Source organism: Pseudomonas phoenicis, from assembly GCF_047302395.1.
Taxonomy (GTDB): domain Bacteria; phylum Pseudomonadota; class Gammaproteobacteria; order Pseudomonadales; family Pseudomonadaceae; genus Aquipseudomonas.
Genome location: NZ_CP154852.1, coordinates 3825436 through 3881776 on the forward strand (window position 1 = coordinate 3825436; position 56341 = coordinate 3881776).

The window sequence follows — 56341 nt, forward strand, 5'->3', positions numbered from 1 at the left end:
GCAGTCTGGCCCAGGAACTGGTCACGGTGCTGACCGGGCGCATTCGCAGCGGTCAGCTCAAGCGCGGCGACAAGCTGCCGACCGAATCGCAGATCATGGCCGAAGAAGGTGTCAGCCGTACCGTGGTGCGCGAGGCGATCTCCCGGCTCCAGGCGGCCGGGCAGGTGGAGACGCGCCATGGTATCGGCACCTTTGTGCTGAACGCAGGAACGACGGCGGGTTTTCGCATCGACCCTGCGACCGTGGTGACGTTGCGCGAGGTGTTGGCCGTTCTGGAGTTGCGCATCGCTCTGGAAGTCGAGTCGGCGGGGCTGGCGGCACAGCGCCGCAGCGACGAACAATTGGCTGGCATGCGCGCGGCCCTGGACGAACTGAACGAAGGTGCCGAACATGCCACCGACGCCGTGTCGGCGGACTTCCAATTCCACCTACGCATCGCCCAGGCCAGCGGCAACCACTATTTCGCCGACATCCTCGACCACCTGGGCACCAGCATCATCCCGCGCACACGGGTGAATTCGGCGCGATTGGCACACGATGACCAGGCCCATTACATGAGTCGGCTCAGGCACGAGCATGAGGCGATCTACGAAGCCATCGCCAGGGGCGATGGCGAAGGGGCGAAGATGGCCATGCGCATGCACCTGAGCAATAGCCGCGAGCGCTTGCGCCAAGTGCATGAAGAGGCTGAAGCGCGTAAGGATTGAGTGCGGTCGCGTTTGCAGTGTCGGCAACGCGAAGCCCGGCAAAAGTGTAATACCGATCATTCAAGCTAGTTGGTGTCATCAGGGGTGCTTCGCAGCCCATCGCGGCTGCTCGGGGCGCCGAACCGGCCGCTCCTATAGGATATATGCCTGCTGTTGGGGGCGTTTCAGCAGAATGTGCGTCTGCTGTCGGGATCGCTCCAGTAGAACATGCGTCCTCTGTAGGAGCGGCCGGCCGGCGCTCCGGTTCAGCCGCGATGGGCCGCACAGCGGCCCCAAGTGACAATATCGCGGCTCGACTGACCAGCCTTACCGCAGAGACGGAGCTTTGCTTTTCAGCGCACTCAGATCGCGCCTTCGCTCCACTTGCCGTCCACCAGCCGACGCAGGCCCAAAGGGTTGCTGTCACGCAGCGCCTCCGGCAGCAATGCCTGCGGGTAGTTCTGATAGCACACCGGGCGCAGGAAACGGTCGATGGCCAGCGTGCCGACCGAGGTGCCGCGCACATCCGAGGTGGCCGGGTAAGGGCCGCCGTGGACCATCGCATCGCAGACTTCCACGCCGGTCGGGTAGCCATTGACCAGAATGCGTCCGACCTTCTCCTCCAGCAGCGGCACCAGCCAAGCGAACGCCTCGAAGTCCTCGGGCTCGCCGATCAGCGTCGCGGTGAGTTGGCCGCGCAGGCCCGACAGGGCGTCGCGCAACTGGGCCTGGTCCTGCACCTCGACGGCAACGGTGGTGGGGCCGAACACTTCTTCTTGCAGCAGTGGATCGGCGTCTACCAACAGTTGCGCGTCGGCCTTGAACAGCTGGGCGCGCGCCTGATCGCCTTCCTGGGCCTGACCGGCCAGGTGCTCGATACCGGGGTGGCCATGCAAGTGCTGCAAACCGCTGACGTAGCTGCGCAAACCGCCTGCGTTGAGCAGGGTCTGCCCGGCTTGTTGGTCCAGATGCCCACCAAGCTCGCTGAGCAACTGGCTGTATTGGCTCGACTGCAGGCCGATCAGCAACCCTGGGTTGGTGCAGAACTGACCGGCACCCAGGCAGACGGAACCCGCCAACTCACGGGCGATGGCTTCACCGCGCTTGGCCAGGGCGCCGGGCAGGACGATGACGGGGTTGATGCTCGACATCTCGGCGAACACCGGGATCGGCTGCGGCCGTTCGGCGGCCATGCGGCACAGCGCGTCGCCGCCTTTGAGCGAACCGGTGAAGCCGACGGCCCGGATGGCCGGATGCTTGACCAACGGCTCACCCACGCCCGCACCGTAGACCATGTTGAACACGCCCTGCGGCATGCCGGTACGCTCGGCTGCCCGCTGGATGGCACAGCCGACCATATCCGCCGTCGCCATGTGCCCGCTGTGTGCCTTGAACACCACCGGACAGCCGGCGGCCAAGGCCGCAGCCGTGTCACCGCCGGCGGTGGAGAAGGCCAGTGGGAAGTTGCTGGCACCGAACACGGCCACGGGGCCGACGCCGATGCGCATCTGGCGCAGGTCCACGCGTGGCAGCGGCTGGCGCTCGGGCAAGGCCTGGTCGATGCGCGCACCGAGGAAATCGCCACGGCGCAGCACTTGGGCGAACAGGCGCATCTGGCCACTGGTGCGACCGCGTTCGCCCTGAATGCGCCCAGCCGGCAACGCCGTCTCGCGGCAGACGATGGCGACGAACGCGTCGTCCAATTCGTCCAGCTCGGCAGCGATGGCGTCTAGAAATTCGGCACGCCGCGCAGGTTTAAGGTTGCGGAATTCGACGAACGCAGCGGCTGCCGCTTCAGCAGCCTGGTCGACTTCGCCTTCGGTGGCCTGGGCGAAGCTGTAGGGCAGGGCCTCGCCGGTGGTGGCGTCCAGGCTCTGCAAGCGTTGCTCGCCAGCGGCGCTGCGCTGGCCGGCGATGAAGTTGTGGCCGAGGATCTCTGGCATGTGGGGCTCCTAGGGGTAAGTGGATCAGGTGATCGGTGCCGGATTGAACAGGGTGATGTCGTTGTGCAGGCGATGCTGCTCGGCCCAGGTCTGTTTGCGGCCGCTGGCGACGTCCAGGTAATAGTGGAACAGCTCCCAGCCCAGCGCCTCGATGGTCGAGCGGCCGCTGGCGATGCGCCCGGCATCGATGTCGATCAGGTCCGGCCAGCGCTGCGCCAGTTCGGTACGCGTGCAGACCTTGACCACGGGCGCCATGGCCAAGCCGTAAGGGGTGCCGCGACCGGTGGTGAACACATGCAGGTTCATGCCGGCGGCCAGTTGCAGCGTGCCGCAGACGAAGTCGCTGGCGGGCGTCGCGCAGAAGATCAGGCCTTTGCGCGTGACCCGCTCGCCTGGGCCCAGCACGCCCTGGATGGCGCCGCTGCCGGATTTGACGATCGAACCGAGAGACTTCTCCACGATGTTCGACAGGCCGCCTTTCTTGTTACCCGGGGTGGTATTGGCGCTGCGGTCGGCGGCGCCTTGTTGCAGGTAACGGTCGTACCAGTCCATCTCGCGCACCAGTGCGTCGGCGACCTCCTGGTTCTCGGCGCGCGAGGTGAGCATGTAGATGGCGTCGCGCACTTCGGTCACTTCTGAGAACAGCACGGTGGCGCCGGCACGAACCAGGAGGTCGGCGGCATAACCCAGCGCCGGATTGGCGGTGATGCCTGAGAAGGCATCGCTGCCGCCGCATTGCATGCCGAGGATCAGCTCGCTGGCCGGCACGCTTTCGCGGCGGCGCTGATCGAGCTTTTTCAGGCGGGTTTCAGCCAGCGCCATGATCTGCTCGATCATTTCTCCGAAGCCCAGGCTGGCGTCCTGCAAGCGATACAGCCACGGCTCGCTGAGGTCCACGGACGGATCGTTGTCGTGCATGACCTGGCCAGCCTGGAGTTTTTCGCAGCCCAGACTGATGACCAGCGCTTCGCCGCCCAGGTTGGGGTTGCGCGCCAGGTTGCGCACGGTGCGGATCGGGATGTAGGCGTCGCGCGCATTGATCGCCACGCCGCAGCCGTAGCTGTGGGTGAGCGCGACCACATCGTCGACGTGCGGGTATTTGGGCAGTAGTTCGCTGCGGATGCGCTTGACCGCATGCTCCAGCACACCGGTCACGCATTGCACCGTGGTGGTGATGCCGAGGATGTTGCGCGTACCGACAGTGCCGTCGGCGTTGCGATAGCCTTCGAACGTGTAGCCCTCCAGCGGCGGCAGTGCTTGCGGCACGGCATCGCAGCGCGGCAGGCTGTCCAGTTCGGGGGCGGCCGGCATGGCGAGCTGGCTTTCCTGTACCCAACTGCCCTGGCGCAGGTCTTCCAGGGCATGCCCGATGATTTGCCCGTAACGGCGTACCGGTTCACCCTTGGCGATGGCGACGGTGGCGACCTTGTGGCTCTGTGGCACGCTTTCGACCAGGGTCAGGCCGTCGGCGAAACGGGCACCTTCGCCCAAGCCACCATCGTTGACCACGACCACGACATTGTCGTCGTCGTGCAGGCGGACGTAGTGGGGCGAGTCGGAATGTTCGATCAGCTGCATATCGGGCCTATTTGTCAGGTTCTCAGGCTTTTTTTATCCATTCGCCCGCAGCGGGTCGACCGCTGCGGGCGTGTTCGCTCAGGGACGCGAGCTGGCCAGTTCGCCGTTTGCGTCACGCTCGGGCGAAGGCTTGGGCGCATCGTCACGCAGCTCGATACGCTTGATCGGGCCGACGATCACCAGATAGCTGAAGACCGCCACCAGGGCGTTGGCTCCCACATACACCAGCGCCCACTTGAACGAGCCGGTGGCGCTGATGATGTAACCGATGACGATCGGCGTGGTGATCGAGGCGATGTTACCGAAGGTATTGAACAGCCCGCCCGACAGCCCGGCGATCTGTTTCGGCGAGGTGTCCGCCACCACCGCCCAGCCCAGCGCGCCGATGCCTTTGCCGAAGAAGGCCAGGGTCATGAAGCCGACCACCATCCATTCGGCGTCGACATAGTTGCAGAACACCATGGTGGTCGACAGCAACAGGCCGCAGACGATCGGCAGTTTGCGCGAGAAGGTCAGTGAGTTGCCTCGACGCAGCAGCCAGTCCGAGATCACCCCGCCGAGCACACCACCGATGAAGCCGCAGATCGCCGGCAAGGAGGCGATGAAGCCGGCCTTGAGGATGGTCATGCCACGTTCCTGCACCAGGTACACCGGGAACCAGGTCAGGAAGAAGTAGGTGATGGCGTTGATGCAGTACTGGCCCAGGTACACCCCCAGGAGCATACGGCTCGTCAGCAGTTGCTTGATGTAGCCCCATTTCGGACCGTCGTTGCCACGTTTTTGGTCCATGTCCACCAGCCCGCCGTTCTGCTCGATGTGTTCGAGCTCGGCTTGGCTGATACGGGGGTGCTGCTTGGGGTTGTAGATGGTTTTCAGCCACACCAGCGAGAACACGATGCCCAGCGCGCCCATGACCACGAACACGTGCTCCCAGCCGAAGCTGAACACGATCCAGCCCATGATCGGTGCGAACAGCGCAGTGGCGAAGTATTGCGCGGAGTTGAAGATGGCCGAGGCGGTGCCACGCTCCTGGGTCGGGAACCAGGCTGCGACGATGCGTGCATTACCGGGGAACGAGGGCGCTTCGGCGAAGCCCACCAGAAAGCGCAGGGTGAACAAGGTCACCACTGCCCAGGCCACCGGCATGCCGCCGACGAAACCCTGCAACAGGGTGAACAGCGACCAGGTGAAGATGCTGACGGCGTAGACGTTCTTGGAGCCGAAACGGTCGAGCAACCAGCCACCGGGGATTTGCCCGGCGACATAGGCCCAGCCGAACGCCGAGAAGATGTAGCCGAGGGTCACGGCGTCGATGCCGAGGTCTTTTTGCAGGCTCGAGCCTGCGATGGCGATGGTGGCGCGGTCGGCATAGTTGATCGTCGTCACCAGGAACAGCATGAACAGGATCAGGTAGCGCACATGCGTCTTTTTGCTCGCTTGCATGCTGGTCGTACTCCCACTAGTTATTTTTGTGCGGGCTTATGAGTTGTGGCCGAAGTGGGATGAGCCCACTCCGGCGTGCGGCTTCTGGCAGGCCGCGGACTGTGCTTACTGCGGACCCATCTTGTCCATCAGTGCGGCGAGCATTTCGTATTCGTCGGCAGTGAGGTCGGTGAGTGGGGTTCGCACAGGGCCGGCGTCGTAACCGGCGATCTTCGCGCCGGCCTTGACGATGCTCACGGCGTAGCCGGCCTTGCGATTGCGGATGTCCAGGTACGGCAGGAAGAAGTCGTCGATCAGCTTGCCGACCGTGGCGTGGTCGTCACGGGCGATGGCGTTGTAGAAATCCATGGCCGTTTTCGGCACGAAGTTGAAAACCGCCGAGGAGTACACCGGTACACCCAGGGCTTTGTAGGCAGCGGCGTAGACTTCGGCGGTCGGCAGGCCGCCCAGGTAGCTGAAACGGTCGCCCAGACGGCGACGAATCGACACCATCAGCTCGATGTCGCCCAAGCCATCCTTGTAGCCGATCAGATTGGGGCAGCGCTCGGCCAGGCGCTCCAGCAGGTCGGCATTGAGGCGGCAGACGTTGCGGTTGTAGACCACCACGCCGATGTTTACCGACTTGCACACGGCTTCGACATGGGCAGCCACCCCGTCCTGGCTGGCTTCGGTCAGGTAGTGCGGCAACAGCAGCAGGCCTTTGGCGCCCAGACGCTCGGCTTCCTGCGCGTACTCGATGGCCTGGCGGGTGGCACCGCCGACCCCGGCGAGAATCGGCACCGAGGTGGCGCAGGTATCCACTGCGGTCTTGATCACCTGGCTGTATTCGCTGGCAGCCAGGGAAAAGAATTCGCCGGTGCCGCCTGCGGCGAACAACGCGCTGGCGCCGTAGGGGGCCAGCCACTCCAGGCGTTTGATGTAACCCGCCTGGTGGAAGTCGCCTTGAGCGTCGAAGTCGGTGACCGGGAAAGACAGCAGGCCGTGAGAGAGGATGGATTTCAGTTCTTGTGGATTCATTGTTGTGAGCATCCTGTGGCGCTTGGGGTGAAGGTTGTTGCTGCGATCTAAAGATAAGTTATCGTACAACCTAGTAGATGGCTAGAGGTGCTGCACGGATTTTTTGTGTCGTATCGATCACTGAACGTACTGATCCGGCTGGAGCTCGCATTCTTGCCCAGGCTTGGGGTCAGCCATAGTGCTACATAGATTGGGCATTATCCTGCCGCTGCACTCTCCAGAAACCCTATGAAGAGGCAGGGGAAGCCTAGGCACGCTCTGGCTTGGAAGAGCGACGACTGCCACCGATTGCGGCATTCCCGAATCCCGACAACAAAACACGATCAGCGGGTATGCATGCCTAGTCGTACGATGACATTGGTTTTCCATGTTGTTCTGTCTCACACCCACGCGCACACCACGACCCCGTGCCGAGCCTGTGGGCGAGTGCCGGGTCGCAAGCCCTGCCTGTGCCCAGATGATCGATTGCCTGGCGCAGGCTAGACACGTTCCGTAAGCTAGCCGGCCACTTTTTCCATCTGTTTTGTTGCAGATACACCATTATCGAGAGTCGAGCATGTTGATTACCGCAAGGAGCCTGATGGCACTGGCCACTGTGACCGCCGCGCCATGGGCAATGGCCCAGGACTCGCAGGAGCAGGGTTTCATCGAAGACAGCCACCTGAAAGTGTTGGCCCGCAACCTGTACTGGGATCACGACACCAAAGGCAAGGATGGCGATCAACGTGAATGGGGGCAGGGCTTGCGCTTGGACTACACCTCCGGGTTTACCCCAGGAACCGTGGGGCTGGGGGTGGACGTCAGTGGCTACTCGGCGTTCAAGCTCGATGGCGGTCGCGGGCGTGCCGGGGCGGGGGTGTTGGTACCGGACGGCGATGGCGCCAAAGACGCTGCCGGCTCGGGCGGCGCAGCCGTCAAGCTGCGGCTGTCCGCCACCGAGCTGCGTTATGGCAACAACCTGCGTCCGTACAACCCGGTGTTCGCCCCGGCCGACACCCGTCTGCTGCCCGCGACCGCCACAGGTTTCTGGCTGACCAGCGCGGAACTTGAAGGTCTGAATCTGGAAGCGGCGCACCTGACCGCCGCCAAGGACTTCAACAGCACCAACAGCGACGACGATTTCTACGCCGCCTACGCAGGCGTGGGCACCAACACCGTCGACTTCCTGGGCGGCACCTATGCGGTCAACGATCGCCTCAGCCTGAGCCTGTACACCTCGCGTTACGAAGACATCTGGCGGCAGACCTACGTGAATTCGCTGTACGCGCTGCCGCTGAGCGATACCCAGAGCCTGAGCTTCGATTTCAACCTGTACCGCACCGATGACGAAGGGCGCCAACTGGCAGGCAAGATCGACGTCACCGCCTGGTCGATGGCCGTGGCCTACACCCAAGGCGCGCATACCTTCAAGCTGACCCACCAGCGCATCGACGGCGACCAACCGTTCGACTATCTGGGTATGGGGCCGGGTACGTTCCACGACTCGATCTTCCTGGCCAACTCCTCGCAGCTGGTCGACTTCAACGGCCCCAACGAGCGCTCCTGGGGCGCGTTCTACGACCTCGACATGTCGTTGTATGGCGTACCGGGGTTGACCTTCCAGGCCCGCTACATCCGTGGCACCGGCGTCGACGGCAGCAAGGTCGCGGCGGGCAGCGTCTATGACTATTACGCCGACAGCGAGGACCACTGGGAGCGCGACCTGACGGTGCGTTACGTGGTGCAGAGCGGGCCGGCCAAGGATCTGTCGCTCAAGGTGCGTCAGGCCACCCATCGCATCGGCAATGGCAAATCCAGTGGCTCGGCGGATCAGGTTCGGGTGATCGTCGAATACCCCATCGATGTGTTCTGAAACCAGATGGGTGTCGGACCCTCATGCAGCCGGCCCGCACGGCGACTGAGGCGCAAGTTCGGATGCGGTCGGTAACTAACTGCCGCCCCGCATTCGGGCGTACTTCCTAAATTGGTCACCGGTCATTTCGACCGCCCATCAGGACGAACGCCATGAGCACTCTTTACAGCTTCACCGAAGCCGATCTGCAGCACGCTTTCGAGACCCTCAGCGAAACCCTGTTCGACAAGACCCGCAATGCGCAGTGCGAAACCTGTCCGCCCAGCCCCACCATGTTGATCGTGGCCGGGGCCCAAGGCTCGGGTAAGACCTACTTGTTGGAAAATACGCTGTTGCCGAGCAATCGCTACGCCAGTTTCGTGCGGTTGTATCTGCCGGCCTACCGCGAACTGCATCCTCAATACGCCCAGATGCAAGCGCATGGCACCCTGCACGTCTATGAGCATACCGAGGTATTCGTCTGGGCTTTGGGCGAGCGAATCTTCACCCACGCCTTCGAACAGCGTTTCGACATCATCATGGAAACCGCACTGGACAGCCCGAAGTTCGCGGAATTTCCGCCCGTTGCAGTGGAGCAGGGCTACCGTTTCGAAGTGCACATGATCGCCTGTCAAAAAGAGTTCAGCCATTGGGCGAGCCTGGACCGCGGCATCAAAAGCCTGGGCAAGGGTGAACTGGAGCGCTTCCTCAGCCTGTCGACCATCGAGCGATCGCAGCTCAACGCACGCAGCATCCTCGATGCGTTCGAGAATGCCTGCGCCCAGGCACCTGGCTCGCAGATCACGCTCTACCACCGCGGGTTCGAGACACAGTTGGAGAGCCGGCCGCTGTGCCATAGCGAGTGTCTCGTGGCTTCCGAGTTGCAACCGCGACTCGATTACCGGGGCCAGGCATTCCTGCAGCTGCCCGCGCTGAATCCGTCGTTCGAGATACGCCGCAACGCCGAGGCCGACGCGCCGTGTTCGTATGGACAGTATGCGCAGGTGGTGCACGCCGGATTGATCGAGCCGGACATTCGTGCCGCCATGGTGCGGGCCTGTTGCGCAAGCCTGGACCGAGCGGCGGCATTGGCTGAGGTGATGCCGCAGACGACGTTCGACGCTTTGTGCCTATATGTCCTGAAATACGTGAAACCCTGAACGCGAAGGGGGTGGCGCCATTGACGCTCGATCGCGATAGATACGTGAAGCCTTAGACATAGCTACCGCGTGAGCGAAAACGGGGCATGCAGACTTGGCCTTTTCCGTACTCGAGAGGCTCTGCCATGTCCGACCATCTTGCCCCGGCCACCAGTGTCGACACGCTGATTGCGCATCGATTGCCTACTTGGTTCCGAGCGGCCCTGCCTGAGCAGCGCGCGGCCCTGCGCAGGCATTTGCTTGCGCAGCAGCGTGCTCATGTCCAGGCCCAGCGCTTGCTCGATGCCATCCCCGCCTTGCCGGCATTCGGCGACGCCTTGCTGTCCCCCGTACTGGAACATGAGCTCGGGCGTCGACTGGATGTACGCACCGCTCAGCTGGACTTGGTGGCGCTCCTGCCACAAGCCAGTGCCAGCCTCGGTATAGCGCAGACCTACAGGCGCCACACCAGTCGTCAGAGCCTGTTGGCGGCAGCCCTGCACAACTTCGATCCCAGCGAGACCCAGGCGGCCGCCTTCTCGTCGGGGACCTGCATCGTCGATGCCGCCCATAGGCCCATCGCATTGGCACCCGAGCGTTTCGCGCAGCTATGTCGGACACTGGACATCGGTGGGCAGTACCAGCGTCGGATCAAGACGGTGCTGACACCCGAAGACGGCACACGCGGCGCAGTCGAGCATACGCTGCAGGAAGCCTTTCGCACGGCGTTCGTGGCTGACGCCTGCCTGGCACTGGTACGCGGCGGTCTGGACCAGGACAACTACCGCCGTCTGTCGGCGTTGGCTGCACCCACGCCGGTGGTACCGCCGGACGCGCACGTGTGGAAGGCCCACGAGATACGCGTGCTGGGCAAGCAGGTCAACGGTGTGCTGGCCATCGAAGTGCGAGCCGATGATTCGCCGGATGCCAACCTCGAAGCCATCGTCGCCTGGATACCCGGCGATCCGATCGCCAGCGTGTCAATGCACGCCTCGTGGCGCGCGCTGTCCATCGCCCTCGCCGGACGCTTCGCGGTACCCGGCTATGCGGCGTTCTTCGTGCGATTGCTGGCCAGGGCCGATCAGCAGGCGTTCAGCCACACACTGGCCCGTAAGCTGAGCGAGGCCAATGTCGGTGCGCCCATCGAGATCGATTGTCGGCACGCGCCCATCGATGGCGACGTGTTCGCTCACTTGCGCCTGCGCCAGGTCGAGAGCCTCCTGGCCGACGCCAAGCTACTGGCCGTTCCGACGGACCAGGAAAACCGCAAGGCACGGGCCGCTCGGCTGGAAGGCTATGTCGATGCCGGCTTCGATCTGCTTGGGCTTGCCAGCCTGTTCGTGCCTGGGCTGGGTGTGGCGATGCTCGGCATCGCCGCCCTGCAGTTGGCCCGAGAAGTGTACGAGGGGTACGAGGATTGGCAGTTGGGAGATCGTGAAGCGGCCATCACGCACCTGTTCAACGTGGCCGAAGGTCTTGTGGGCAATGCCCTGGTGGCAGGCGCGCCGGTCGCTGTATTGCGCCTGGCCCAGCGGACGCTGTTCGTGGACGGTCTGGCACCGGTCGTGGCCGCGCCCGGCACTCTGCGCTTGATCGACCCGGCGCTGCCGGGCTATGCCAACCGAGTGGGTGAAGAGGTGGCGGCATCGCCCACCGTGCGTCATGTCGCCACTCAGGCGGGCAGGTTGCGTCTGGAACGCGCGCATGAGCACGCTCACTGGCGGGTCGTGCATCCAGGGCGTGAAGGTGCCTATTCGCCTGTTGTGGAGAGCAACCGAGCGGGAGGGTGGCGGCACGCGCTGGAGCAGCCCCAGCACTGGAACGATGTCGGGGAACTGGTGCGCCGCCTCGACAGCGAGGCTGCCCAGGCCAGCGACGACGCAATACGCTTTGCGTTGCGTGCCACTGGCATGACCCAGGATCAATTGCGCGGTCTGCACGTGGAAGGCTCGCCTGCTCCCGCGCGGCTGCGCGATGCCCTGCAACGGTACGACGTCCATCTGCAATTTCCCGACCTTCGAGGCGAGGCCTTCGAAGCGCAGGTCGCTGCCACTCAGCCTGACCTACAGCCTGCTGCGCAGGTGCTCAAGCGCGACTTCCCAGGCCTGACCCCTCGGTGTGCCAACGAACTGGTCGAACACGCCACTCAGGCCCAGGTACAGCGCCTGATCGACGAGCAGCGTGTGCCCTTGGCGCTGGCCCAGCAGGCACGCTGGGCGTTGCATGATGCGCGCCTGGACCGTGCCTGCGCAGGACTGGTGCGCGTCCAATTGGCTGGACGCGATACGGAAAAGCTGGCACTGGGCCTGGTCGAAGCGGTGGCGCCTTGGCCGGATAACGTGCGCATGGAAATTCGTCAGGACACCCCGCAGGGCCCTCTGCTCGCCCACTCGACCGCAGCGGTCGGCGCCGAGGTACGCGTGATCGTCAACCAGCAGGGCCGGTATCGATGCATGGACGCTTCAGGTGCTCTTGTGCCAGGCAGCAGTCTGGAGGACACGCTGACCGAAGCGCTGTCCTTGAGATTGGATGATGTGCAAAAAATCTTGCTCGGTCAGGCGGACTTGAGCGCTCCGGCGCTCGGCGAGCGTCTTGCCGAGCTGGCGAATCGAGCGCGTGGCGACGCGGCGCGTATCCTGGGCATGACGACCGAGCGGCAAGGGTTCAAGCCGCCGTCGCGACTCGGCGATGGACGCGTGGGGTATCCATTGAGCGGGCGGGGGGAGAGCAGCCAGCAGGCGTTCAGCCGTGGCTTGCGTCAGCTCTATCCGACGTTCTCCGCCTCCGACACCGAAGCTTTTCTGCGCGACCTGCGCGCGCGGGGCATTGATCCTTGGAACCACCTGCACGATCTGCACCTGCAACTGGCAACCTTACGTTCCGTGCTCGAAACCTGGCAGGCCGAGCCAAGCACGTTGCTGCAAGCTGTTCGAAGGCGTGAGGTGGCCTCACGCCTTCGACGCTGTTGGCGCCGCAAGCGCGGAGGTCCAGACGGTTCGAGGCTGATCATCGAAGGCGAACGTGTCGGCCTACTGCCTTCGCTGCCAGAAAGTATCGACTTCGGCCACGTGCAGGAGATGGTGCTTCGCGATATGGCGTTGACCCAAATGCCTGCTTCGTTCCTAAGCCGTTTCCCGAACCTGCGCCTGCTCGACATGCGCCATAACCAGTTGCCCCGCCTGCCCGAAGGCCTCGAAACCCTGGTAAACCTCAGAGAGCTACGGCTGGGACATAATCGAATCGTCTGGGATGCCCAAAGCGATCAGCAGATTGCGGCCCTGACCCATCTTCAGCGGCTCGAGTTGGACGGCAATCCGCTTCAGGCCATGCCCGACCTCGCTGTGCTGCGCCACCTGCGCGACGTCTCGTTGCGCAATACCCTGACCGCAGATGTGCCGGACTGGACGCGGCAACAGCCTTTCGTCGAGCAGGTGGATCTACGAGACAACGCTATCGGACGCCTGCGATCTTCGTGGTCAGAGTTTTCCCTGCGGCGTCTGTTCGTGCACGACAATCCACTCGAAAGCGTCAGCACGGACCAGATCAACCAGGCGGCGCAAGCAGGGCAGGCCGAAGCTCAGGCTCGAGACATCACTTACGCCCATGTCCCGGTCGACACCGTGGCGCGCGATCATTGGCTGGGCGATCAAAGCGACGTTGAGCGTGCCAGGCACCAGGCTGTATGGGATGGGCTGGAGGCTGAGCCGGGGAGCGGCGACTTACTGCGTTTCTTAGCAGACCTCGCCCACTCCAACGAGTACCTGCGGCGCCCCAAACGGCTCCGCGCACGGGTATGGCGGATTCTGAACGCCTGCGAGCGCGACAGTCAGGTTAGAGAAGCCTTGTTTCAACAAGCCGCCGGCCCACGTACCTGTGCCGACCGCGAGCTGCTCGTGCTCAGCCAGCTCGAAGTGGGCGTGCTCGTGGCCGAGCGCACGCAAGGTCATGTTGGCGCCATGGCCACACGGGCGTTGCTCAAGCTGGGGCGCTCATTGTATCGACTCGACGAAGTGGATCGCCTGGCAGCGATTCATATCGCAAGGCTGCGAGCCGTACCCTCGGCCCGTCCAGTGGATGACATCGAAGTCATCATGTCGTATCGAGTCTACCTGTCCGGATCGCTCGAATTGCCCGAGCAACCGGATTACATGTATTTCGGTTCGTACAGCCCGGTCACTGCAGCTGACATCAATCTTGCACGTACGACCATTCTGGCTGGCGAAACCCATCAAGCGATTGCGATATCGCTGGCGCAGCGTGATTTCTGGATAGACCATCTGCGTCAGCGCTTCGGGCATCTGGTCGAAGAGATGAACGCGCCTTTTCACGCGCGGCTTGAAGGTCTTGAGGGCTGGAGCACGCTCTTCGGCGAGCAGGCTTACCTGGACAAGGTCGAAGAGCTGGCGGCCGAGCGCCAGCGCGCAGAGCGTAAGCTGCTGCTGGCGCTGACGCTGGAAGAGTTGGTGATGGCATCAGGTTGATGCCAGGCATGTCCACCTTGGGGCCGCAAGCGGCCCCAAGGTGGCTTCAGCGGCGACGGAACAGCGGCAGGGGTTGGTCCGTGGCGCCCTGATAGGTCACCGAGAAGTCCTTGAGACCTTCCAGCGCGTCCACCGGGTCTTTGTCGGCGCGTATGGCAAATGCATCGAAACCGCAACGTGCCATGTAGAACAGCTGGTCGCGCAGCACATCGCCGATGGCGCGCAGCTCACCCTTGAATTGGTAGCGATCGCGCAGCAGGCGCGCATTGGAATAGTTGCGCCCGTCGGTGAAGGCCGGGAAGTTCAGGGCGATGACCTGGAACTGGGCGACGTCCGCACCGATCTCCTCGGCTTCCTCGTCGGCGTCCAGCCACACACCCAAGCCACCATCGCGGGCTTTGAGCGCATGGCCGTGATCGCGCCACATCTGCAGCGGCACGATGTAGTCGTCGCAGTTGGTCAGTTCGTCGAACGAGGTTTCCTTGGGCAGCAAGTGCCAGGTTTCGTCGATGATCTGGCCGTTCTTAATGATTCGCTGCATAGACGCGCTCCTTGAATGGGTCGATGCCGATCCGCTGGTAGGTATCGATGAAGCGCTCGTCTTCGGTGCGTTGCTCCACGTACACGTCGATCAGCTTGCCGATCACTTCCGCCATCTGCTCTTGAGCGAACGACGGACCGAGGATCTTGCCCAGGCTGGCGTCGCGCGAGGCGCTGCCGCCAAGCGAAACCTGATAGAACTCTTCGCCCTTCTTGTCCACGCCGAGAATGCCGATGTGCCCGACATGGTGGTGACCGCAGGCATTCATGCAGCCGGAGATGTTCAGGTCGAGCTCGCCGATGTCGAACAGATAGTCCAGGTCGTCGAAGCGGCGCTGGATCGATTCGGCGATCGGGATCGACTTGGCGTTGGCCAGCGAGCAGTAGTCGCCGCCCGGGCAGCAGATGATGTCGGTGAGCAGGCCGATGTTCGGCGTGGCGAAGCCGCCTTCGCGCAGCTCTTGCCACAGCGTGTGCAATTGGCGCTGCTCGACGTCGGCCAGAATGATGTTCTGCTCGTGAGACGTGCGCAGGAAGCCGAAGCTGTAGCGCTCGGCCAGGTCGGCAACGGCGTCGAGCTGCTTGTCGGTCAGGTCGCCCGGGGCGACACCGGTGGGTTTGAGCGAGAGCGTCACCGCGACATAGCCCGGACGCTTGTGCGCGCGGGTGTTGCGTGCGCGCCAGCGGGCGAAACCTGGGAAATCCTGTTCGAGGGCCGTGAAGTCGACGTTGTCCAGCGACTTGTAGTCCGGGTCGACGAAGTGGCGCGATACGCGCTCGACCTCGGCTTCGGTCAAGGTGCTGCTGCCACCGCGCAGGTGGGCCATTTCCGCCTCGACTTTCTCGGCGAACACCTCTGGGGTCAGCGCTTTGATCAGGATCTTGATCCGCGCCTTGTACTTGTTGTCACGGCGGCCGTAACGGTTGTAGACGCGCAGGATGGCATCGAGGTAACTGATCAGGTCTTGCCAGGGCAGGAACTCGTTGATGAACGAGCCCACCACCGGCGTACGGCCCAAGCCGCCGCCGACCAGCACACGGAAGCCCAGCTCGCCGGCGTCATTGCGCACCGGCTCCAGGCCGATGTCGTGTACTTCGATGGCGGCGCGGTCGTCCTTCGAGCCATTGATGGCGATCTTGAACTTGCGCGGCAGGTAGGCGAATTCGGGGTGGAAGGTGGTCCACTGGCGGACGATTTCGCACCAGGGCCGCGGATCGACGAGTTCGTCGGCTGCGACGCCCGCGAACTGGTCGGTCGTGGTGTTGCGCAGGCAGTTGCCGCTGGTCTGGATCGCGTGCATCTGCACGGTGGCCAGTTCGGCCAGAATGTCGGGGATGTCTTCGAGCGCCGGCCAGTTGTACTGCACGTTCTGCCGGGTGCTGATGTGGGCGTAGCCCTTGTCGTAGTCGCGTGCGATCTTGGCCAAGGTGCGGACCTGGGTGGCGTTCAACTGGCCGTAGGGCACAGCGACGCGCAGCATCGGCGCAAAACGTTGGATGTACAGGCCATTCTGCAAGCGCAGAGGGCGGAATTCTTCTTCGCTCAGCTCACCGGCCAGATAACGGCGGGTTTGATCACGGAACTGCTTGACGCGGTCCTCGATGATTCGCTGATCGTACTCGTCATATACGTACATATAAGTCCTGTCTCAGGCTGCAGGCAGCTATTCGCGCGCACGGCCGCGCACTCCGTCTCGGAGCCGGGGGAAGATAGCAGGTTGCGTTTATGCGCTAAAGTGATGTTTTTGCATATACAAATAACCGCTTGGCCTAATAGCCAAACTGCGCTCGTTTATGTAAGGCATCTACCTGTTTATACTCCGGCGTTTGCCCCAGCAGGAACCCATCCCGATGTTCAAGGCCCTTGGCCTGTGGCTTGGCTTGTCGCTGTCGTTCGCCGCGCAGGCCACCTCTGTGGTGTTTCTCAACCCAGGCTATCGCCAGGAAGATTTCTGGTCCCGTTATTCCTCGTTCATGCAGGCCGCAGCCGACGACCTTGGCATGCAACTGCGCGTCGAATACGGCCGGAGTCAACCCGCGCTGATCCTGGATCAGGCGCGGCAAGCGCTGAAAGCTCCCGACAAGCCCGATTACCTGGTCATGGTCAACGAGCAATACGTGGCGCCACAGATTCTGCGCCTGGCCCAGGGCAGCGGGGTCAAAGTGTTCATCGTCAACAACGCGCTGACCCCTGCGCAGATGCACAGTGTCGACACCCAGCCGCAAACCTACGCGCCCGTGCTCGGCACCCTGACGGTCAACGACGAGCAGGCGGGTTTCGAAATGCTGCACGGTTTGCTCGAGCAACTGCCCGCGGAGGACGGCCCGGTCGATCTGGTGGCGTTCGCTGCAGTGAAGAACACCCCCGCTTCGCAGTTGCGTGAAGAGGGCATGCGTCGAGCCCTCGCGGACTTCCCACAGGTGAGGTTGCGGCAGGTGGTGTACGGCGGCTGGAGCCGCCAGCGCGCTTACGAACAGGCCCAGGTGCTGGTGCAGCGCTATCCCAAACTGCGCCTGGTGTGGTGCGCCAATGAAGAGATGGCCTTCGGCGCGATGCGTGCCTTCGAAGAGGCCGGGCGGGCGCCTGGGCGCGATGTGCTGTTCAGCGCCGTCAATGCCTCGCCCGAAGCGTTGCAAGCGCGCATCGACGGGCGCCTCAGCGTATTGGCAGGTGGTCACTTCACGGTAGGCGGCTGGGCCATGGTGATGCTGCACGACGATGCCCAAGGCTTGCCCGTCGACCGCGACGGCCTGCGTGAGCACAAGGTGTCGGCGCTGCACCTGATCGATCGCGCCGAGGCGCAGCAGTGGCTACAGAGTCTGCGCCGCAAAGACCTCGGCCTCGACCTGCGGCACTTGAGCGCCCAAGGGCGCCCGGCGGATTACCGCTATCCATTCCTGCAAGTGCGGTCGCAATAGCCTCGTACGTCGGCGCGCCGCTGGAGCACACGCACTCCGCTCGTACCGCTCGTAGGAGAAAGTGCCCGCACCCCAAGCGGCGGTCCTTTCGGATATTCGGCGAAAAACCCTGCTTGAGAGAAGGGCTTTGCTGGTCTTTACTCTGGGAACCACGGACATTCCCGTGTGCTAACAAGAGGCCATGCAATGGGTAATCCAACCAAGGTCCGCAAGTCCCACGGCAGTGTCGACACCTGGGCGATCCTGTGCCTGATCGTGCTGGTCGTCATCACGGCGGCATACTGGGCCAGCCATAGCTGATCCGTCGTCAACGTCGTCCGTCGAATGCAAACAGCCTGGGCGCGCCAACGTCCAGGCTGTTTGCATTCGACGGACGAGCATGAAACGCGCCGCTCGTCTTTCGCATCATCCAATCGACACAAGGGCGCCCCGCGAGCGTCCCTTGGTACGTCGGCCGAGCGCGCTCAGTGGTCGTAGCCCAGGTTGGGCGCCAGCCAGCGTTCGCTCAGGCTCACTGCCTGGCCTTTGCGTTCGCTGTAGCTGTCGATCTGGTCCTTGTCGACCTTGCCCACGGCGAAATACTGCGCTTGCGGATGGGCGAAGTACCAGCCGCTGACCGCTGCGGCGGGGAACATGGCGAAATGCTCGGTGAGAAACACTCCGCTCGGGCCGGTTTCGCCCAATGCAGTGCCGTCGAGCAGGCGGAACAGGGTTTCCTTCTCGGTGTGGTCCGGGCAGGCGGGGTATCCCGGGGCAGGGCGGATGCCGCGGTACTGCTCCTTGATCAGCGCCTCGTTGTCCAGGTGCTCGTCGCGGGCATACCCCCAGTGCTCCTTGCGCACCTGCTCGTGCAGCCACTCGGCGCAAGCCTCGGCCAGGCGGTCAGCCAGGGCCTTGACCATGATCGAGTTGTAGTCGTCGCCTTTGTCCTGATAGGCCTTGGCCACTTCCTCGGCGCCGATGCCGGCGGTGGTGATGAAGCCGCCCACGTAGTCGGTGACGCCGCTACCCTTGGGCGCGACGAAGTCGGCCAGCGACCAGTTCGGCTTGCCGTCGGGCTTGATGGTCTGTTGGCGCAGGTGGTGCAGCGTAGCCAGCGGCGCACCGTCGTCGCCATAGACTTCGATGTCGTCGTCACGCACCTGGTTGGCCGGCCAGAAGCCGAACACCGCGCGGGCGCTGATCAGGCGTTCGTCGATCAGCTTGTCGAGCATTTCACGGGCATCCTGGTACAACGCGGTCGCCGCTTCGCCTACTACTTCGTCGGTGAGGATGCGCGGGAATTTGCCGGCCAGGTCCCAGGAAATGAAGAACGGCGTCCAGTCGATGTATTCGGCCAGGGTGCGCAGATCGATGTCGTCGAGCACTTTCACGCCGGTGAACGACGGCACCGTCGGCTGATAGCCGGCCCAGTCGTAGGCAGGCTTGGCGGCGATGGCCTGGGCATAGCTCAGGCGTTCGGTGCGGGCGCTGCGGTTGGCCGTACGCTCACGGACTTCGACGTACTCCTGGCGGGTCTTGTCGACGAAGGCGGGCTTGAGCTCCTTGGACAGCAGCTGCGTGGCCACGCCCACCGCACGTGAGGCGTCGGTAACGTAGATCACCGCGTCGTTGCTGTACTTGGGCTCGATCTTCACCGCCGTGTGGGCCTTGGACGTGGTCGCACCACCGATCATCAGCGGCAGTTCGAAGCCCTGGCGCTGCATCTCGCGCGCCACGTGCACCATCTCGTCCAACGACGGCGTGATCAGGCCGGACAGGCCGATGATGTCGCAGCGCTGCTCACGGGCGGTCTGCAGGATCTTCTCGGCCGGCACCATCACGCCCAGGTCGACGATGTCATAGCCGTTGCACCCCAGCACCACGCCGACGATGTTCTTGCCGATGTCGTGCACGTCGCCCTTGACCGTAGCCATGAGGATCTTGCCCTTGGCCTCGGGCTTGTCGCCTTTCTCCGCTTCGATGAACGGAATCAGGTGCGCCACCGCCTGTTTCATCACCCGTGCCGACTTCACCACTTGCGGCAGGAACATCTTGCCCGCACCGAACAGGTCGCCGACCACGTTCATGCCGCTCATCAGCGGGCCTTCGATGACTTCGATGGGGCGCGCGCACCGCTGGCGGCACTCCTCGGTGTCTTCGACGATGAACGCGGTGATGCCCTTGACCAGCGCATGCTCGAGGCGCTGGTCGACCGGCAGCGAGCGCCAGGCCTCGTTCTCCACTTCCTTGACCGCGCCGCCGCCCTTGTAGTCGTCGGCGATCGCCAGCAGCGCGTCGGTGCCTTCCGGGGTGCGATTGAGCACCACGTCATCGACTTTCTCACGCAGCTCGGCCGGGATTTCGTCATAGATCTCCAACTGCCCGGCGTTGACGATACCCATGGTCAGGCCGTTCTGGATGGCGTGGAACAGGAACACCGAGTGGATCGCCTCGCGCACCGGGTTGTTGCCGCGGAAGGAGAACGACACGTTGGACACACCGCCCGAAGTCAGCGCGTAGGGCAGGTGGTCACGGATGTAGGCGCAGGCTTCGATGAAGTCCACGGCATAGTTGTCGTGCTCTTCGATGCCGGTGGCGACGGCGAAGATGTTCGGGTCGAAGATGATGTCTTCGGGCGGGAAACCCACCTCATCGACCAGGATGTCGTAGCTGCGCTGGCAGATTTCGCGCTTGCGCGCCGCGGTGTCGGCCTGGCCGACCTCGTCGAAGGCCATCACCACCACGGCCGCGCCATAGCGTTTGCACAGACGGGCATGGTGCTTGAACTGCTCCACGCCTTCCTTCATGGAAATCGAGTTGACGATGCCCTTGCCCTGGATGCACTTGAGGCCGGCTTCGATCACTTCCCACTTGGAGGAGTCGATCATGATCGGCACCCGGGAAATGTCCGGCTCGCCAGCGATCAGGTTGAGGAAACGGACCATGGCGGCCTGGGAGTCGAGCATCCCTTCGTCCATGTTGATGTCGATCACCTGGGCACCGGCCTCGACCTGTTGCAGGGCCACTTCCAGCGCTTCGGTGTAGTTCTCCTCGCGGATCAGGCGAGCGAACTTGGCCGAACCCGTGATGTTGGTGCGCTCGCCGACGTTGACGAACAGCGAGCTGCGATCGATGGTGAACGGCTCCAGGCCCGACAGGCGGCAGGCCTTGGGAATCTCCGGGATGGCCCGCGGCGCGTACTTGGCCACGGCTTCGGCGATGGCCTGGATGTGCCCGGGCGTGGTGCCGCAGCAGCCGCCGATGATGTTGAGAAAGCCGCTGGCAGCGAACTCTTCGACCACTGCGGCCATTTCCGCCGGGCTTTCGTCGTACTCGCCGAAGGCGTTGGGCAGGCCGGCGTTGGGGTGGGCGGAGACGAAGGTATCGGCTTTGGTCGACAGCTCTTCCAGGTACGGGCGCAGCTCCTTGGCCCCCAGCGCGCAGTTCAGTCCCACCGAAATCGGTTTGGCATGGCGTACCGAGTTCCAGAAGGCCTCGGTAGTCTGCCCCGACAGGGTGCGGCCGGACGCGTCGGTGATGGTGCCGGAAATCATGATCGGCAATTCGAGGCCGTCCTCTTCGAACACCTGCTGAACGGCGAAGATCGCCGCCTTGGCGTTGAGGGTGTCGAAGATGGTTTCGATCAGGATCAGGTCGGCGCCGCCTTCGATCAGGCCACGGGTCGCTTCTATATAGTTCTCGACCAGTTCGTCGAAGGTGACGTTGCGGTAGCCGGGGTCGTTGACGTCGGGCGAAATCGAGCAGGTACGGCTGGTCGGGCCGAGCACGCCAGCGACGAAGCGCGGGCGGTCCGGCGTTTCCAGGGTCTTGGCGTCGGCAACCTGGCGGGCGATGCGCGCGCCTTCGACGTTCAACTCGAAGGCCAGCCGCTGCATGCCATAGTCGGCTTGGGAAATCTGCGTGGCGTTGAAGGTGTTGGTTTCGAGGATGTCGGCCCCAGCGTCGAGGTAGGCCTTTTCGATGGCGGCGATGACTTCGGGCCGGCTCAGCAGTAGCAAGTCGTTGTTGCCTTTGACGTCGCTTGGCCAATCGGCGAAGCGCGTGCCACGATAGTCGGCTTCCTCCAGACGGTAGCTCTGGATCATGGTGCCCATGCCGCCGTCGAGAATCAGGATGCGCTCTTTGAGTGCCTGCTGAAGAGCGTGAAGACGAGCGATGCGGTCGGACATGGCAAACTACCTGGTCGGGCGATATCAGAAGGTGCGCGATGATAGCAAAGTTGCATGGTTTTTAGACGCCGTGCCGTTTTGCATGAATAACACTCATGTTGACGCACCCGAGCCTTTTATCTTTTACGACTGTCCATACCTGATGGCCATTTAGAACCAGGACTTCCCTTACATGATTCACCGTTCATTAGCCGCCATCGTCGCCTGCGCCGTCGTTGCGCTGTGCGGCACGCCGGCACTGGCCCAGGGCCTTGCGAGCAGCCCTTCGATTTCCTATACGCGCGACATCCAGCCGATCTTCACCGAGAAATGCGTGGCCTGCCATGCCTGCAACGACGCCGCCTGCCAGCTCAATCTCGGCAGTGTCGAGGGCGCCCTGCGTGGCGGCTCGAAGATGCCGGTCTATCAAGGCGAGCGGCGTACCGCCGCACCCACCACACGGCTGTTCTACGATGCGGTCGACGAGGATGGCTGGCGCAAGAAGGGCTTCTATTCGGTGCTCGACAACCAGGGCAGCCAAGCGGCTTTGATGGCGCGCATGCTCGAACTGGGTCACAAGACGCCATTGACGCCCAATGCGAAGATCCCCGACGAGATCGTCCTGGGGCTGAACCGCACCAACATGTGCCCGGCGCCGCAGGAATTCGAAGCCTATGCCGGTGCGCATCCCAAGGAAGGCATGCCGCTGGCCGTGACGGGCCTGACCGATCAGCAATACCAGACTTTGCAACGCTGGCTGGCGGCCGGTGCGCCGGTCGATTCGACAGCGCTCGAACCCACCGCCGTCGAAGCGCGGCAGATCACCGAATGGGAAACCCTGCTCAACCGCCCAGGCGCCAGCGAAGCGTTGGCCGGGCGCTGGTTGTACGAGCACCTGTTCCTGGCCCATGTGTATTTCGAAGGCGGCAAGGCAGGACACTTTTTCCAATGGGTCCGCTCACGCACGCCCTCGGGCAAAGCGGTGGACATCATCGCCAGCCGCCGTCCGAACGATCCACCCGGTGGCGATTTCTATTACCGCCTGGTGCCGGTCAAAGGCGTGATCGTGCACAAGACCCACATCACCTACCCGCTGAACGCGGCCAAGCTGGCGCGGGTCAAGCAGCTGTTCTATGCCGGCGACTGGCAGGTGACGGCGCTGCCCGGTTACGGGCCGCAACGTCGCGCCAACCCGTTCGAAACGTTCGAAGCCATTCCGGCTCGCGCGCGCTATCAGTTCATGCTCGACAATGCCGAGTATTTCGTCCGCACGTTCATTCGCGGACCGGTTTGCCGCGGGCAGATCGCCACCGATGTGATTCGCGACCACTTCTGGGCGCTGTTCCAGGACCCCGATCAGGACCTGTACATCACCGACGCCCGCTATCGGGGCGAGGCCACGCCCTTGCTGGCCATGCCCGGGCAGATCGACGACGTGGGCAGTGTGCTGAGCCTGTGGCGCGCCTACCGCGACAAACGCAACGCCTACGAAGGCCTGCGCCGCGACGCTTACGCCGCAGCGCCGGCACCGACTTGGGCCACGCTGTGGACGGGCAACGACAATGCGCTGCTGAGCATCTTCCGTCATTTCGACAGCGCCACGGTGAACAAGGGCCTGATCGGCGACGTGCCGCAGACCACCTGGCTGTTCGACTATCCACTGCTGGAGCGCACCTATTACCAGTTGGCGGTCAACTTCGACGTGTTCGGCAACCTGTCGCACCAATTGCAGACCCGGCTGTACTTCGACCTGATCCGCAACGGCGCCGAAGTCAACTTCCTGCGCCTGATGCCTGCCGACGCGCGCGCCGCGATCCTTGGCGACTGGTACCAGGACAGCGGCAAGATCAAGATCTGGCTCGACTACGAAGACATCGACACCGATACCCGTAGCGGCTTGGCGTTGAGCAAGCATCATGCCGTGCGCGAGTTTGGCCAGCAGTTGTTGCAGCGCACTCAGGGCCTCAACGTCGCTCCCGACCCGATCAACCGGTGTACTGGCGCCTACTGCTCGCGACCCGATCAGCCGCAAGCCTTGCGCAACGCCGAACAGTCGCTCAGCCGCCTGGTCTCGCGCCCGGCGGCAGGGCTGAAGGTCATCGACCAGTTGCCCGAAGCGACGCTGTTGCGGATCCAGGCCCCGGACGGCAAGCGCCAGGTCTACAGCCTGTTGCGCAACCGCGCCCACAGCAACGTCGCCTTCCTGCTCGGCGAGGCTTACCGCTATCAGCCAGGGCTCGATACCTTGACGCTCTATCCGGGTGTGCTCACCAGCTACCCGAACTTCATGTTCAACGTGCCTGCCGGTGAGGTCCCGGCCTTCGTCGATGCCTTGCAGGCGGCAGGCGATGACAAAGCGCGGTTCGAGCGCGTCGTGGAGCGTTGGGGCATACGCCGTTCCCATCCGCAGTTCTGGGAATACTTCCACGACATGAGCCGCTTCATCGAGGAAACCGAGCCGGTGGAAGCCGGCGTGCTCGATATGAACCGCTACGAAAACCTGTGAAGGGCGGCGGGGAGGGTACTGACCTTTCCCGCAGTACTGCGGTCGTAGGCATGTGGTCGCCTTGCCGAGTCAGCTTTACAGCGCTCGGCAGGGCAGCAATGCACTCACGACGTAGGAACACGCATGCTGTATTCCCTTCAAGCACTGCGGGCGTTCGCCGCCTGGGTGGTGGTTTGCCACCACTTCATGCAAATCTTCTTCGACTTCCATGCCTCCAGCCCGCTAGGCCGCCTGTTCACCGAGCGCGGCGCGGTGGGGGTCGACATCTTTTTCGTCATCAGCGGGCTGGTGATCTATCTTTCGACCCGCGACAAAACCATCGCGCCGCAGCAATTCATGCTGCAACGCCTGTTGCGCATCGTGCCGGCCTACTGGTTCTACACGGGGCTGATGGCCTTGCTGCTGTTCTGCGCCAGCCGCTGGATGCCGCACCAGACGTTCGAGTGGCAGCACCTGCTGCTGTCGCTGCTGTTCATCCCTGCAGAAAACCCGGGTGGCTTCGGTCTGTATCCCACGCTCAACGTCGGGTGGACGCTGAATTTCGAGATGTTCTTCTATGGGCTGTTCGCCCTGGCGTTCTTCGTGCGCCGGCGCCACCAGCTGATACTGGTCGCAGTCGCACTGCTGTTGGCCAGCGAAGTGCTGGGGCGTATGGGCGTGGTGAGCCGCTTCTACAACAACAGCATCATCTATGAATTCCTGCTCGGCATCGGCATCGGCGTGGTCTACCGCCGTGGTCTGTTGCGCGAAGGGCTGTGGTTGCCGCTGGCCGTACTGGCCGTCGCCGGTTACGCCATTTACCGCTTGGACGCGTCCGACCGCCTGCTGCACTGGGGGCTGCCGAGTGCGCTGGTGGTGATGGCTTTCATCGCACTGGAACCGTATTTCCAAGGGAATCGGGCGCTGAAGATGCTCGGCGACTGTTCCTACTCGGTGTACCTGATCCATGTGCTGGTGCTGTGGGCCGGCTGGCTGCTGAGCCAGCGTCTGCAGCTCAGTCCGTATTTGGTCTTCGCCTTGTGCGTGCCGCTCATCGCACTGGCCTCGTGGGTCAGCTACCAGTGGCTGGAGCGCGGACTGTACCGGCGTGGTCGGGCCTGGCTCGAGGCGCGCAGCCCGTCGAGCCAGGCGTCGGCGCTTTCCTGAGTCAAATGCTAGGACTTTGTCCGCTGCGCCGGTTTGGCGTACACTGCCGGCAAGTCTGTGAGGAACCTACATGAGCGCTATAACCATTACCGACGCCGCCCATGACTACCTGGCCGATCTGCTGAGCAAGCAGAACACGCCCGGCATTGGCATTCGCGTGTTCATCACCCAGCCGGGCACCCAGTACGCTGAGACGTGCATCGCCTACTGCAAGCCGGGCGAAGAAAAACCTGAAGACACCGCCCTTGGGCTGAAAAGCTTTACGGCCTATATCGATGCCGTCAGCGAGCCGTTTCTCGAAGACGCCTTGGTCGACTACGCCACCGACCGCATGGGCGGCCAGCTGACCATCAAGGCGCCGAACGCCAAAGTGCCGATGGTCAACGACGACAGCCCGCTCAACGAGCGCATCAACTATTACCTGCAGACCGAGATCAATCCGGGTCTGGCCAGCCACGGCGGCCAGGTCAGCCTGATCGAAGTGGTCGAAGACGGCATCGCCGTACTGCAGTTCGGCGGTGGCTGCCAGGGCTGCGGCCAGGCCGATGTGACCCTCAAGGACGGCATCGAGCGCACGCTGCTCGAACGCGTGCCCGAGCTCAAGGGTGTGCGCGACGTCACCGACCACAGCCAGAAAGAAAACGCCTACTACTGAGGCCAGGCGAGCGCCGGAGTGGAGTCGCCTCCCTCCGGCTTCTTTTTGCCAGGCCTAGCAACAAACTGTTACTGATTCAAGCCCTGCGACAACGGGTCGCGGCCCGGATTTACAGGTCTTGCGGCTCATTCGTGGCGCCTTGGCTGGTCGTGCCTCGGGTGTCGTGCAAGAATGCCCGCGATTTTCCGGCCGGCCTGCTCGAAAGGTCGGCACCTTCCCTGTAAAGGATGGTTCCATGACTGATCTGTTGACCCGGCGCGCCGTGGTAACCGGGATGAGCATCCTGGGCTTGGGCCTGCTGGCAGGCTGCAACCCGGCACGCGGGCTCGATTTCAAATACGGCAAGAACATGAGCAACGAGATCCTGGGGCGCAAGTTCAGCCTCAAGGACACTCAAGGCAATGTGCGTACCCTGTCGAGCTTCTACGGCAGCATGCCGATGATCTTCTTCGGCTTCACCCAGTGCCCGGCCATCTGCCCGACCACCCTGGCGCGTGCGGCGCAGATCCGCAGCCTGCTGCGCGGCCGCGACCGCGACCTGTTCCAAGTGGTGTTCATCACCCTGGACCCCGAGCGCGATACCCCGCAAGTGCTCGATGCCTACGTCAAAGCCTTCGACCCGTCGTTCGTCGCGCTCACGGGAACCCCGGAAGAAATCGATCAAGTGGCCAGGGAGTTCCGGGTGTTCTACGAGAAGGTCCCGACCGGCGACACTTACACCATCTCTCATTCGTCCACCAGCTACGTCTACGACACACGTGGCACTCTGCGCCTGAGCCTGGGTCATTCCTTGAACGCCAAGGAATGCGCCGAAGACCTGGCCACTCTGATGGAGATTTGCTAATGGCTGTTTCCCTGCAATCGATCAAATGCGGTCTGGCCGCCGTGGCGCTGTCGAGCCTCACGCTGCCGGCCTTTGCGCAGACCACCGTGAGCGACGCCTGGGTACGCGCCAGCGTGCCGCAGCAGCAGTCGACGGGCGCCTTCATGACCCTGACCGCCGATACCGACAGCAAGCTGGTGAGCGTGGCTTCGCCTGTGGCCAAGACCGTACAGGTGCATGAGATGACCATGAACGGCGATGTCATGGGCATGCGCCAGGTGGAGGCCATGCCGTTGCCGGCTGGCAAGGCCGTCGCCCTGGACCCGAACGGTTACCATGTGATGCTGATGGGGCTCAACGGGCAGGTGAAGGAAGGCGAATCCGTGCCGTTGACCCTGACCGTCGAAGATGCCAAGGGCGCCAAGCAAACCATTCAGGTGCAGGCCGAGGTTCGTCCGCTGACCGCCGAGGCGGGCGCCGGACACGGCCACATGCACATGAAGCATTGAAGCAAGAAGGGCCGCATCAGCGGCCCTTCTTGATAGTGCCCACGTTCAACTGCGAAAGCGCGGTAGGGGTCTGTCCAGGCTCAGCGAAGTCAAGGCCTTGCGCACCTGCGCTTCGTCGGCCTCCAAGGCCTTGAGGCTGGCGCGGATCTTACCGGCTGCGGGCACATCGCCTTGTTGGTCGATCCAGTTGGCGATCTCTTTGCAGGCGCTGCTCAAACAGGCTTGGCGCTGGTTCATCAGCGCCAGAAGCGTGGTGATCTGTTTTTCGGACATGGCGAAATCCTCCGATTAGCCCATGCAGTGTAGTAGAGAATTTCCAAGGCAATCGCGCGCACTGCCATCACGCGGTGGCGTCCTTGCCCTCGTCTGCTGCCTATACGATGCAGGCTTCGCGATACATTCCGGGTGTCACCCCATACGCCTGCTTGAATTGCCGAGTCAGATGGCTTTGGTCGGCATAGCCCAAGGCGAACGCCACCTCCGAGGCTGGCATGCCCCCTTTGAGAAGCGCTCGCGCCCGATTCAGGCGCCGTTGCTTGAGCCAGGCATGGGGTGGCAGGCCAGTGGCCTGGCGGAACACGCGGGCGAAGTGGAACGGCGAAAGGTTGACCGCAGCGGCCAGCGTTTCCAGTGAGGGCGGATCTGCCAGGTGGTTTTCCAGCAGCTCTCGGGCGCGCGCCACGGCAAGTGGCTCACGGCCAGGCGGCGCCAGGTCGGCGCAGTGACCATGGCGTTGCACCAGTGCCAAGACCGCCTGGCGCCAGGCGGTCTGTTGCTGCAGCGCGCTGGCGCCTGCTTCGCACAATCGATGCAAGTGGCTAAACGCCTGGGACAACGCCTGATCATGGATCACGCTCTGCTTGAACAGCGGCAGGCCATGGCAAGTCAGCTCCAGTTCGTCCAGCACACCGGTGACGCGCGCATGTTCCGGATAAAACCCTCGATAGCGCCAGCCGCTCTCGTGAGCGGTGGCTCCGGTATGCAGCTCGTCGGGGTTGATCAGCACCATGCTGCCCACAGGCGCCATGTGCTCGCTGCCGCGATGCCAGAATCGTTGCGCGCCCGATTCGATCACGGTGAACACATAGCCCTCGTGTACGTGCGGGGCGAAGCGCTGCTGAAAATAGCGCGCATGCAGCATCTCGACATCGCCCAGCGCCGGTGCCTGCCACAGGTGGGTCTGTTCGCGGCCAGGGGGGCTCATGGCAACCAGCTGCGCAGCGCGAAGAACACCAGCATGCTGGCGAGCACGCTCAGCAATACGTTACGGGTCACGAGCACCAATACGGCGGCAACCCCGGCCCCCAACAGGTATGGATTGAGCAGGCTCAGGGTCAAGCGATGTTCGGGCACGAATATGATCGGTCCGCAGATCGCAGTGAGCATGCCGGGTACTGCAAAGCCCAGGAACTGTCGGGCATTGGCACTCAGGCGCAGCGGCAGTCGAGGTTCCAGAAAGGCATAGCGGTTGAGAAACACCACGGCGCCCATGGTGAAGATCAGCAGCCAGATCATGTGTGCGCTCCAGACAGTTTTTGCCAGATGAAACCTGCGGCCATACCCAGCAGGCCGGCTGCGACCAGAGCCGTTTCCCACTGCCACTGGCTGAACAGCACTGAGCAGAACAGGGACACGGCCACACAGACCAAAGTCGCTGCGCAGCGCACCAACGGTGCGATCAGCGCGACGAAGGTGGCGACGATGGAGAAATCCAGGCCCAACCGGTCGAGATGCGGAATATTTTGCCCTAGGACGATACCGATGAGGGTAAACAGGTTCCAGGCCACATAGAACGTCAGCCCAATGCCCAGTGCATACCAGCGGTCGAACTGCTGCCGGTCGTGATGGCTGACGAGCGCGAAGAGTTCGTCGGTGAGTAGAAAGCCCAGGCCTAGACGCCAGCGCAGGGGGTGTTCAGACAACACCGGGCGCATCGACAACGCATACAGCAGATGCTGCGAAGTCAGCAGCAGCGTCGTGAGCAGGATCGACAACAGGCCCGCGCCGCTTTTGAGCATGCCGATCGCGACCAGTTGCGCCGCACCGGCGAAGACGATGGCCGAGAGGCCCTGGCCCTGCAACGCACTGAGGTCTGCCTCGATCGCCATGGAGCCGGCCAGCAGGCCCCAAGGCGCTACTGCGAGCGATAGCGGCACAATGGCAACGCTGCCTTTGAAGAACGCGGTGCGGGCATGGGCGGGGGTGGGCATCGCTGCGACTCGTCGACAAAGAAATCCAGCATGCGCCCACAAGACCGTCCCTGGCTTGAACGATCTTGCTCACATCGCCCGTTCAGCGGTAACTGGTCAGGCGTTGCTGGGCAGTCGCACAACCATTGATTTCGACAGCTTTCTGCCAGAGCGCCTGGCGACGGGTGGGGTCCAGGTCGCCGAGCAGGCGGTAGACCTCGGCCTGGAAGTCGCGCTGTCCACCCCACAGCATGGCCAATCCTTGTGGCTGCTTGCGGCTGCACGCCAGCACGGCGGCCGGTTGCGGATAGTAGGCGGCATACAGGGTCGCCATGCCGGGTAAGGCATCGAGGGCTTCGCGGTAGGCGTGGCTGCCATTGTAGGGCGGGCACCAGGTGGCGATGGCCGAGGCCGGCGGTGCGAAACCCTGGCTCAGGCTTTCTTCGAGTAATGGGCAGGCCGCATCGGGGATTTCAGCGGCCGGTAGGTAAGTCATGTAGTACAGGGCCAGACGGTACTTGGCCACGGGGTGGCCCAAGGCTACCGATTTCTTCAACAAAGCCACCGCAGTTGGAAGCGTATGGGCCATGGCCTGACCCTGACGACTCAATTCCGGGTCCTGGGCGGCTGTCGGCAACAGCGCGCTGTTGTCGCTCTGCGCATCGGCCTGCTCCAGCAGCGGTAACGCCTGCCGGTAGAGCAAGTCTGCATGGGCATCGATCTTGACCTCCAGCGCTTGCGCGGCCACCGGCATGCACAGCGCCAATACCCATGGCACGGCCAGCCAGCGAGTCACTGGACCGCCTCGCGCGGGCGCGGTAGGTCTGAGGTCAATGGAGCGTCGGCGATAGGAAAGTTCATGAATGACAAACGTGTGCCTCGGGCCGGACTGAACTGCCGCGTATTCTAGCCACGCTTTGCGTCTCCCCGAAAGATGGGGGCGATGGAATCGGACGAGCTCACCCTGACGATAGGGCATGTACTCCGGCTGCCAGTTGCCAAACCCGCCTACAAGCCTTCTGGCCGCGATCAGGCGAAAAGCGTGCGCAGGTTGTAGACCATTCCGACGAGCGCAACCACCAGCAACATGACGCCTGAGACCAGCGTGATCATCCGGTTGCTACGCGCCGAGGCAATCTTGCCGATGGCGAAGATGTACAGGCTGAGCACGGCGAAATCGATGGCGATCCACAACAGTGACAGCACCACCATGCTTTTCCCGAACGATTCGGTGATCTGGATGAACTGCGGGAAGAAGGCGATGAAGAAAATGATGTCCTTGGGGTTGGAGATGCCTACCATGAAGCCCTGCCAGAGCCCGCCGCGTGCGCTGCGCGGTGGCGCTGGCGCAGCACCGGTCCGGGGCGTGTGCAAGGCTTGCTTGAGCGTGCCGTAAGCGATATGCCCGATGAACAGGCAGCCTACCAGGCTCATGGCGCTGAGCCAGACCGGATCGATGGCGGCGCTGCTCAAGATCACCCAGGCTGCCACGGCGATCAGTATCAGCGACGCCCAGTTGGTGCCCAGTGCCGTACACAGCGCTCGGCGCCAGCCGGATGTGGCGGCGGTGTTGACGACCAGGGCCACTACGGGGCCGGGTGTCGCGATCAGTAGCAAAACGGTGAGGGCGTAGGTGGCGGTTAGCGCGGTATTCACGATTCGTTCTCAGCGTTGGAGTGTGGGGCAGGGTCGGCACGAAAGGGGCAGCGCTGCGGCTCCAAGGCGCCAGTCTCGTGGAGTTGGTACTGCTGCCATTCGAAGTTGTCGGGTTGGCCGAAGAAACCCAAAGTCTGCGGCATTACACCGTCGTTGTAGTGCGCGACCCGTTGACGGATCTTGGCACGAATGCCCTGACCGCTCGACGTGTTCGCGCTGGCGACCTCGTCGAAGTTTTCTCTTGGGTTGATGACGAACACGATATGGGGCCCCAGGTGGCGGCTTTTCATCAAGCGATGGCCCGGAAAGCTCATGTTGACGAACAAAGGCATGCCGTTGAAGCAAAAGGCCCACTGCGGGTCATGAGGATCTTGCGTGAGGGACGCTGGCCAGGGGCGCGGGTCGAGGGCGTGCATGCCCTGCAGGATCGACCAGGCCCAGGTCTGTTGGGCTGCCAGGGTGCTGTGTTCGTCCGTCTGGATAAACGCCAGCAGCGGGCTGCCGATACGTGCTTTGGCAGGGGCAGTGCGTACCAGATCGATATACTGCGCAGCGCCTCTGGCGATATCCGCCGCAGCAGTGCGCGCACGCGCGAAGAGCACATGGCACGTACGAGCCGCCATGGCCTTACGCCCGAACAGGCAGGGAAATTCCGGATCGAGTACCGTGCGGCGACAGTGCTCGACAGCGTTGCAGGTCCAATGCGTGGGGTCGTCGGCGAGGGCGGTAGCCAGTTCCGGTGCATCCAGGCGGTAGCAGATTCCGTAGCCGGTAAACATGAAGTCCCCAGATGAGGCTTAACGGGCGTTTTGGGGCGTGGTCACGCGACCTGCGGATGCAGTGTCTGGGTGGCCCCATCCTTGGTGGCCAGAACTCGATCGAATCGACAGATGCCGGCTCGATCCGTATTCGTCATGGTGTTTCCCAGCTGCCGCCTATGCTAAGGCGCCAGCCATTGGAACGACTAGCTGGCTTACCAGGATGCGCGTTTCCCATTGTTGGGAATTGCAAAACCCTGCAGTCACCAGCCGAGGCATTTTCAAGAAAGCGGGTGAAGTTGTAAAACGCGTGCTACTGTAGGTTACTATTAGTTTCACTCATACTAAAGGCGGTTGCGATGTCTGAGCGGATTCAAGCACTACATGCTTTACGCGCGTTCGAGGTAGCTTCGCGCTATGGGTCGTTCACACGTGCCGCGAAAGAGCTGGCACTGACCCAAGGCGCCGTCAGCCACCACGTCAAAACCCTCGAAGACTTGTTCGGCTGCAGCCTGTTCGATCGCCGCGGCCCAAAGCTGCATCTGACCGAACAAGGCCGCTCTTTGGCGCAGGAGCTCAAGGTGGGCTTTAAAATCATCGAAAATGCCTGTGCCTTGCTCCGCCACGACCGTTATGCGCTTCGTCTCAAGGCGCCGTCAACGCTGACTGTGCGCTGGTTGCTCAGGGCGCTGGATGGTTTCAAGAAAGTCGACGACACCTGCGCCGTGCAGCTGTCCAGCGTGTGGATGGACATCGACTCGGTCGATTTCTACTCCGAGCCTTTCGATTGCGCCATTCTGCTGAGCGACGGTCGATTTCCCACCGAGGTCGAAAGCCTCAAGCTCTTCGACGAATGGCTCATTCCAGTGTGCCATCCCGACTATCTGGACCAAGCCAAGCCTGACCTGAGCGTACTTGCGCACTGCGAATTGCTGCATCCCTCTCCCGACCGGCGTGATTGGCGGCGCTGGCTGGCACGCCTCGATGCTTTGCACGTGGGCATCGACCAGGGCCAAGTGTTCGATACCCTCGATCAAGGTATCTCCGCAGCGCAACAAGGGCTGGGCATCTCCGTGGTCGACCTGGTGTTGGCCAGCACCGACCTGAAGGCCGGGCGCTTGGTAACGCCGTTCAAGCAGGCCGTGGCTACCGGCGATGGCTACTACATGACCTGGCTCAAGAGCAGTCCCAAGGCCTGGCAAATGCAGAAACTGCGCGACTATCTGCTGAGTCAGGTACCCCCGGCCATGCAGCGCGGTATCCAGTACCTGTACGAGTAATCGCCAGGGCGACTCAGTGCAGGTGGCGGCGTGCTCGTATACAGACGTTGGCTTGCCTGGCGAGGTCGTCCATGCGTTCGTCGCGCTGCGCTTCGGCGGCGATCATGGCGTCGTCGCCGTGCTGGTTGACCAGATAGGCATGGATTTGTCCCACTTCGAGGGTCTTGTAGATCGGATCGACTTCCAGCCGCTCGATCAATACGCTTTCTGGATTACCGGTCGTGTTCATCAGCACCTGCGGACCGCAAGCCGCAACCGCTTGCAATCCCATGGCTTCGAACCAGGCCACCTGATGGGGAAGGGCATGCAACTCGACATGTGGGAACTGCTTGCGCACATCGTTCAGCAGCCCCATGCCCACGCCTTGGCGACGATGGGTGGACGCTACGGCCAGAAAAGCCAAAGCGCAGGCTTGTGGGTCGTCGACGGCCGGCAAGAACAATGCGAACCCAAGCACATGCTCCGGCGCTTCGGCGTCCAGAGCCAAGGTGAGCCTGACCTGGAACGGATCGGCGCCGTTCAGCGATTGCAGGTACCGGTGCACTTCCAGCCCCACGCCATATTGATACAGGGGGTAGAGCGGATTGTCGGGCGACAGGCCCAGGCTGTTCAGCTCGCTCACGTTCTCGATCACCAACTGGCGAATCTGGTCCTGGAAGGATTCGGGCGGCACGCCATCCATACGGCTGAGAATGAACATCAAGGAAAAGCTCCGGATGGGCTATTGCGGGCCGGCGATTCTACCCGTTTCAAGCCGGCCACGCAGTTCGCAAGGGGCTCTGGCGGCCTACCACAGCGCCGTACTGGCCGCGCCCAGTACCCGCGCCAACACCGCCACTGCCGCATCCACCTGAGCTTGAGTGCTGTAGCGTCCCAGGCTGATGCGTACGCTGTTGCGTGCGGCCTGCGGCTCCAGGCCGAGAGCCAGTAGCACATGGGAAGGTGCCTGGCTGGCCGAGTTGCATGCCGAAGTGGAGGAGACCGCCAATTCGCCTGCCAGGGCCGCAGCGTTGAAGCCAGGGGTGTCGATGGTCAGATTCAGAGTGTGCGGTATACGTTGTGTAGGGCATCCATTCAGGCGCACACCAGGCAAGGCCAGCATGCCGTCATGCAGCCGCTGGCTCAGTTGCTGGATGCGCAGGTATTCGGCGTCGCCGGGTTGTCCGGCCAAGGCGAACGCCGAACCCATGCCGACGATCTGGTGGCTGGGCAGCGTACCCGAGCGCAGGCCGCGTTCATGCCCGCCACCGTGCATCTGCGCGCGCAGCAGCGGCAGCGCCCGCTCACCTACGTACAGCGCGCCGATGCCTTTGGGACCGTAGGCTTTGTGTGCCGAAAACGACATCAAGTCGACGGCCTGAGTGCGCATGTCCAGTTTCAGCTTGCCGACCGCTTGCGCGCCGTCCACGTGCAGCAATGCCCCCTGTGCGCGCACCTGCTCACCGATGGCGGCGAAATCGGTGACGGTACCCAGCTCGTTGTTGACTGCCATCAACGACACCAGACGCGTTTCCGGCCGTAGTGCAGCAGTCACCTGCGCGGGCGTGATCAGCCCGTCACGTCCGGGACGCAGGCGCGTCACGTCCCAGCCCAGCTGCTGCAATTGATCGGCTGTATCCAGTACGGCCTTGTGCTCGATGGCACTGGTGATCAAGTGACCCGGCTGCGCGCACCCTTGGGCGATGCCTTTGAGCGCCAAGTTGTTCGACTCGGTCGCGCCCGACGTCCAGACGATCTGCTCTGCCTGCGCACCTACGCACTGTGCCACCTGCTCGCGGGCCGTTTCCACCGCGTTGCGAGCGGCCTGGCCAAACGCGTGGCCGCTGGAGGCAGGGTTGCCGAAATGGCTGTCTCGGCCAAGACAGGTCAGCATCATTTCGATGACGCGATCGTCGACGGGTGTGGTGGCTGCGTAATCGAAGTACAGCGGGGTAGGGCGGGACATAGTGGCGATGGGCTCCGTGCACGAGGGCGGGTCTGCAAAAAGAGAACATGCTAAAGGCTGATATTTGTACAGGTTTTTCGTTGTCTGCGTAGTTTTACAGAAGATGGAGAAATTTATTCCAAAGAGATGGATGCGATTAGAAAAAAACACTACGTGTATCGGGTGAAATGTTGGAAATGGATAATCCGGTGTCGCTTTCATCACAGTTCGGCCAGTTCTAGGGCGTTCTACTGTAGGCATAACAACCATAACGCTGCCTGTTCGCAGCACACCCCCCAGGCTGCCTATGGAAATCGGAGAGCGCGTGCATGCCCACACCCCATGAGGTACCCCCCGCCACCCTGCGCCGGGTGATCGCCGCGTCGGCCGTCGGCAACTTCGTCGAGTGGTTCGACTTCGCGGTCTATGGTTTTCTCGCCACACTGATCGCCAGCCAGTTCTTCGCCAGCTCTGATCCCAGTGTCGGCCTGCTCAAGACCTTCGCCGTGTTCGCGGTCGCCTTTGCCCTGCGCCCATTGGGCGGGGTGTTCTTCGGCGCGTTGGGTGACCGTTTGGGGCGCAAGCGGGTGCTGTCGATGACGATTCTGATGATGGCAGGCTCCACCACACTGATCGGACTGTTGCCGACCTATGCCAGCATTGGTCTGATGGCGCCGGTGCTGCTGACCTTGGCGCGCTGCGTACAGGGCTTTTCCGCAGGGGGCGAATATGCGGGTGCCTGTGCCTATCTGATGGAGCATGCGCCCCGCGAGAAACGCGCCTTCTATGGCAGCTTCGTACCGGTTTCGACCTTCTCGGCTTTCGCCTGTGCGGCGGTGCTGGCCTATGGTCTGGAGGCCAGTCTGTCAGCTGAGGCCATGGGCAGTTGGGGCTGGCGTATCCCTTTCCTGATCGCCGCGCCCTTGGGCTTGGTAGGGCTCTACCTGCGCTGGCGTATGGAGGAAACACCGGCCTTCCAGGCTGCCATGGCCGAAGGCAGCGTACATGCGCACTCACCGCTCAAGGACACGTTGCGTAACCACGGCCGGGCGATCGTGAGCTTGGGCGCATTCATTTCGCTGACGGCATTGTCGTTCTACATGTTCACCACCTACTTCGCCACTTATCTGCAACTGGTCGGCAATCTGTCGCGTGCCGAATCGTTGCTGGTCACCACCGTGGCACTGCTGTTCGCGGCGCTGGGCTGCCCTGTGGCGGGCGCGATGTCCGACCGCATCGGTCGTCGTCGTACGGTGATGTTCACCTGTGGCTGGGTGATCGTCTGCGTGTTCCCGGCGTATTGGCTGGCCAGTTCCGGCTCTTTGCCCTACGCGCTGATCGGCGTGATCCTGCTGGCGGTCGGCGCGCTGACCAGTGGGGTCGTCACTGCGGCGCTGCTCTCTGAGAGCTTCCCGACGCGCAGCCGCTATACCGCATCGGCCATCACCTACAACGTTGCCTACACCCTGTTCGGCGGTACCGCACCACTGGTCGCCACCTGGTTGATCGCCCAGAGCGGTAGCAGCCTGGCACCTGCGTTCTACCTGGTGGTGATCGCCGTGCTGGCGCTGGTGGGGGGCTTGGGATTGGCGGAAACGTCACGGATCTCGTTGCACGATGAGCAACCGCACGCAGCCTAACCTGTACGTTTTGAATGCTGATGACACACAGAACTCGGCCGGCATTGCGCCGGCCGAGTCGTTGACGAGCTTTATGGCTATCTCAAGACGGCCATCAGCGACCGATCAATACTCCCAGAAGATCCGCTGCAGCTCTTTGCTGTCCTGAGTCTTGGTCATGGCGACCATAGCCAGAATCCGCGCTTTCTGTGGGTTCAGGTCGTGAGCCACGACCCAGTCGTTCTTGTCGTCGGGCTGTTCGGCGTTGCGCAGCACGAAACCGCCCTGATTGACGTGGGACGAACGAATGATCTGTACGCCGTTCTTGCGCAGCTCTTGCAAAGCCGGAACCACGCGCGAAGACACCGAACCATTGCCGGTACCGGCATGGATCAGGGCTTTGGCGCCATTTTGCGCGAGGGCTTTGTAGGCGGTGTCGGAGACGTTGCCATAGCTATAGGCGATGTCCACGGCCGGTAGGGTGGTGATCTGCTTGATGTCGAACTCGGAGTTGATGGTGTGGCGCTTGGCCGGCAGACGGAACCAGTACGATTTGCCTTCCACGACCATACCCATCGGGCCCCAGGCGCTCTTGAACGCCTCGGTCTTGATGTTGACCGATTTGCTGACGTCGCGACCCGACTGGATTTCGTCGTTCATGGTCACCAGTACGCCTTTGCCACGCGATTGCTGGTCACCTGCGACGGCCACCGCGTTATACAGGTTGAGCATGCCGTCAGCCGACATGGCGGTGCCAGGGCGCATCGAGCCCACGACCACGATGGGTTTCTCGGTCTTCTCGACCAGGTTCAAGAAATAGGCGGTTTCTTCCAAGGTATCGGTACCGTGGGTGATGACGATGCCATCGACATCCGCGCTATCGGCCAGCTCGGAGACGCGTTTGGCCAGTTTGAGCAGGTCTTCGTTGGTGATGCTTTCCGAAGCGATCTGCATGACCTGTTCCCCACGCACGTTGGCCACATCAGCCAACTCCGGGACGCCGGCGATGAGCTTGTCGACGCCCACTTTGGCCGCTTGGTAGGTCGCACTGTTCGCCGCGCTGGCGCCTGCGCCGGCGATGGTGCCGCCAGTCGCCAGGATCACGACGTTAGCGAGTTTTTTCTGGGTCTTTGCTTCTTCGGCCGACACGCTGGCCGGAAGGATGAGGAACAGCGCCAGAGCGCTGGGAACGAAGGTCTTGAGTGCAGCATTCATTATTGTTGTCTCTCTTTTCCGTTGAGAAGCTGTTGGCTGTAACGCGCCGAGGATAAGGCAGGTTTCGTACCATTTCTTGGTATGAGGAGACTTTTCCTATGACGCCGGAGTATAGAGAGTGAATCGCAGTGTCATTCTCTGCCGTGAAACGACGCAAGAGTACGGTTTTCCGAATTCTGAGAGCGTTTTTGTTCGGGATTCCGAACGACCAGGCTCGACTGACGCCAGGGCTCGATCCCAAAGGATTCGCGGCCTGCAACCGACAGAAGCAATTATGGATGGTCGCTCAGGGCGCGATTGCGAGCGTGCTGGGGTCAGTATGCCTGTATCGCTCGATTAGCCGGAGCTGCAAGGGTCGTTCAATTGGCCGGAAGGCCGACAGTCTGGGATGAGGCTGCAACGGTGCCTGCCAAGGGCGCGTGCCGCTCGAGGGTTTGACTCATGAAGGTGCGTGCGGCTTCGCCGCCCAGCTCGCGCACAAGAAGATCGACCGCGATCAACATGAGCTCTTCCGGCGAAGCAGGGCTGTAAGCGCGGTGACCGCCTGCCATCTTGACCTTGATGTTGGCGTCCAGAGTGATGCTGCTCATGTTTGACTCTCGTTGCAGGCTTGAATGAAGGCTCGTTCACATGCACAGGCTTTGCTGCGATGAATGAACCGGAGCCAAATTTACCATGCCGTGCAAAATTCAGTCACGATTAGGTTTTCGTGTTCAGACCTGCAATTGGGCAGACTCGGGCGTTTTTGCAACGAATCGACCTGCACCATGGTCGCATTAGGCTGATTCTGTCATTTGATTAGGAGGATTCATGATCCGCACTCGCGCTTCCTTGGCATCGTTGCTGATGATCGCCGCTCTCGCAGGCTGCAGCACCGATGGCCAATCAGATGCGGCACACGAGCCGGCAGTCGCTGCCACTCAGGGTAACGATGGCCGTTGCCAAGCCAATGGTGCCGATTTTGCCATTGGCAAAGCGGCTACGCCGATGCTGTTGGAGCAGGCACGGACGGCCAGTGGTTCGCAAATCGCGCGCATCCTGAAGCCGCATGACATGGTCACGCTGGAGTACCGTTCCGAGCGCCTGAACTTGAACGTGAACGAGCAGGGGATGGTCAACCGCGTCAACTGTGGTTGAAGGCTGCCTGATTCGCAGGCACAAAAAACCCGCCGTGAGGCGGGTTTTTTGTAGAGCGGCCGAATTACTCCGGACGTACCTGAGCAGCCTGCATGCCCTTCTGGCCGCGCTCGGCTACGAAGGAAACAGTTTGGCCTTCTTTCAGGCTCTTGAAGCCGTCGGATTCGATGGCTTTGAAGTGAACGAACAGGTCGTCGCCGCCGCCTTGTGGGGTGATGAAGCCGAAGCCTTTTTCATCATTGAACCATTTGACGGTGCCGGTTTGGCGATTGGACATGGGTGGATCTCCAGACATTTAATTTTCGGTGGTGCAATGTTGCCAAGGCGACGCAGCACGGGGACATCATAGTGCATTTCCAACCGTCTAGCGCCAATTACCTTCGATTAATGTTGATTCAGCTCAATGAACCCAATGGGAATGGCGCTTTCAAGCCTCAACCTTTGGCCATGCAGGCCTGTGTTACCGCTGCCCGAGCGCGTTCGGCCAGCTTCGGGTCGACCCCGTTCTTGCTATCCAGTGCTTCGATCTCAGCGGTGCTGAAATTTTTCTGAATGGCTTGCGCGCCGCACTTGCAGTGCTCCTTGGCGGCCTGGGCATTCAAGCCCTGGCCGGTCGCTACTTGTTCGCACTGGCTCATGTACGCGTCGTGCTTGCCAGCAGGCCATTCGCCTGCGGTGGCAGCGAAGGGCAGCGAGAGCGCGCCGAGCGCCGCGAACGCCAATAGGGACTGAAGTCGCATAACCTGACACTCCTTGAGTTAGGTCTGATCAAGAATCGGATGCTTCACAGGGTCTGATTGGCACCCCCCTGAAGAGTTCAGTGGTTGCCTGGGCAGTCCAAATATTTCTGCACCGCCCGCAAACCCGCGTGCTAGCATGCTCGGCTCGCAACACGCCCAATGGAATGTTGCGAATTCTTTTTATTACCTTCCAGTCACTCTGGTTCGTTTCTGATCAAGCCGAAAGGCTTCTGCCGCCGTGAGGCAGGCTTCACATCGTGAAGGCAGACCGGATCTTGTACTGGCTCATCCCAACCCACGTGACCTTTGGTAGGGGTCACCACTAGGAGAGGAGGCGCCATGCCCACCATTACTCTTCCCGATGGCAGTCAACGTTCGTTCGACAAGGCCGTGACCGTTGCCGACGTCGCCGCCTCGATCGGCGCAGGCCTGGCCAAAGCCACCCTGGCCGGCAAGGTCGACGGCAAGCTGGTCGACGCCTGCGAGCTCATCGAGCACGACGCCACGTTGCAGATCATCACCCCCAAAGACGAAGAGGGACTGGAGATCATCCGTCACTCGTGCGCCCACCTTGTCGGCCACGCGGTGAAGCAGCTGTATCCGACCGCACGCATGGTCATCGGCCCGGTGATCGACGAGGGTTTCTATTACGACATCGCCTACGAGCGGCCCTTCACGCCAGACGACCTGGCCGCGATCGAAAAGCGCATGCAGCAGCTGATCGAGAAGGACTATGACGTCGTCAAGAAGATGACCCCGCGTGCCGAGGTCATCGACGTGTTCACCGCGCGTGGCGAGGAATACAAGCTGCGTCTGATCGAAGACATGCCCGAAGAGCAGGCCATGGGGCTGTATTACCACGAAGAATACGTCGATATGTGCCGTGGCCCGCACGTGCCGAACACGCGCTTCCTCAAGGCTTTCAAGCTGACCAAGCTGTCCGGCGCCTACTGGCGCGGCGATGCCAGGAACGAGCAGCTTCAGCGTGTGTATGGCACTGCCTGGGCCGACAAGAAGCAACTGGCGGCCTATATCCAGCGCATCGAAGAAGCCGAAAAGCGCGATCACCGCAAGATCGGCAAGCAGCTCGACCTGTTCCACCTGCAGGAAGAAGCGCCCGGCATGGTGTTCTGGCACCCGGACGGCTGGACCATCTACCAAGTGCTCGAGCAGTACATGCGTACCGTCCAGCGCATCAACGGCTACCTCGAAATCAAGACACCGCAAGTGGTGGACCGAATCCTGTGGGAGCGTTCCGGGCACTGGTCCAACTACGCGGAAAACATGTTCACCACCTCGTCGGAAAATCGCGATTACGCGGTCAAGCCGATGAACTGCCCGTGCCACGTGCAGGTATTCAACCAGGGGCTCAAATCCTACCGCGACCTGCCGCTGCGTCTGGCCGAGTTCGGCGCATGCCACCGCAACGAGCCGTCCGGTGCGCTGCACGGCATCATGCGTGTGCGTGGTTTCACGCAGGATGACGCGCACATCTTCTGCACCGAAGATCAGGTCAAGAAAGAGGCGGCTGACTTCATTCGCCTGACGCTGGACGTCTACAAGGACTTCGGCTTCACGGACATTGCCATGAAGCTGTCCACTCGCCCCGCCAAGCGCGTGGGGTCCGAGGAGTTGTGGGATCGCGCCGAGTCTGCCTTGGCCGATGCGCTCGATGAATCGGGCCTTGAGTGGCAATACCAACCGGGCGAGGGCGCCTTCTATGGGCCGAAGATCGAATTCACCTTGCGTGATTGCCTTGGCCGGAACTGGCAGTGCGGGACGCTGCAGTACGATCCGAACCTGCCAGAACGTCTGGATGCCAGCTACATTGCCGAGGACAACGCCCGCAAACGTCCTGTGATGCTGCACCGGGCCATTCTGGGTTCGTTCGAGCGCTTCATCGGCATGCTTATCGAACATTATGCTGGCGTGTTCCCGGCCTGGCTGGCACCGACCCAGGCGGTGATCATGAATATCACCGACAAACAGGCCGATTTCGCCCTGGATGTGGAAAAAATGTTGGCTTCGAGCGGAATTCGTGCCAAGTCCGACTTGAGAAATGAGAAGATCGGCTTTAAAATCCGCGAGCATACTTTGCTCAAGGTCCCGTACCTTTTGGTTATAGGGGACCGTGAAGTCGAAACGCAAACCGTTGCCGTACGCACCCGTGAAGGCGCTGACCTGGGCTCGATGCCCGTCGCGCAATTCGCAGAGCTACTCTCGCAAGCGGTTTCCCGGCGTGGTCGCCAAGAATCGGAGTAATGACTATTAAGCGTGAAATGAGAAACGATAAACGTGCTGCACCGAAGGCCCCGATCAACGAGAATATCTCGGCTCAAGAGGTTCGGTTAATCGGTGCTGATGGTGAACAGCTGGGCATCGTCTCGATCCACGAAGCACTTCGTATCGCTGAAGAAGCGAAGCTGGATCTGGTAGAAATTTCTGCTGACGCTGTACCGCCTGTGTGCAAGGTCTTGGACTATGGCAAAAGCCTGTTCGAGAAGAAAAAGCAGCAGGCTGCGGCGAAGAAGAACCAGAAGATCATCCAGATCAAAGAAATCAAGTTTCGTCCAGGGACGGAGGATGGAGATTACCAGGTAAAACTACGCAACCTGGTACGTTTCCTTGAAGATGGGGACAAGGCCAAGATCTCGTTGAGATTCCGTGGTCGTGAGATGGCCCACCAGGAGCTGGGCATGGCGCTGTTGAAGCGGGTCGAAGCCGACCTCGCCGAATACGGCACCGTTGAGCAGCATCCTAAGATGGAAGGACGCCAACTTATGATGGTCATCGCCCCCAAGAAAAAGAAATAACCTCCCGGGCACGGCAGGCCTGATGGTTATGTGTAATTTTATCGAATGCGGAGTTCCAACATGCCAAAAATGAAAACCAAGAGCGGTGCTGCGAAGCGTTTCCTGAAAACGGCGACCGGCTTCAAGCACAAGCACGCTTTCAAGAGCCACATCCTGACCAAAATGTCGACCAAGCGTAAGCGTCAACTGCGTGGTAGCAGCATGCTGCACCCGTCCGACGTCGCAAAAGTCGCGCGCATGCTGCGCGTTCGTTAATTCTGGTCAAAGATAGAGGAAGTTACTCATGGCTCGTGTAAAGCGCGGCGTCATCGCTCGCAAGCGTCACAAAAAAATCCTGAAACTGGCTAAAGGCTACTATGGTGCACGCTCGCGCGTGTTCCGTGTTGCCAAGCAGGCTGTCATCAAGGCGGGTCAATACGCCTACCGTGACCGTCGCCAGAAGAAGCGTCAGTTCCGCGCACTGTGGATCGCCCGTATCAACGCCGGTGCACGCACCAACGGTCTGTCGTACAGCCGTCTGATTGCTGGCCTGAAAAAAGCGTCGATCGAAATCGACCGCAAGGTTCTGGCTGACCTGGCAGTGAACGAAAAAGCGGCGTTTGCTGCAATTGTCGAGAAAGCTAAAGCCGTTCTGGCTTAAGTACCCACGACAATCATCCGTAGGCGCTTGGCGCCTGCGGGTGTAAAACGTCATCGATAGGGGAAGAGCCTTCAAAGCTCTTCCCCTATTTTTGTATCTGGAGTCTGTACATGGAAAACCTGGATGCGCTGGTCTCCCAAGCCCTAGCGGCCGTGGAGCGCGCTGAAGACATCAATACCCTGGAACAGATCCGGGTCCAATTTCTTGGCAAGAAGGGCGAACTGACCCAGGTGATGAAGACCCTGGGCAACTTGCCGGCCGATGAGCGGCCCAAGGTTGGCGCGCTGATCAACGATGCCAAGGAACGCGTCACCGTCGTCCTCAATACCCGCAAAGCTGCATTCGAAGAAGCCGAACTCAACGCCCGTCTGGCGGCCGAGTGCATCGACGTTACCTTGCCGGGCCGCGGTCAGACCACCGGTGGCCTGCACCCCGTTACCCGTACCCTGGAACGCATCGAGCAGTTCTTCACTCATATCGGCTACGGCATTGCCGAAGGTCCCGAAGTCGAAGACGATTATCACAACTTCGAAGCGCTCAATATTCCCGGTCATCACCCCGCGCGGGCGATGCACGATACGTTCTATTTCAACGCCAACATGCTGCTGCGTACGCACACCTCGCCCGTGCAAGTGCGCACCATGGAGTCGAGCCAGCCGCCGATTCGCATCGTCTGCCCGGGCCGTGTCTATCGTTGCGACTCGGATATCACCCACTCGCCGATGTTCCACCAGGTCGAGGGTTTGCTGGTCGATCGCGACATCAACTTCGCCGACCTCAAGGGCACGATCGAAGAATTCCTGCGGGTATTTTTCGAAAAAGAACTGGCCGTGCGCTTCCGCCCGTCCTTCTTCCCGTTCACCGAACCGTCCGCAGAAGTCGACATTCAATGTGTGATGTGTTCCGGCAAGGGCTGCCGAGTCTGCAAGCAGACCGGCTGGCTGGAAGTCATGGGTTGCGGCATGGTGCATCCCAATGTGTTGCGCATGTCTGGCATCGACCCCGAAACCTACCAGGGCTTCGCCTTCGGCATGGGTGCCGAGCGCTTGGCGATGTTGCGTTATGGCGTCAACGATTTGCGTCTGTTCTTCGACAACGACTTGCGGTTCCTCGCCCAGTTCCGCTAGCCCGTACTTGACGCACATCTCAGGAGAACAGCATGAAATTCAGTGAACAGTGGCTGCGCGGTTGGGTAAACCCGCACGTCTCTCGCGACGAATTGGTCGCCCGTTTGTCCATGGCCGGCCTCGAAGTCGATAGCGTGACGCCTGCCGCAGGGCAGTTCAGCGGCATCGTGGTGGGCGAAGTTGTCGCCACCGAACAACACCCGGATGCAGACAAGCTTCGTGTCTGCCAGGTCAGCAACGGTCAGGAAACGTTCCAGGTCGTCTGCGGTGCGCCCAATGTGCGCCCGGGCCTGAGAATCCCATTCGCCATGATCGGTGCCGAGCTGCCGGGCGACTTCAAGATCAAGAAAGCCAAGCTGCGCGGCGTCGAATCGTTCGGCATGTTGTGCTCGGCTGCCGAGTTGCAGATCAGTGAAGAGAACGACGGTTTGCTCGAACTGGCCGCCGACGCCCCTGTCGGCGAAGACATTCGCACTTACCTCAACCTCGACGACGCCAGCATCGAAGTGGACCTGACTCCGAACCGGGGTGACTGTCTGTCGTTGGCAGGCTTGGCCCGCGAAGTGGGCGCGCTGTACAGCGTGCCGGTCAGTCGCCCGCACGTGCCAGCGATCGAAGCTGTGCATGACGAGCAGCGCCCGGTGCAGGTCCTGGCACCGGCGGCATGCCCACGTTACCTGGGCCGGGTCATCCGCAACGTGGACTTGAGCAAGCCCACGCCGCTGTGGATGGTCGAACGCCTGCGGCGCAGCGACGTGCGCAGCATCGATGCAGCCGTCGACATCACCAACTACGTGATGCTCGAGTTGGGGCAGCCGATGCATGCGTTCGACCTGGCCGAGATCAACGGCGGCATCCAGGTGCGCATGGCCGAAGAGGGCGAGAAGCTGGTCCTGCTGGACGGTCAGGAAGTTACCCTGCGTGGCGACACCCTGGTGATCGCCGACCACGCCCGGGCACTGGCCATTGCAGGCGTCATGGGCGGCGAACACAGCGGTGTCGATACCCAGAAAACCCGCGATCTGTTCCTGGAAAGCGCGTTCTTCGAGCCCATCTCCGTGGCTGGCAAGGCCCGTTCATACGGTTTGCACACCGATGCTTCGCACCGTTTCGAGCGGGGCGTCGATTTCAATCTGGCGCGCGAGGCCATGGAGCGCGCTACGGGTCTGCTGCTGGAGATCGTCGGTGGTGAGGCTGGCCCGATCATGGAGTGCGTAAGTGAGCAGCACCTGCCGCAAAACGCGCCGATCACGCTGCGCGCTGAGCGTGTCAGCCAGATGCTCGGGATGGAAATGGACGCTGCCCAGATCGAGCGACTGCTCGAGGGCCTGGGCTTGGGCGTACAGCCTGCAGGGGCAGGGCAATGGACCGTGAGCGTGCCATCGCATCGCTTCGACATCAGCCTTGAGGTCGATCTGATCGAAGAGTTGGCGCGTCTATACGGCTATAACAACCTGCCGGTTCGCTATCCCCAGGCACGCCTGGCGCCGCAGGCACTTCAGGAAGCACGTAGTGAATTGCCAACCCTGCGGCGTTTGTTGGTCGCCCGTGGTTACCAAGAAGCAATCACTTACAGTTTCATCGATCCCAAACTGTTCGAGCTGTTCAGCCCAGGTATCGAGCCTCTGCAACTGGCCAACCCGATCTCCAACGACATGGCGGCCATGCGTGCCTCGCTTTGGCCGGGTCTGGTCAAGGCGCTCCAGCACAACCTCAATCGCCAGCAAGATCGGGTTCGCCTGTTCGAAAGTGGCCTGCGCTTCGTTGGTCAACTTGGAGACCTCAAGCAAGAGCCAATGCTCGCTGGCGTGGTGACTGGCAGCCGCGTGCCCGAGGGGTGGGCCAACGGCCGTGACGGTATCGACTTCTTCGATGTCAAGGCGGACGTGGAAGCTGTGCTCGGATATGCCGGCAGCCTGCACAGCTTCACGTTCAAGGCAGCGCAACATCCTGCTTTGCATCCTGGGCAGACCGCTCGTATCGAGCGCGATGGCAAGGAAGTGGGTTTCGTAGGTGCCATTCATCCCGAACTCGCCCGTGTGCTGGATCTGGATCGGCCAGTATTTGTTTTCGAATTGTTATTGAGCGAGGTCGTCGAAGGGCGTTTACCTGCTTTCAAGGAGCTGTCCAAGTTCCCTGAAACGCGTCGAGATTTGGCGCTGATTGCAGGTCGCGATGTAGCGGCCAGCGATGTATTGGGCATTATTCGAGACAATGCGGGCGAGTGGTTGACCGACCTCAAGCTGTTTGACGTCTACCAGGGTAAAGGTATTGATCCTGATAGAAAAAGCCTGGCCGTCGGCTTGACCTGGCAGCATCCATCGCGCACTCTTAATGACGATGAGGTGAACGCCACCCTGCAAACTATTCTCACCTCGCTCGAACAGAAGTTGAACACCACGTTAAGGAAATAGCGTATGGGTGCTCTGACGAAAGCTGAGATGGCCGAGAAGCTGTACGAGGAGCTGGGGCTTAACAAGCGCGAGGCCAAAGAGCTGGTCGAGTTGTTTTTCGAAGAAATACGACATGCACTTGAAGACAACGAGCAGGTCAAGTTGTCAGGTTTTGGCAACTTTGATCTTCGCGACAAACGTCAGCGTCCGGGCCGCAACCCCAAAACCGGGGAAGAGATCCCGATCACTGCACGCCGTGTCGTCACCTTTCGTCCAGGGCAGAAACTGAAAGCCCGGGTTGAGGCCTATGCTGGAACCAAGCCATAACGACGAGCTGCCCCCCATACCGGGCAAACGTTACTTCACCATCGGTGAGGTGAGTGAGCTTTGCGCGGTGAAGCCGCACGTACTGCGGTACTGGGAGCAAGAGTTCCCGCAGCTCAACCCGGTCAAGCGACGTGGAAACCGGCGGTACTATCAGCGACAGGACGTGCTGATGATCCGCCAGATCCGCGCGCTGTTGTACGATCAAGGCTTTACCATCGGTGGCGCGCGGTTGCGCTTATCCAGCGATGAGGCGAAGGACGATACGACCCAGTACAAGCAACTGATTCGGCAGATGATTACCGAGTTGGAAGACGTACTGGTTGTGTTGAAGAAGTGAGCTTGGGCTGGTTTGGATTTTTTTGAAAAAAAGCTTCCAATTATCAAATGCTTAGGTTACATTTCTTTCCGTTCTCAGCGGTATCGAGAACGTGTCGGGGCGTAGCGCAGCCCGGTAGCGCACTTGCATGGGGTGCAAGGGGTCGAGTGTTCGAATCACTCCGTCCCGACCAAAATACCTCAATGAATTAGCCACCTTAGGGTGGCTTTTTCATTTTTGGGCATAGTGACTTTTCGAGTAACCTCGCCTTTTCTCGCCAAACCCTCTTTCGACTGCTCCAGCAACCGTCGATGTTGGCCCATAGCCGACTCGCCGTTAGCCAATCCGCCTCCGCCGCCGCGTTTCGGTGTCACAGGCGAATCACTGATAACTCGACGCTTTCATAAAGCACGAAAAAGGCTGTTGCATTCCCGCACGCACAGTGGCAAAGTTTCCCCACTCTTGAAGCAATGCCCCAGGCAGCTTCGAAAAAAACCGGCTCATGCGCCGGTTTTTTTGTGTCCGTAGAAACCCAAAGGCCCCGACAAGTTCGGGGCTTTGCCGTTTCTATGGCAGGTGAAAACAGAGGGCGACTACAGCGCATGTAGCCCTGCGCCCCTACGCCATACATGCCAATCGCCGCTGGGCAAGCCACCGCTCAACGCCTCCATCCGGGGATTGGCAAACATCGAAAGGCCTCTCACATGATGACCGAATGCCGCTGCGGAAAATGCAATCGACTGCTCGCTCGCGCAGGCGAATACACCGAGCTTCAAATCAAGTGTTCCCGTTGCGCAACGATGAATCACCTCAGGGCCACGAGCCCAGCGTTAACGCCCCAGAGCGTGGACAGAGCAGCCCGACTGCCCTCAAACCCTACTCAACACGAGGCATCAAACCATGGCTAACTCAAGCACTGGCATCAACACGCTGAGCGATATCCCGCTTCTGGGGATCAACCTCGGCTCTCATGCGAACGCTCGTCAGATCGTCCCGGGCGAAGCCGGCACGCATTACTTCTGGCCTTCGCGCGATACCATCACCCTGTGGGTCAAGCAGCGCGGCGTTCGCTTGATCCGTTTTCCTTTCGAGGTACAGCGCGCAATCGGCCTTACCAGCGAAGGCCTGCCGGGGCAGGGCGCAAGCCTGGACACGACGTTCGTCAGCAAATGGAAAGAAATGCTGGGCTGGATTCGAGAGGATTCCAATGGCCAAGCCAAGATCATCCCCGACCCACACCACTACATGCGCCTGATGCGCTACGAAACGTCCAGCGGCAAGATGACCGGCCGCCTGCTGCCGGCCAATCAGGCGGGCAATCAGGGTAATAAATGGAAAGCCACCGAACCGGTGCTGATCAACGACAACAACAGCATCAGCGGCGCGGCCTGGACTGCCATCCACCTGGCCAACTTCCATCAGAAACTCGTTCAGTCCTGCGACGATCCAATGGTATTGGGTTGGGGGTTGGCCAACGAACCTTACGAGCAGACCGACGATGCGAGCGCGACCGATTACATCACTGAAGAGGGCATGAAAACGCTGTACATCAACACCATCAATACGGTGCTGAAATACCTGCGCAACAGTTCTAAAAAGCCGGTGTTCATCTGCGGATTGCACTATGCGAGTGCGAGAAGTTGGGAGCGGTACTCGGGCGATCTGCAATCGCGCATTGTCGACCCCGCGAACTCGATTGTCTGGGAAGTGCACGGCTACGGTGACTACAACGGCAGTTCGAGCGGCGCCTACGCCAGCAACAACGATAAAATCGCCGCCAATGTATTCACCGATACGGTGTTCGGCCCGATGTTCACGTATGCGGCCCACAACAAGATGGCTACCTATATCGGCGAAGTGGGTATTCCTAGCACCGATGCAGCGCGTACGGCGCTGAAAAATCTGCTGGATCGTCTGGTGACCGAGAAGGTACCTGCCACTTTGTGGATCACCGGACCAGGCTCGGACGGCGAGAAGATGAGTCTTGACCGGCCCGATCAAGCGGCGACCGTTTCGCTGGTGATGCCGTACTTTGCCAAGCGGTTGAGCCATTGGAACTACTCGGCCTCGTGATCGAATAACACCGTCCAGCTCTTTGCCCCGGGCACATGCCCGGGCTTTTTATCGGTTCCTTCTGCTCATCCGCTTCAGGGTGAGCATTTTTATTGCAGCTTTGCAGAGGCTTAGCGGACTTGGAAACACCTTTTTCCAGATCCTCCCAGGCACTGAACTCAAGCTCCATTCGTAGCGCAGTCGGCGCAATGGCCTACAAACCCGGTTCACGTTTCCCACGGCTTGATGTATGCTCGCCGGAACACTGGACGTACATACAGTTATAGGAGATTGGCAGTGACTACCGACGGACCCTCCACCCCCGCTTACCCTGAACAGATGACTGGGTTGGAGCGCTTGAATCTCAGAGCCTCAGCGATGATCAATCACCCGGTCGCGCAGATGCAGCGTTGGGTGACCATCCACCGCCTGCACAGCGACGGTGAAACGGAGTGGACGACGCTGCTGGAAACCTTGGGCGAAACGCCGGAGCTGGCGTTGACGCTCAATGACGACGACAGCGTGACCGTTCGCTGGGCGCGCCGGCCTCCGTCGGAGCAGGACGACTTCATTGCGCAGGCGTGCAATGTCGAACATGAAGATCCACCGTTTTGATCCGACCCTGCACGCCAGCAGCGCAGGCACCTTGCAGCGATGCGAGCAGGGCGTGAGGCCTGCCTCACTTGAAGTGCGCCTTACACCAGATGGGCGTTCCACACCAACAGCACCCGAGCCTGGATATAGGTGTCATCGACACGAATGTCCTCGGCAGGGTGGTTGGTGTTGTCGGAAATCATCTTGAAGTGTTGGCGTCCTTTCTTCTGTAGACGTTTGATGTAGAGCATGTCGTCGTGGGAGAAAAGGTAGATGCCGTCGCCCACGAACTCGCGAATGCTCACATCGACCAGCAAGGGGTCGCGGTGCTTGATGGTCGGCGCCATCGATTGCCCCCAGCCAGTCACCAGCTTGAGGTGGTGGTGCTCGGTGAAGGTCACGCCCATTTCCCGCAAGCGCTTGGGGCTGACCCGCACGTCTTGGAGCATCTCCGGGTAGTCATGGGGAATCTGTCCGCCACCCATGGCAGCGCGAATGTCGTAATGGGCGACCCAGACTTCGTCGCCGGCAAGGTTCGGGCGAATGTTGTCGGGACTGGGCAGCGGCGTATCGGCCGGCTCCTCGGCGGCGGCCAGCAAGCGCTCGCGGGCGTCGACAGACAGCGCTGTGCCTTTCTTGGCCAGCATTTCACGCACCATGTCGGCGGCGGACATCGAGGCGGGCGCAGGCGATGAAGGCGAGGGTGTGTCGAGCAGCAGCTCGGCCGAGTCGACGCCAAGCGCCGTAGCCATGGCGGCGATGTCCGCCAGGGTGGGCTCACGTGTGCCGGCTTCGTAGTTGCCCACCCGCGATTGCGATTTCCACCCGCACGCCTCGGCCAACTGCGCTTGCGAAAGGCCGGAAGCTTTACGGAGACGCTTGATACGCTGATGAAGGGATTCGTTCATGGAGGTTATTTCATCACGAAATGAAATGATCAGCATACACTTATCGTGTTTACTTTAATCACTATGCGTGTTTATCTGTATGCGTTCGTTGCCGGAGCATGCCTGATCCGCCTTCGACCGTCGCGGGTAGGCCAGTGTAGCGATCCAGCCGCTGCCGTCAGCCCCTACGACTCGCTAATCCAGGCGCCCTGATGCCGGGACTGTGCCCCGGTACTGCTTCCGAGGCCGATTATGCGTTCATTCAGTTCAGCCAACTCCTACACCTTATCCATCATCTGCACGGGGCCAATCCCGGCCCTTTGCGAACAAGGCGCGCGTCGCATCCTGCACTGCGGCCTGAGTCTCTGTCCAGTGACGCGCGGGGAGGGCATGGCATGCGCTTGAATACCGCCCGCCAAGCCTGGCACGACTGCACCTACGCTTCGACCAGCAGCCAGAGCGTGTTCGCCTCATCGGTCGCCCAGCTGGGCACCAAAGTGCAGACCACCCAAGGCCAGCGCCGCGCCAGCCAGGCGGTGCACCAGACCTTGGCCGGCAGCGTGCAGGCGGCCATCGCCGGGCTCAGCCGGCCGTTACGGGCGTTCGGCAACTACATGTATGCCCCACGGTTGGACGCTTGCGAGCAAGAGGATGCCGAAGAGACGGTCTTTCTCATGGTCCAACGGCGCGCCGCGCGCATGACGGCCGCCAAGCGCGAAAAGCTCGGATACCTGGTCAAAGGCGTGATGGCGCGCTACCGCTACATGCACCAGGGCGGGCAATCGGCCAATGCCGATCCGTTGGCAGCCCCCGAGGCCTTTCGTGCCTGGTTGGATGCGCACTATGGCATTCGCTTGGCGTCGGCGAGCTGGGAGCGTGAATGGGGTGGTCATGTGCGCTCGGCGTTCGAGTGTTGTGAAGACCTCGATCAGCGCGCCTTGGCTGCCGTCGCAGGCAGAATGAATGAAATGAAAAAAATTGCTTGAACACGTATTGTGTTCTCGCTCGGTTGGTGGCAGTATTTACCCATCGTCACAGCTGTAAACAAGTACCGCCTTCCAAGAAACCCGGCCACCGCGCCGGGTTTTTTATTGCCTGCATTTCGGCTTTTCATCGGAAGGCGCTTTCAAGAACCCGCCTTTGGAGTCGAGCGCATGGATTTCTTACACAGGCTGCTCGACAAGTTCGACCTGGCCTTCGCCGGCTTGATGGGCGCCCTGATCGCCACTCGTTGGCACAAGGACGACCTGACCGATCGCAAGGCCTGGTCGCTGTTCCTGCTTACCGGCATGGCCTGTGCGCACTACCTGACCGGCATGGTCAGCAGCTATTTCGCCATTACCGAACCGCGCAGCGTGGCCGGTGTGAGCTTTCTGCTGGGCACGTTCGGCGGCTCGCTGATCGCCGCCATCCTGCGTGCCATCAAAGCGGCCGATCTGTGGGCCATCATCAAGTCGAAGTTCGGAGGGCCCAGCGCATGATCCTCGAGTACCTGAATGCGACTGCGGCCGGAGGCATCGCTTTCTGGGCCAGTTGGGCAGTACTCAGCGCCAAGGTACGCGACGGTGTGGTCGGCAAGCTGCTGTACGCCGCGATCGCCCTGAGCGGCTATGCCTTGTTGGCAGGTGGCGGGCACCTTTTCTTCACCCCCAGCACTGCGGCGGTGACCTTGCATGTGGCCCTGGCCCTAGCGGGCATCCGCCATATGCTGGTCTTGACCTACTGGCTGCGCTGCAAGCGTTGGCTGATGCGCCAGGCCTGCAAACGAATCGATTGAATCTGCTCGGCGCTTCGCCGAGCAGGCACCTCGATGTACCGCAACACCCCAACCCGCCTCGGCGGGTTTTTTCATACCTACCCTCAAGGAAAACATCATGACCGAACGCTTCCCCCTCCCTAACGGCGCCGTACTGGAAATCGCCGGCACCCTGGGCAAAGCCGTAGCCTTCACTGCGCTGACCAATGCCACCGCGCCTTCGGCCGCGGCGGCCGGGCACAACCTGAAGAACGGCGATACCGTGCTGGTGAACTCCGGCTGGTCGCTGATCAACGACCGTGCCGCACGGGTCACCGGCGTCACCGCCGACGCCTTCCGCCTGGACGGCATGGACACCTCCAACCTCAACAAATACACCGCCGGCAGCGGTGTCGGCAGCGTGGTGCCGGCCAGCAACTGGACGCAGATCTCCAAGGTCACTGCCTTCACCGCCACCGGCGGCGAACAGCAGTACCTCACGGTCGGCTACCTGGAAGACGACGACGACCGCCAACTGCCCACCAACCGCAACCCGATCACCCTGGCGATCACCGTCGAAGATCAGCCTGAAGCTGCCTATGTGTCCTTGATCGAAGCCTACGGCGACGCCAAGGACCTGGCCGTGGTGCGTCTGAAGCTGCCTGGCGGCGATCAGATCCTCTACACCGGCTACGTCACCATCACCAGCTCGCCGACCATGGAGCGCAACAGCCTGATGACGCGTACCGTCAGCATCGCCTTGTCCAACCGTCCCCTGCGCTACCTGGCAGCGGCTTAAGGAGGTCCTATGGCGAAGATCACCCTTGCCCACAACCCGACCTTCAGCGCCAGCGTAGCGCTGCCGCGGGTCGGGCATGCGCCGCTGGAGGTGCAGTTCGAGTTCCGCTACCTCGACCGCCTGGCCCTGGCCGAGCTGTTCGACGAGTGGGGAGAAGCGCGTGACGCGTTGATCGCCCGCGCCAAGGAGGAGGGCATCAGCTGGGCGACGATGACTGCCGAGGAGATCCGCTTCCAGGCCGCGCAGCTCAAGGCGATCGTGCACGGCTGGGATCTGGACGACCCGTTCGACGACGCCGCCCTGCACACCCTGGTGCAAACCTGCACCGGTGCGCCCCAGGCCGTCATCGACGCCTACCAGAGCGCCTACGCCCCGGCTCGCTTGGGAAACTGAAGGCCGCGGCCAGAGCGCTCTATGCGCCTGGCCCGCGGCCTGAACAGTTGGCCGCGTTCGGGCTGACGGCCGCAGACCTTGCCGAAGACGACCTGCAGGTCTGGCCCGATCTGTGGCCGGCCCTGCGCGTGTTCGAGGCACTGGGCACGCAATGGCGCATCGCGCCGGGCGGGCCGTACGGTTTGGACTACACCGCGCTCCCTGTCGTGGCCTCGATGCTTGGCATCGGGCGCCGCGCCCTGGGGGCGCTTTTCCCCGACCTGCGCGCCATGGAGGCCGAAGCACTGGCCGTCATGGCGCAATCCAGGGAGTAAACCATGGCAACACTTGCCGAATTGAGAGTACGGGTTGACTCCACACAGGCTGCTCAGGCGGCCAACAACCTCGACAAACTCACCCTCGCTACCCAGCGTAGCGAGCAGGCTGCGACCAAGGCCGACAGGGCTTGGTCGGCCACCTTGACCAACATGCAGCGCACTACGCAGCAAATTTTGACTGAGCTACAGGCGCTCAGCGATTTACAGGCCGAAGTGGCTCGTCAGCAGGCAGATCTCAGCCGTATGCCGGCCGCGAGTGCCGACAAGGACGCCGAACCCGTTGCCAGTAGTGGCCTGGGCGGCGCGCTTGAGGGCTTCAATGCTGCGGTCGATACCGTCGGCAACGCTAAAACCGTGGTCGATACCATAGACACCCTCATGCCGGGACTGATCAGGGGTGCAGGTGCCCTGACCGTGGGCGCCGGCGCCGCTGCGGCAGCCGTCGGCGCGGTCGTGTACGGCTATGCCGAGGGCAGCAAGGAGGCCGACGCCTACAATCAGGCTTTGATCCTCAGCGGGCAGTACGCTGGCGTCACAGCCGATGCCTTAAGCGACATGGCGGCGCGTGTCGGCGCTGGCAATGGCACCATCGGGCAGGCAGCCGTGGCACTGGCCGAGCTTGCAAGCAACGGTTCGATCGCTACAGGCAGCTTCGAAACCATCGCCAACGCCGCTTTGGCCATGGAGGACGCTACCGGCAAATCGGTCTCCACCACCATTGCCGAATTCGCCCGCATTGCCGAAGATCCTGTCACGGCAGCGAAGGCGCTGAACGATCAGTACCACTTTCTGACCGCGTCCACCTACGGCCAGATCGAAGCGCTACAGGCACAGGGTGACCAGACGGCTGCGGCCCAGGTGCTCACTGACGCCTACGCCGACACACTGGCTACCCGTGCCAAGCAGATCGACGACAACCTGGGCATCGTCGAACGCGGCTGGCGAGGCATTCAGAACGCCGCTGCGCATGCGCTCGATGCAATGAAGAACATCGGTCGGGAAACGACGCTGACTCAGCAGATAGCCGAGCTCGAGACCAGGATAAAAACGCCCAGCAACTATTCCCAATATCCCACTTTGTTCGATGACAACCCGAACATGATGACGGTGGGGCGCACCCAGGCCCAGGACGAAGAGGCATTGGCTAAGCTCAAGCTTCAGCTTGAGCAACAGCAGACGGCGACCAGGTTGGCGGCTGAGAGGCAGCGCAGTGAAGAGGCTGCCATTTCGGCTGCAAAGCTGATCGGTCGAGAAGCGAACGCGGCGATGACCCAGCTCGAGCGCTTGCAGTTTCGACTGGATGAAGTACGGGCGGCCAAAGCTGATGCGCTTAGCGTGGAGGGTGGCTTTGGTCCGGAACTGGAAGCGAGATACGTACGCGCCGAAAAGACTCTGCTAAGCCAGATCACAGCGCTGCAAACGCCGCGCAAACCTCCAGCCGCACTGATCGCTCCGCATGCTCCTATACATGCGTGCCAAACGCCCAATTCGAACTCAGCATCGATCACCGGCACCGTTCCTTTACCTGTGCGCGAGATGGAGGCCATGCCGTACCCCACGCCAGCGTTCGAGAAGGATCCGCCAGTCAGCTCAAGGTTTTTGACGGTCCCGCTCTTTCCCGTCAAGACAGAGCTCGATGGCGCATCCAGCTTGTTTCCTGAAGACGGCAAATCGGAGAAAGACGAAAAGTCAAAAACTGGTTTTGCACTCTTTGGCGACGAGGCCAAAGGAGGTGGCATCAAAGCATTGAAGGGCTACCAAGAAACTGCTGCTACGGTTGCCAAGCAGACCGAGACGCTCTTTACCAATACCTTCAAGTCCATGGAAGACTCGGTCGTCAATTTCGCGCTCACCGGCAAGTTCTCCTTTTCCGACTTCACGCGTTCGGTGCTGGCCGACATGGCCAAGCTGGCGGCGCGCCAAGCGGCATCGAGTTTGTTGTCGAACCTTGCAGGCGCGGCGATCAGCGCGCTAGGTGGAGCTTCGAGTGGGGCAGGGGCCGCTTCTTCAAGCGCCGCGTCTATGGAATTCCCAAACTCCCTATCGTTCACACCTGACCTGGG

The 56341-nt window shown here is 61.6% G+C and carries 52 protein-coding genes and 1 tRNA gene (2 of these 53 running past the window's edge); 32 read left to right on the forward strand and 21 right to left on the reverse strand.

The features are described 5' to 3' along the window. A protein-coding gene (locus AA0Z93_RS17415; protein ID WP_413047707.1) for a FadR/GntR family transcriptional regulator crosses the window boundary here: on the forward strand, positions 1-707 show its 3' portion. Its footprint begins 43 nt before the window's first position; only the last 707 of its 750 coding nucleotides appear in the window; the start codon falls outside the window, past its left edge; the stop codon is at positions 705-707. 341 nt (positions 708-1048) lie between these two features. On the opposite strand, the gene AA0Z93_RS17420 is transcribed toward AA0Z93_RS17415, so the two are convergent. The 4 genes from AA0Z93_RS17420 to kdgD all read right to left on the reverse strand — a co-directional run bounded on the left by AA0Z93_RS17420 (position 1049) and on the right by kdgD (position 6667). Then, positions 1049-2629: an aldehyde dehydrogenase (NADP(+)) gene (locus tag AA0Z93_RS17420; RefSeq protein ID WP_413047706.1), complete on the reverse strand. Its 1581-nt coding sequence runs from the start codon at positions 2627-2629 to the stop codon at positions 1049-1051. 24 nt (positions 2630-2653) lie between these two features. Then, a complete protein-coding gene (garD, locus tag AA0Z93_RS17425) occupies positions 2654-4207 on the reverse strand; it encodes a galactarate dehydratase (RefSeq protein WP_413047705.1) in 1554 nt (517 codons plus the stop codon). 78 nt (positions 4208-4285) lie between these two features. Then, positions 4286-5650 (reverse strand): MFS transporter, encoded by a 1365-nt coding sequence (locus tag AA0Z93_RS17430; protein ID WP_413047704.1) that lies wholly within the window; start codon positions 5648-5650, stop codon positions 4286-4288. Between the two features lie 105 nt (positions 5651-5755). Further along, positions 5756-6667, reverse strand: coding sequence for a 5-dehydro-4-deoxyglucarate dehydratase (gene kdgD, locus AA0Z93_RS17435; protein WP_413047703.1), 912 nt, complete (start codon positions 6665-6667; stop codon positions 5756-5758). 580 nt (positions 6668-7247) lie between these two features. Between kdgD and AA0Z93_RS17440 the strand changes: the two genes are divergently transcribed. From AA0Z93_RS17440 to AA0Z93_RS17450, 3 genes are all read left to right on the forward strand, one after another. Continuing rightward, the gene (locus AA0Z93_RS17440) at positions 7248-8519 is read left to right on the forward strand and encodes an OprD family porin (RefSeq protein WP_413047702.1); all 1272 of its coding nucleotides are present in this window, start codon (positions 7248-7250) and stop codon (positions 8517-8519) included. 152 nt (positions 8520-8671) lie between these two features. Next, a complete protein-coding gene (locus AA0Z93_RS17445) occupies positions 8672-9658 on the forward strand; it encodes a zeta toxin family protein (protein WP_413047701.1) in 987 nt (328 codons plus the stop codon). Positions 9659-9783: 125 nt separating this feature from the next. Then, entirely contained in the window at positions 9784-14118 is a 4335-nt protein-coding gene (locus AA0Z93_RS17450; RefSeq protein WP_413398540.1) for an NEL-type E3 ubiquitin ligase domain-containing protein, read from the forward strand. 46 nt (positions 14119-14164) lie between these two features. Here AA0Z93_RS17450 and AA0Z93_RS17455 read toward each other — a convergent pair whose 3' ends face one another. Together AA0Z93_RS17455 and AA0Z93_RS17460 are read right to left on the reverse strand one after the other, a co-directional pair. Further along, entirely contained in the window at positions 14165-14659 is a 495-nt protein-coding gene (locus tag AA0Z93_RS17455; protein ID WP_413047699.1) for a DUF934 domain-containing protein, read from the reverse strand. Next, positions 14643-16295, reverse strand: coding sequence for a nitrite/sulfite reductase (locus AA0Z93_RS17460; protein ID WP_413047698.1), 1653 nt, complete (start codon positions 16293-16295; stop codon positions 14643-14645). The genes AA0Z93_RS17455 and AA0Z93_RS17460 overlap by 17 nt, the downstream gene beginning before the upstream one ends. A 214-nt stretch (positions 16296-16509) precedes the next feature. On the opposite strand from AA0Z93_RS17460, the gene AA0Z93_RS17465 reads away from it, so the two are divergent. Continuing rightward, positions 16510-17577: an ABC transporter substrate-binding protein gene (locus AA0Z93_RS17465; protein ID WP_413047697.1), complete on the forward strand. Its 1068-nt coding sequence runs from the start codon at positions 16510-16512 to the stop codon at positions 17575-17577. Positions 17578-18041: 464 nt separating this feature from the next. On the opposite strand, the gene metH is transcribed toward AA0Z93_RS17465, so the two are convergent. Continuing rightward, positions 18042-21749 (reverse strand): methionine synthase, encoded by a 3708-nt coding sequence (gene metH / locus AA0Z93_RS17470; RefSeq protein WP_413047696.1) that lies wholly within the window; start codon positions 21747-21749, stop codon positions 18042-18044. A gap of 172 nt (positions 21750-21921) precedes the next feature. Between metH and AA0Z93_RS17475 the strand changes: the two genes are divergently transcribed. The 5 genes from AA0Z93_RS17475 (at position 21922) to AA0Z93_RS17495 (ending at position 27367) form a co-directional block, all read left to right on the forward strand. Then, positions 21922-24234, forward strand: coding sequence for a fatty acid cis/trans isomerase (locus AA0Z93_RS17475; protein WP_413047695.1), 2313 nt, complete (start codon positions 21922-21924; stop codon positions 24232-24234). Between the two features lie 123 nt (positions 24235-24357). Beyond that, the gene (locus AA0Z93_RS17480; protein WP_413047694.1) at positions 24358-25380 is read left to right on the forward strand and encodes an acyltransferase family protein; all 1023 of its coding nucleotides are present in this window, start codon (positions 24358-24360) and stop codon (positions 25378-25380) included. A 70-nt stretch (positions 25381-25450) separates the two neighbouring features. Next, positions 25451-26035 carry a Fe-S biogenesis protein NfuA gene (gene nfuA / locus AA0Z93_RS17485; protein ID WP_296267640.1) on the forward strand — a complete coding sequence of 195 codons (585 nt, stop codon included), beginning with the start codon at positions 25451-25453 and terminating at the stop codon, positions 26033-26035. A gap of 235 nt (positions 26036-26270) precedes the next feature. After that, positions 26271-26879: an SCO family protein gene (locus AA0Z93_RS17490; RefSeq protein ID WP_296267642.1), complete on the forward strand. Its 609-nt coding sequence runs from the start codon at positions 26271-26273 to the stop codon at positions 26877-26879. Continuing rightward, a complete protein-coding gene (locus AA0Z93_RS17495) occupies positions 26879-27367 on the forward strand; it encodes a copper chaperone PCu(A)C (RefSeq protein ID WP_413047693.1) in 489 nt (162 codons plus the stop codon). Before AA0Z93_RS17490 ends, AA0Z93_RS17495 begins: the two co-directional genes overlap by 1 nt. 45 nt (positions 27368-27412) lie before the next feature. Here the strand turns inward: AA0Z93_RS17495 and AA0Z93_RS17500 are convergent, their stop codons facing one another. From AA0Z93_RS17500 to AA0Z93_RS17530, 7 genes are all read right to left on the reverse strand, one after another. Continuing rightward, positions 27413-27640 (reverse strand): hypothetical protein, encoded by a 228-nt coding sequence (locus AA0Z93_RS17500; protein WP_413047692.1) that lies wholly within the window; start codon positions 27638-27640, stop codon positions 27413-27415. Positions 27641-27740: 100 nt separating this feature from the next. Next, entirely contained in the window at positions 27741-28571 is an 831-nt protein-coding gene (locus tag AA0Z93_RS17505) for a helix-turn-helix domain-containing protein (RefSeq protein WP_413047691.1), read from the reverse strand. Further along, on the reverse strand, positions 28568-28882 hold the full coding sequence (locus AA0Z93_RS17510) for an AzlD domain-containing protein (protein ID WP_413047690.1): 315 nt from the start codon (positions 28880-28882) through the stop codon (positions 28568-28570). The genes AA0Z93_RS17505 and AA0Z93_RS17510 overlap by 4 nt, the downstream gene beginning before the upstream one ends. Further along, positions 28879-29577 (reverse strand): AzlC family ABC transporter permease, encoded by a 699-nt coding sequence (locus AA0Z93_RS17515; protein ID WP_413048409.1) that lies wholly within the window; start codon positions 29575-29577, stop codon positions 28879-28881. The genes AA0Z93_RS17510 and AA0Z93_RS17515 overlap by 4 nt, the downstream gene beginning before the upstream one ends. Positions 29578-29659: 82 nt before the next feature. After that, positions 29660-30310, reverse strand: a complete 651-nt coding sequence (locus AA0Z93_RS17520; protein ID WP_413048408.1) for a sel1 repeat family protein — start codon at positions 30308-30310, stop codon at positions 29660-29662. A gap of 275 nt (positions 30311-30585) precedes the next feature. Next, positions 30586-31212 (reverse strand): LysE family translocator, encoded by a 627-nt coding sequence (locus AA0Z93_RS17525; protein ID WP_413047689.1) that lies wholly within the window; start codon positions 31210-31212, stop codon positions 30586-30588. After that, complete coding sequence (locus AA0Z93_RS17530) at positions 31209-31991, reverse strand: YqcI/YcgG family protein (protein ID WP_413047688.1); 783 nt, start codon at positions 31989-31991, stop codon at positions 31209-31211. The genes AA0Z93_RS17525 and AA0Z93_RS17530 overlap by 4 nt, the downstream gene beginning before the upstream one ends. A 338-nt stretch (positions 31992-32329) precedes the next feature. Here AA0Z93_RS17530 and AA0Z93_RS17535 point away from each other — a divergent pair, with 338 nt between their 5' ends. Beyond that, on the forward strand, positions 32330-33250 hold the full coding sequence (locus AA0Z93_RS17535) for a LysR substrate-binding domain-containing protein (RefSeq protein ID WP_413047687.1): 921 nt from the start codon (positions 32330-32332) through the stop codon (positions 33248-33250). A gap of 13 nt (positions 33251-33263) precedes the next feature. Here the strand turns inward: AA0Z93_RS17535 and AA0Z93_RS17540 are convergent, their stop codons facing one another. Then, positions 33264-33950, reverse strand: a complete 687-nt coding sequence (locus tag AA0Z93_RS17540; protein ID WP_413047686.1) for a GNAT family N-acetyltransferase — start codon at positions 33948-33950, stop codon at positions 33264-33266. An 87-nt stretch (positions 33951-34037) separates the two neighbouring features. After that, a complete protein-coding gene (locus AA0Z93_RS17545) occupies positions 34038-35195 on the reverse strand; it encodes a cysteine desulfurase family protein (protein WP_413047685.1) in 1158 nt (385 codons plus the stop codon). A 308-nt stretch (positions 35196-35503) separates the two neighbouring features. On the opposite strand from AA0Z93_RS17545, the gene AA0Z93_RS17550 reads away from it, so the two are divergent. After that, on the forward strand, positions 35504-36814 hold the full coding sequence (locus AA0Z93_RS17550; RefSeq protein ID WP_413047684.1) for an MFS transporter: 1311 nt from the start codon (positions 35504-35506) through the stop codon (positions 36812-36814). 105 nt (positions 36815-36919) lie between these two features. Here the strand turns inward: AA0Z93_RS17550 and AA0Z93_RS17555 are convergent, their stop codons facing one another. Further along, entirely contained in the window at positions 36920-38008 is a 1089-nt protein-coding gene (locus AA0Z93_RS17555) for an asparaginase (RefSeq protein ID WP_413047683.1), read from the reverse strand. Between the two features lie 359 nt (positions 38009-38367). Further along, complete coding sequence (locus AA0Z93_RS17560; RefSeq protein ID WP_413047682.1) at positions 38368-38598, reverse strand: hypothetical protein; 231 nt, start codon at positions 38596-38598, stop codon at positions 38368-38370. Positions 38599-38818: 220 nt separating this feature from the next. On the opposite strand from AA0Z93_RS17560, the gene AA0Z93_RS17565 reads away from it, so the two are divergent. Beyond that, positions 38819-39145: an I78 family peptidase inhibitor gene (locus AA0Z93_RS17565; RefSeq protein WP_413047681.1), complete on the forward strand. Its 327-nt coding sequence runs from the start codon at positions 38819-38821 to the stop codon at positions 39143-39145. A gap of 64 nt (positions 39146-39209) precedes the next feature. Here the strand turns inward: AA0Z93_RS17565 and AA0Z93_RS17570 are convergent, their stop codons facing one another. After that, the gene (locus tag AA0Z93_RS17570) at positions 39210-39422 is read right to left on the reverse strand and encodes a cold-shock protein (RefSeq protein WP_012273095.1); all 213 of its coding nucleotides are present in this window, start codon (positions 39420-39422) and stop codon (positions 39210-39212) included. A gap of 157 nt (positions 39423-39579) precedes the next feature. Continuing rightward, on the reverse strand, positions 39580-39885 hold the full coding sequence (locus tag AA0Z93_RS17575; protein WP_413047680.1) for a hypothetical protein: 306 nt from the start codon (positions 39883-39885) through the stop codon (positions 39580-39582). A gap of 339 nt (positions 39886-40224) precedes the next feature. Between AA0Z93_RS17575 and thrS the strand changes: the two genes are divergently transcribed. From thrS to AA0Z93_RS17635, 12 genes are all read left to right on the forward strand, one after another. Continuing rightward, positions 40225-42147 (forward strand): threonine--tRNA ligase, encoded by a 1923-nt coding sequence (gene thrS / locus AA0Z93_RS17580; protein ID WP_413047679.1) that lies wholly within the window; start codon positions 40225-40227, stop codon positions 42145-42147. Continuing rightward, a complete protein-coding gene (gene infC, locus AA0Z93_RS17585; protein ID WP_296267683.1) occupies positions 42147-42698 on the forward strand; it encodes a translation initiation factor IF-3 in 552 nt (183 codons plus the stop codon). The genes thrS and infC overlap by 1 nt, the downstream gene beginning before the upstream one ends. A gap of 60 nt (positions 42699-42758) precedes the next feature. Beyond that, positions 42759-42953 carry a 50S ribosomal protein L35 gene (gene rpmI, locus AA0Z93_RS17590; protein WP_028696462.1) on the forward strand — a complete coding sequence of 65 codons (195 nt, stop codon included), beginning with the start codon at positions 42759-42761 and terminating at the stop codon, positions 42951-42953. A gap of 28 nt (positions 42954-42981) precedes the next feature. After that, a complete protein-coding gene (gene rplT, locus AA0Z93_RS17595) occupies positions 42982-43338 on the forward strand; it encodes a 50S ribosomal protein L20 (protein ID WP_003250671.1) in 357 nt (118 codons plus the stop codon). A gap of 110 nt (positions 43339-43448) precedes the next feature. Continuing rightward, positions 43449-44465 carry a phenylalanine--tRNA ligase subunit alpha gene (pheS, locus tag AA0Z93_RS17600; protein ID WP_413047678.1) on the forward strand — a complete coding sequence of 339 codons (1017 nt, stop codon included), beginning with the start codon at positions 43449-43451 and terminating at the stop codon, positions 44463-44465. A 32-nt stretch (positions 44466-44497) separates the two neighbouring features. Beyond that, positions 44498-46879 (forward strand): phenylalanine--tRNA ligase subunit beta, encoded by a 2382-nt coding sequence (gene pheT / locus AA0Z93_RS17605; RefSeq protein WP_413047677.1) that lies wholly within the window; start codon positions 44498-44500, stop codon positions 46877-46879. Positions 46880-46882: 3 nt separating this feature from the next. Next, positions 46883-47185, forward strand: coding sequence for an integration host factor subunit alpha (ihfA, locus tag AA0Z93_RS17610; protein WP_413047676.1), 303 nt, complete (start codon positions 46883-46885; stop codon positions 47183-47185). Beyond that, positions 47166-47522 (forward strand): MerR family transcriptional regulator, encoded by a 357-nt coding sequence (locus AA0Z93_RS17615; protein WP_151926229.1) that lies wholly within the window; start codon positions 47166-47168, stop codon positions 47520-47522. Before ihfA ends, AA0Z93_RS17615 begins: the two co-directional genes overlap by 20 nt. 95 nt (positions 47523-47617) lie before the next feature. Beyond that, positions 47618-47694 (forward strand) — tRNA-Pro (locus tag AA0Z93_RS17620). Between the two features lie 511 nt (positions 47695-48205). After that, positions 48206-48409 carry a Com family DNA-binding transcriptional regulator gene (locus AA0Z93_RS17625; RefSeq protein ID WP_413047675.1) on the forward strand — a complete coding sequence of 68 codons (204 nt, stop codon included), beginning with the start codon at positions 48206-48208 and terminating at the stop codon, positions 48407-48409. After that, on the forward strand, positions 48402-49574 hold the full coding sequence (locus AA0Z93_RS17630; RefSeq protein ID WP_413047674.1) for a cellulase family glycosylhydrolase: 1173 nt from the start codon (positions 48402-48404) through the stop codon (positions 49572-49574). Before AA0Z93_RS17625 ends, AA0Z93_RS17630 begins: the two co-directional genes overlap by 8 nt. A gap of 276 nt (positions 49575-49850) precedes the next feature. Continuing rightward, the gene (locus AA0Z93_RS17635; RefSeq protein ID WP_413047673.1) at positions 49851-50168 is read left to right on the forward strand and encodes a DUF1654 domain-containing protein; all 318 of its coding nucleotides are present in this window, start codon (positions 49851-49853) and stop codon (positions 50166-50168) included. A gap of 80 nt (positions 50169-50248) precedes the next feature. Here the strand turns inward: AA0Z93_RS17635 and AA0Z93_RS17640 are convergent, their stop codons facing one another. Then, on the reverse strand, positions 50249-51055 hold the full coding sequence (locus AA0Z93_RS17640) for an XRE family transcriptional regulator (protein WP_413047672.1): 807 nt from the start codon (positions 51053-51055) through the stop codon (positions 50249-50251). 374 nt (positions 51056-51429) lie between these two features. On the opposite strand from AA0Z93_RS17640, the gene AA0Z93_RS17645 reads away from it, so the two are divergent. From AA0Z93_RS17645 to AA0Z93_RS17675, 7 genes are all read left to right on the forward strand, one after another. After that, on the forward strand, positions 51430-52020 hold the full coding sequence (locus tag AA0Z93_RS17645) for a hypothetical protein (RefSeq protein ID WP_413047671.1): 591 nt from the start codon (positions 51430-51432) through the stop codon (positions 52018-52020). Positions 52021-52188: 168 nt separating this feature from the next. After that, on the forward strand, positions 52189-52515 hold the full coding sequence (locus AA0Z93_RS17650; protein ID WP_413047670.1) for an MFS transporter: 327 nt from the start codon (positions 52189-52191) through the stop codon (positions 52513-52515). Further along, positions 52512-52811 carry a hypothetical protein gene (locus AA0Z93_RS17655; protein WP_413047669.1) on the forward strand — a complete coding sequence of 100 codons (300 nt, stop codon included), beginning with the start codon at positions 52512-52514 and terminating at the stop codon, positions 52809-52811. Before AA0Z93_RS17650 ends, AA0Z93_RS17655 begins: the two co-directional genes overlap by 4 nt. 97 nt (positions 52812-52908) lie before the next feature. Beyond that, positions 52909-53568: a phage tail protein gene (locus tag AA0Z93_RS17660; RefSeq protein ID WP_413047668.1), complete on the forward strand. Its 660-nt coding sequence runs from the start codon at positions 52909-52911 to the stop codon at positions 53566-53568. A 9-nt stretch (positions 53569-53577) separates the two neighbouring features. Continuing rightward, a complete protein-coding gene (locus tag AA0Z93_RS17665; RefSeq protein ID WP_413047667.1) occupies positions 53578-53961 on the forward strand; it encodes a phage tail assembly chaperone in 384 nt (127 codons plus the stop codon). A gap of 47 nt (positions 53962-54008) precedes the next feature. After that, a complete protein-coding gene (locus AA0Z93_RS17670) occupies positions 54009-54275 on the forward strand; it encodes a DUF1799 domain-containing protein (protein WP_296267709.1) in 267 nt (88 codons plus the stop codon). Positions 54276-54278: 3 nt separating this feature from the next. After that, on the forward strand, positions 54279-56341 hold the 5' portion of the coding sequence (locus AA0Z93_RS17675) for a phage tail length tape measure family protein (protein WP_413047666.1). 427 nt of this gene lie beyond the right edge of the window; 2063 of the gene's 2490 nt are visible here — the first part of the coding sequence; the start codon lies at positions 54279-54281; its stop codon lies off the right edge, out of view.

What these genes read in the sequence shown, in the direction of transcription:
- AA0Z93_RS17420 (WP_413047706.1), bottom strand. Translation starts at nt 2,629, where the DNA reads ATGCCAGAGATCCTCGGCCACAACTTCATCGCCGGCCAGCGCAGCGCC.
- garD (WP_413047705.1), bottom strand. Translation starts at nt 4,207, where the DNA reads ATGCAGCTGATCGAACATTCCGACTCGCCCCACTACGTCCGCCTGCAC.
- AA0Z93_RS17430 (WP_413047704.1), bottom strand. Translation starts at nt 5,650, where the DNA reads ATGCAAGCGAGCAAAAAGACGCATGTGCGCTACCTGATCCTGTTCATG.
- kdgD (WP_413047703.1), bottom strand. Translation starts at nt 6,667, where the DNA reads ATGAATCCACAAGAACTGAAATCCATCCTCTCTCACGGCCTGCTGTCT.
- AA0Z93_RS17440 (WP_413047702.1), top strand. Translation starts at nt 7,248, where the DNA reads ATGGCACTGGCCACTGTGACCGCCGCGCCATGGGCAATGGCCCAGGAC.
- AA0Z93_RS17445 (WP_413047701.1), top strand. Translation starts at nt 8,672, where the DNA reads ATGAGCACTCTTTACAGCTTCACCGAAGCCGATCTGCAGCACGCTTTC.
- AA0Z93_RS17450 (WP_413398540.1), top strand. Translation starts at nt 9,784, where the DNA reads ATGTCCGACCATCTTGCCCCGGCCACCAGTGTCGACACGCTGATTGCG.
- AA0Z93_RS17455 (WP_413047699.1), bottom strand. Translation starts at nt 14,659, where the DNA reads ATGCAGCGAATCATTAAGAACGGCCAGATCATCGACGAAACCTGGCAC.
- AA0Z93_RS17460 (WP_413047698.1), bottom strand. Translation starts at nt 16,295, where the DNA reads ATGTACGTATATGACGAGTACGATCAGCGAATCATCGAGGACCGCGTC.
- AA0Z93_RS17465 (WP_413047697.1), top strand. Translation starts at nt 16,510, where the DNA reads ATGTTCAAGGCCCTTGGCCTGTGGCTTGGCTTGTCGCTGTCGTTCGCC.
- metH (WP_413047696.1), bottom strand. Translation starts at nt 21,749, where the DNA reads ATGTCCGACCGCATCGCTCGTCTTCACGCTCTTCAGCAGGCACTCAAA.
- AA0Z93_RS17475 (WP_413047695.1), top strand. Translation starts at nt 21,922, where the DNA reads ATGATTCACCGTTCATTAGCCGCCATCGTCGCCTGCGCCGTCGTTGCG.
- AA0Z93_RS17480 (WP_413047694.1), top strand. Translation starts at nt 24,358, where the DNA reads ATGCTGTATTCCCTTCAAGCACTGCGGGCGTTCGCCGCCTGGGTGGTG.
- nfuA (WP_296267640.1), top strand. Translation starts at nt 25,451, where the DNA reads ATGAGCGCTATAACCATTACCGACGCCGCCCATGACTACCTGGCCGAT.
- AA0Z93_RS17490 (WP_296267642.1), top strand. Translation starts at nt 26,271, where the DNA reads ATGACTGATCTGTTGACCCGGCGCGCCGTGGTAACCGGGATGAGCATC.
- AA0Z93_RS17495 (WP_413047693.1), top strand. Translation starts at nt 26,879, where the DNA reads ATGGCTGTTTCCCTGCAATCGATCAAATGCGGTCTGGCCGCCGTGGCG.
- AA0Z93_RS17500 (WP_413047692.1), bottom strand. Translation starts at nt 27,640, where the DNA reads ATGTCCGAAAAACAGATCACCACGCTTCTGGCGCTGATGAACCAGCGC.
- AA0Z93_RS17505 (WP_413047691.1), bottom strand. Translation starts at nt 28,571, where the DNA reads ATGAGCCCCCCTGGCCGCGAACAGACCCACCTGTGGCAGGCACCGGCG.
- AA0Z93_RS17510 (WP_413047690.1), bottom strand. Translation starts at nt 28,882, where the DNA reads ATGATCTGGCTGCTGATCTTCACCATGGGCGCCGTGGTGTTTCTCAAC.
- AA0Z93_RS17515 (WP_413048409.1), bottom strand. Translation starts at nt 29,577, where the DNA reads ATGCCCACCCCCGCCCATGCCCGCACCGCGTTCTTCAAAGGCAGCGTT.
- AA0Z93_RS17520 (WP_413048408.1), bottom strand. Translation starts at nt 30,310, where the DNA reads ATGCCGGTGGCCGCGCAAGCGCTGGAGGTCAAGATCGATGCCCATGCA.
- AA0Z93_RS17530 (WP_413047688.1), bottom strand. Translation starts at nt 31,991, where the DNA reads ATGTTTACCGGCTACGGAATCTGCTACCGCCTGGATGCACCGGAACTG.
- AA0Z93_RS17535 (WP_413047687.1), top strand. Translation starts at nt 32,330, where the DNA reads ATGTCTGAGCGGATTCAAGCACTACATGCTTTACGCGCGTTCGAGGTA.
- AA0Z93_RS17540 (WP_413047686.1), bottom strand. Translation starts at nt 33,950, where the DNA reads ATGTTCATTCTCAGCCGTATGGATGGCGTGCCGCCCGAATCCTTCCAG.
- AA0Z93_RS17545 (WP_413047685.1), bottom strand. Translation starts at nt 35,195, where the DNA reads ATGTCCCGCCCTACCCCGCTGTACTTCGATTACGCAGCCACCACACCC.
- AA0Z93_RS17550 (WP_413047684.1), top strand. Translation starts at nt 35,504, where the DNA reads ATGCCCACACCCCATGAGGTACCCCCCGCCACCCTGCGCCGGGTGATC.
- AA0Z93_RS17555 (WP_413047683.1), bottom strand. Translation starts at nt 38,008, where the DNA reads ATGAATGCTGCACTCAAGACCTTCGTTCCCAGCGCTCTGGCGCTGTTC.
- AA0Z93_RS17560 (WP_413047682.1), bottom strand. Translation starts at nt 38,598, where the DNA reads ATGAGCAGCATCACTCTGGACGCCAACATCAAGGTCAAGATGGCAGGC.
- AA0Z93_RS17565 (WP_413047681.1), top strand. Translation starts at nt 38,819, where the DNA reads ATGATCCGCACTCGCGCTTCCTTGGCATCGTTGCTGATGATCGCCGCT.
- AA0Z93_RS17570 (WP_012273095.1), bottom strand. Translation starts at nt 39,422, where the DNA reads ATGTCCAATCGCCAAACCGGCACCGTCAAATGGTTCAATGATGAAAAA.
- AA0Z93_RS17575 (WP_413047680.1), bottom strand. Translation starts at nt 39,885, where the DNA reads ATGCGACTTCAGTCCCTATTGGCGTTCGCGGCGCTCGGCGCGCTCTCG.
- thrS (WP_413047679.1), top strand. Translation starts at nt 40,225, where the DNA reads ATGCCCACCATTACTCTTCCCGATGGCAGTCAACGTTCGTTCGACAAG.
- infC (WP_296267683.1), top strand. Translation starts at nt 42,147, where the DNA reads ATGACTATTAAGCGTGAAATGAGAAACGATAAACGTGCTGCACCGAAG.
- rpmI (WP_028696462.1), top strand. Translation starts at nt 42,759, where the DNA reads ATGCCAAAAATGAAAACCAAGAGCGGTGCTGCGAAGCGTTTCCTGAAA.
- rplT (WP_003250671.1), top strand. Translation starts at nt 42,982, where the DNA reads ATGGCTCGTGTAAAGCGCGGCGTCATCGCTCGCAAGCGTCACAAAAAA.
- pheS (WP_413047678.1), top strand. Translation starts at nt 43,449, where the DNA reads ATGGAAAACCTGGATGCGCTGGTCTCCCAAGCCCTAGCGGCCGTGGAG.
- pheT (WP_413047677.1), top strand. Translation starts at nt 44,498, where the DNA reads ATGAAATTCAGTGAACAGTGGCTGCGCGGTTGGGTAAACCCGCACGTC.
- ihfA (WP_413047676.1), top strand. Translation starts at nt 46,883, where the DNA reads ATGGGTGCTCTGACGAAAGCTGAGATGGCCGAGAAGCTGTACGAGGAG.
- AA0Z93_RS17615 (WP_151926229.1), top strand. Translation starts at nt 47,166, where the DNA reads ATGCTGGAACCAAGCCATAACGACGAGCTGCCCCCCATACCGGGCAAA.
- AA0Z93_RS17625 (WP_413047675.1), top strand. Translation starts at nt 48,206, where the DNA reads ATGATGACCGAATGCCGCTGCGGAAAATGCAATCGACTGCTCGCTCGC.
- AA0Z93_RS17630 (WP_413047674.1), top strand. Translation starts at nt 48,402, where the DNA reads ATGGCTAACTCAAGCACTGGCATCAACACGCTGAGCGATATCCCGCTT.
- AA0Z93_RS17640 (WP_413047672.1), bottom strand. Translation starts at nt 51,055, where the DNA reads ATGAACGAATCCCTTCATCAGCGTATCAAGCGTCTCCGTAAAGCTTCC.
- AA0Z93_RS17645 (WP_413047671.1), top strand. Translation starts at nt 51,430, where the DNA reads ATGCGCTTGAATACCGCCCGCCAAGCCTGGCACGACTGCACCTACGCT.
- AA0Z93_RS17650 (WP_413047670.1), top strand. Translation starts at nt 52,189, where the DNA reads ATGGATTTCTTACACAGGCTGCTCGACAAGTTCGACCTGGCCTTCGCC.
- AA0Z93_RS17655 (WP_413047669.1), top strand. Translation starts at nt 52,512, where the DNA reads ATGATCCTCGAGTACCTGAATGCGACTGCGGCCGGAGGCATCGCTTTC.
- AA0Z93_RS17660 (WP_413047668.1), top strand. Translation starts at nt 52,909, where the DNA reads ATGACCGAACGCTTCCCCCTCCCTAACGGCGCCGTACTGGAAATCGCC.
- AA0Z93_RS17665 (WP_413047667.1), top strand. Translation starts at nt 53,578, where the DNA reads ATGGCGAAGATCACCCTTGCCCACAACCCGACCTTCAGCGCCAGCGTA.